Source organism: Pseudomonas iranensis, from assembly GCF_014268585.2.
Classification (GTDB): domain Bacteria; phylum Pseudomonadota; class Gammaproteobacteria; order Pseudomonadales; family Pseudomonadaceae; genus Aquipseudomonas; species Aquipseudomonas iranensis.
Map to the genome: position 1 here is coordinate 4,777,665 of NZ_CP077092.1, position 55,069 is coordinate 4,832,733.

General features: G+C 58.7%; 59 protein-coding genes and 1 pseudogene (1 of these 60 running past the window's edge). 28 read left to right on the forward strand and 32 right to left on the reverse strand.

The features are described 5' to 3' along the window. Positions 1–367, forward strand: the 3' portion of a protein-coding gene (locus HU724_RS21445; RefSeq protein ID WP_186567703.1) for a dermonecrotic toxin domain-containing protein. The gene continues 7,421 nt to the left of window position 1, outside the view; 367 of the gene's 7,788 nt are visible here — the last part of the coding sequence; the start codon falls outside the window, past its left edge; it ends in the stop codon at positions 365–367. A gap of 7 nt (positions 368–374) precedes the next feature. On the opposite strand, the gene argR is transcribed toward HU724_RS21445, so the two are convergent. From argR to acs, 7 genes are all read right to left on the reverse strand, one after another. Continuing rightward, complete coding sequence (argR, locus tag HU724_RS21450) at positions 375–1,355, reverse strand: transcriptional regulator ArgR (protein ID WP_024014018.1); 981 nt, start codon at positions 1,353–1,355, stop codon at positions 375–377. A 250-nt stretch (positions 1,356–1,605) separates the two neighbouring features. Beyond that, positions 1,606–2,370, reverse strand: a complete 765-nt coding sequence (locus HU724_RS21455) for an ABC transporter ATP-binding protein (RefSeq protein WP_007912705.1) — start codon at positions 2,368–2,370, stop codon at positions 1,606–1,608. A gap of 27 nt (positions 2,371–2,397) precedes the next feature. After that, positions 2,398–3,510 carry a succinylglutamate desuccinylase/aspartoacylase family protein gene (locus tag HU724_RS21460; protein ID WP_186567702.1) on the reverse strand — a complete coding sequence of 371 codons (1,113 nt, stop codon included), beginning with the start codon at positions 3,508–3,510 and terminating at the stop codon, positions 2,398–2,400. 1 nt (position 3,511) lies between these two features. Next, the gene (locus HU724_RS21465) at positions 3,512–4,210 is read right to left on the reverse strand and encodes an ABC transporter permease (protein WP_122507650.1); all 699 of its coding nucleotides are present in this window, start codon (positions 4,208–4,210) and stop codon (positions 3,512–3,514) included. Beyond that, positions 4,207–4,896 (reverse strand): ABC transporter permease, encoded by a 690-nt coding sequence (locus HU724_RS21470; protein ID WP_016773583.1) that lies wholly within the window; start codon positions 4,894–4,896, stop codon positions 4,207–4,209. Before HU724_RS21470 ends, HU724_RS21465 begins: the two co-directional genes overlap by 4 nt. A gap of 91 nt (positions 4,897–4,987) precedes the next feature. Continuing rightward, positions 4,988–5,761, reverse strand: a complete 774-nt coding sequence (locus tag HU724_RS21475; protein ID WP_024014020.1) for an ABC transporter substrate-binding protein — start codon at positions 5,759–5,761, stop codon at positions 4,988–4,990. A gap of 739 nt (positions 5,762–6,500) precedes the next feature. Then, on the reverse strand, positions 6,501–8,456 hold the full coding sequence (acs, locus tag HU724_RS21480) for an acetate--CoA ligase (RefSeq protein ID WP_016773581.1): 1,956 nt from the start codon (positions 8,454–8,456) through the stop codon (positions 6,501–6,503). Positions 8,457–8,879: 423 nt separating this feature from the next. Between acs and HU724_RS21485 the strand changes: the two genes are divergently transcribed. From HU724_RS21485 to HU724_RS21505, 5 genes are all read left to right on the forward strand, one after another. Continuing rightward, positions 8,880–9,140 (forward strand): DUF2790 domain-containing protein, encoded by a 261-nt coding sequence (locus HU724_RS21485; RefSeq protein WP_016773580.1) that lies wholly within the window; start codon positions 8,880–8,882, stop codon positions 9,138–9,140. Positions 9,141–9,690: 550 nt separating this feature from the next. Continuing rightward, complete coding sequence (locus HU724_RS21490) at positions 9,691–10,941, forward strand: ribonucleotide-diphosphate reductase subunit beta (protein WP_016773579.1); 1,251 nt, start codon at positions 9,691–9,693, stop codon at positions 10,939–10,941. 350 nt (positions 10,942–11,291) lie between these two features. Next, entirely contained in the window at positions 11,292–11,825 is a 534-nt protein-coding gene (locus tag HU724_RS21495; RefSeq protein WP_186567701.1) for a BRO-N domain-containing protein, read from the forward strand. Between the two features lie 113 nt (positions 11,826–11,938). After that, on the forward strand, positions 11,939–12,655 hold the full coding sequence (locus HU724_RS21500; protein ID WP_186567700.1) for an HNH endonuclease: 717 nt from the start codon (positions 11,939–11,941) through the stop codon (positions 12,653–12,655). Between the two features lie 184 nt (positions 12,656–12,839). Next, a complete protein-coding gene (locus HU724_RS21505; RefSeq protein ID WP_186567699.1) occupies positions 12,840–13,826 on the forward strand; it encodes a hypothetical protein in 987 nt (328 codons plus the stop codon). Between the two features lie 47 nt (positions 13,827–13,873). Here HU724_RS21505 and HU724_RS21510 read toward each other — a convergent pair whose 3' ends face one another. The 3 genes from HU724_RS21510 to HU724_RS21520 are packed head-to-tail and all read right to left on the reverse strand — an operon-like array spanning position 13,874 to position 15,864. Beyond that, complete coding sequence (locus HU724_RS21510) at positions 13,874–14,593, reverse strand: DUF6933 domain-containing protein (protein ID WP_186567698.1); 720 nt, start codon at positions 14,591–14,593, stop codon at positions 13,874–13,876. A gap of 33 nt (positions 14,594–14,626) precedes the next feature. After that, complete coding sequence (locus tag HU724_RS21515; RefSeq protein WP_186567697.1) at positions 14,627–14,989, reverse strand: hypothetical protein; 363 nt, start codon at positions 14,987–14,989, stop codon at positions 14,627–14,629. Positions 14,990–15,048: 59 nt separating this feature from the next. Then, the gene (locus HU724_RS21520) at positions 15,049–15,864 is read right to left on the reverse strand and encodes a sulfite exporter TauE/SafE family protein (protein WP_186567696.1); all 816 of its coding nucleotides are present in this window, start codon (positions 15,862–15,864) and stop codon (positions 15,049–15,051) included. 112 nt (positions 15,865–15,976) lie between these two features. Here HU724_RS21520 and HU724_RS21525 point away from each other — a divergent pair, with 112 nt between their 5' ends. From HU724_RS21525 to HU724_RS21540, 4 genes are all read left to right on the forward strand, one after another. Then, a complete protein-coding gene (locus tag HU724_RS21525; protein ID WP_186567695.1) occupies positions 15,977–16,744 on the forward strand; it encodes an AraC family transcriptional regulator in 768 nt (255 codons plus the stop codon). A gap of 93 nt (positions 16,745–16,837) precedes the next feature. Continuing rightward, positions 16,838–17,155, forward strand: a complete 318-nt coding sequence (locus tag HU724_RS21530) for a helix-turn-helix domain-containing protein (RefSeq protein WP_056788034.1) — start codon at positions 16,838–16,840, stop codon at positions 17,153–17,155. Between the two features lie 62 nt (positions 17,156–17,217). Further along, complete coding sequence (locus HU724_RS21535; protein ID WP_262136717.1) at positions 17,218–17,565, forward strand: type II toxin-antitoxin system RelE/ParE family toxin; 348 nt, start codon at positions 17,218–17,220, stop codon at positions 17,563–17,565. Beyond that, on the forward strand, positions 17,555–17,872 hold the full coding sequence (locus tag HU724_RS21540) for a helix-turn-helix domain-containing protein (protein ID WP_186567694.1): 318 nt from the start codon (positions 17,555–17,557) through the stop codon (positions 17,870–17,872). The genes HU724_RS21535 and HU724_RS21540 overlap by 11 nt, the downstream gene beginning before the upstream one ends. Positions 17,873–17,882: 10 nt before the next feature. Here the strand turns inward: HU724_RS21540 and HU724_RS21545 are convergent, their stop codons facing one another. Further along, complete coding sequence (locus tag HU724_RS21545) at positions 17,883–18,938, reverse strand: MBL fold metallo-hydrolase (RefSeq protein ID WP_130887349.1); 1,056 nt, start codon at positions 18,936–18,938, stop codon at positions 17,883–17,885. A gap of 211 nt (positions 18,939–19,149) precedes the next feature. Here HU724_RS21545 and HU724_RS21550 point away from each other — a divergent pair, with 211 nt between their 5' ends. The 3 genes from HU724_RS21550 (at position 19,150) to HU724_RS21560 (ending at position 22,114) form a co-directional block, all read left to right on the forward strand. Then, a complete protein-coding gene (locus HU724_RS21550; RefSeq protein WP_016773570.1) occupies positions 19,150–19,758 on the forward strand; it encodes a TetR/AcrR family transcriptional regulator in 609 nt (202 codons plus the stop codon). Positions 19,759–19,990: 232 nt separating this feature from the next. Further along, positions 19,991–21,310, forward strand: a complete 1,320-nt coding sequence (locus HU724_RS21555) for a methyl-accepting chemotaxis protein (RefSeq protein WP_186567693.1) — start codon at positions 19,991–19,993, stop codon at positions 21,308–21,310. A 99-nt stretch (positions 21,311–21,409) separates the two neighbouring features. After that, the gene (locus HU724_RS21560) at positions 21,410–22,114 is read left to right on the forward strand and encodes a CTP synthase C-terminal region-related (seleno)protein (RefSeq protein ID WP_186567692.1); all 705 of its coding nucleotides are present in this window, start codon (positions 21,410–21,412) and stop codon (positions 22,112–22,114) included. Positions 22,115–22,261: 147 nt separating this feature from the next. Here the strand turns inward: HU724_RS21560 and HU724_RS21565 are convergent, their stop codons facing one another. After that, positions 22,262–22,588, reverse strand: coding sequence for a DUF2025 family protein (locus HU724_RS21565; protein WP_133339664.1), 327 nt, complete (start codon positions 22,586–22,588; stop codon positions 22,262–22,264). Positions 22,589–22,808: 220 nt separating this feature from the next. Here HU724_RS21565 and HU724_RS21570 point away from each other — a divergent pair, with 220 nt between their 5' ends. Both HU724_RS21570 and HU724_RS21575 read left to right on the forward strand, forming a co-directional pair. Beyond that, positions 22,809–23,936, forward strand: coding sequence for a glycerophosphodiester phosphodiesterase (locus HU724_RS21570; protein WP_076563895.1), 1,128 nt, complete (start codon positions 22,809–22,811; stop codon positions 23,934–23,936). Positions 23,937–24,092: 156 nt separating this feature from the next. Then, the gene (locus tag HU724_RS21575) at positions 24,093–24,398 is read left to right on the forward strand and encodes a PepSY domain-containing protein (protein ID WP_016773566.1); all 306 of its coding nucleotides are present in this window, start codon (positions 24,093–24,095) and stop codon (positions 24,396–24,398) included. 301 nt (positions 24,399–24,699) lie between these two features. Here the strand turns inward: HU724_RS21575 and HU724_RS21580 are convergent, their stop codons facing one another. Further along, positions 24,700–26,322 carry a methyl-accepting chemotaxis protein gene (locus tag HU724_RS21580; RefSeq protein ID WP_186567691.1) on the reverse strand — a complete coding sequence of 541 codons (1,623 nt, stop codon included), beginning with the start codon at positions 26,320–26,322 and terminating at the stop codon, positions 24,700–24,702. Between the two features lie 276 nt (positions 26,323–26,598). Here HU724_RS21580 and HU724_RS21585 point away from each other — a divergent pair, with 276 nt between their 5' ends. Further along, on the forward strand, positions 26,599–27,621 hold the full coding sequence (locus HU724_RS21585) for a transporter (protein ID WP_016773564.1): 1,023 nt from the start codon (positions 26,599–26,601) through the stop codon (positions 27,619–27,621). 52 nt (positions 27,622–27,673) lie between these two features. On the opposite strand, the gene HU724_RS21590 is transcribed toward HU724_RS21585, so the two are convergent. Beyond that, positions 27,674–28,570: a LysR family transcriptional regulator gene (locus HU724_RS21590; protein WP_186567690.1), complete on the reverse strand. Its 897-nt coding sequence runs from the start codon at positions 28,568–28,570 to the stop codon at positions 27,674–27,676. 121 nt (positions 28,571–28,691) lie between these two features. Here HU724_RS21590 and HU724_RS21595 point away from each other — a divergent pair, with 121 nt between their 5' ends. Continuing rightward, entirely contained in the window at positions 28,692–29,450 is a 759-nt protein-coding gene (locus HU724_RS21595) for an SDR family NAD(P)-dependent oxidoreductase (protein WP_186567689.1), read from the forward strand. A gap of 119 nt (positions 29,451–29,569) precedes the next feature. Here HU724_RS21595 and HU724_RS21600 read toward each other — a convergent pair whose 3' ends face one another. Next, positions 29,570–30,007, reverse strand: coding sequence for a multidrug/biocide efflux PACE transporter (locus HU724_RS21600; protein ID WP_186567688.1), 438 nt, complete (start codon positions 30,005–30,007; stop codon positions 29,570–29,572). Positions 30,008–30,096: 89 nt separating this feature from the next. On the opposite strand from HU724_RS21600, the gene HU724_RS21605 reads away from it, so the two are divergent. After that, positions 30,097–30,951 carry a LysR family transcriptional regulator gene (locus tag HU724_RS21605; protein WP_016773560.1) on the forward strand — a complete coding sequence of 285 codons (855 nt, stop codon included), beginning with the start codon at positions 30,097–30,099 and terminating at the stop codon, positions 30,949–30,951. Positions 30,952–31,314: 363 nt separating this feature from the next. Here HU724_RS21605 and HU724_RS21610 read toward each other — a convergent pair whose 3' ends face one another. From HU724_RS21610 to HU724_RS21620, 3 genes are read right to left on the reverse strand one after another with little or no spacing between them, the layout of a single operon-like run. Beyond that, on the reverse strand, positions 31,315–32,550 hold the full coding sequence (locus HU724_RS21610; protein ID WP_186567687.1) for an RNA polymerase sigma factor: 1,236 nt from the start codon (positions 32,548–32,550) through the stop codon (positions 31,315–31,317). After that, a complete protein-coding gene (locus HU724_RS21615; RefSeq protein WP_039758054.1) occupies positions 32,543–32,887 on the reverse strand; it encodes a YciI family protein in 345 nt (114 codons plus the stop codon). Before HU724_RS21615 ends, HU724_RS21610 begins: the two co-directional genes overlap by 8 nt. 40 nt (positions 32,888–32,927) lie before the next feature. Next, positions 32,928–33,353, reverse strand: coding sequence for a YybH family protein (locus tag HU724_RS21620; protein WP_186567686.1), 426 nt, complete (start codon positions 33,351–33,353; stop codon positions 32,928–32,930). A gap of 142 nt (positions 33,354–33,495) precedes the next feature. Between HU724_RS21620 and HU724_RS21625 the strand changes: the two genes are divergently transcribed. Then, on the forward strand, positions 33,496–33,981 hold the full coding sequence (locus tag HU724_RS21625) for a GNAT family N-acetyltransferase (protein WP_186567685.1): 486 nt from the start codon (positions 33,496–33,498) through the stop codon (positions 33,979–33,981). Positions 33,982–33,998: 17 nt separating this feature from the next. Beyond that, complete coding sequence (locus tag HU724_RS21630; protein ID WP_186567684.1) at positions 33,999–34,604, forward strand: pyridoxamine 5'-phosphate oxidase family protein; 606 nt, start codon at positions 33,999–34,001, stop codon at positions 34,602–34,604. Positions 34,605–34,735: 131 nt separating this feature from the next. Here HU724_RS21630 and HU724_RS21635 read toward each other — a convergent pair whose 3' ends face one another. The 3 genes from HU724_RS21635 to HU724_RS21645 all read right to left on the reverse strand — a co-directional run bounded on the left by HU724_RS21635 (position 34,736) and on the right by HU724_RS21645 (position 36,530). Then, positions 34,736–35,224, reverse strand: coding sequence for a GNAT family N-acetyltransferase (locus HU724_RS21635; protein WP_024014042.1), 489 nt, complete (start codon positions 35,222–35,224; stop codon positions 34,736–34,738). 88 nt (positions 35,225–35,312) lie between these two features. Next, positions 35,313–35,798, reverse strand: coding sequence for a GyrI-like domain-containing protein (locus HU724_RS21640; RefSeq protein WP_186567683.1), 486 nt, complete (start codon positions 35,796–35,798; stop codon positions 35,313–35,315). Positions 35,799–35,867: 69 nt separating this feature from the next. Next, positions 35,868–36,530, reverse strand: a complete 663-nt coding sequence (locus HU724_RS21645) for a LysE family translocator (RefSeq protein WP_016773553.1) — start codon at positions 36,528–36,530, stop codon at positions 35,868–35,870. Positions 36,531–36,668: 138 nt separating this feature from the next. On the opposite strand from HU724_RS21645, the gene alaC reads away from it, so the two are divergent. Further along, positions 36,669–37,877, forward strand: a complete 1,209-nt coding sequence (gene alaC, locus HU724_RS21650; RefSeq protein ID WP_016773552.1) for an alanine transaminase — start codon at positions 36,669–36,671, stop codon at positions 37,875–37,877. Positions 37,878–38,063: 186 nt separating this feature from the next. On the opposite strand, the gene HU724_RS21655 is transcribed toward alaC, so the two are convergent. Then, positions 38,064–39,416 (reverse strand): GntP family permease, encoded by a 1,353-nt coding sequence (locus HU724_RS21655; RefSeq protein WP_016773551.1) that lies wholly within the window; start codon positions 39,414–39,416, stop codon positions 38,064–38,066. Between the two features lie 82 nt (positions 39,417–39,498). Beyond that, positions 39,499–40,032 (reverse strand): gluconokinase, encoded by a 534-nt coding sequence (locus HU724_RS21660; RefSeq protein ID WP_016773550.1) that lies wholly within the window; start codon positions 40,030–40,032, stop codon positions 39,499–39,501. 216 nt (positions 40,033–40,248) lie between these two features. On the opposite strand from HU724_RS21660, the gene gntR reads away from it, so the two are divergent. Further along, the gene (gene gntR / locus HU724_RS21665) at positions 40,249–41,280 is read left to right on the forward strand and encodes an HTH-type transcriptional regulator GntR (protein WP_186567682.1); all 1,032 of its coding nucleotides are present in this window, start codon (positions 40,249–40,251) and stop codon (positions 41,278–41,280) included. A 139-nt stretch (positions 41,281–41,419) separates the two neighbouring features. Here gntR and HU724_RS21670 read toward each other — a convergent pair whose 3' ends face one another. Next, the gene (locus HU724_RS21670; RefSeq protein WP_186567681.1) at positions 41,420–42,292 is read right to left on the reverse strand and encodes a LysR family transcriptional regulator; all 873 of its coding nucleotides are present in this window, start codon (positions 42,290–42,292) and stop codon (positions 41,420–41,422) included. A 122-nt stretch (positions 42,293–42,414) separates the two neighbouring features. On the opposite strand from HU724_RS21670, the gene HU724_RS21675 reads away from it, so the two are divergent. Together HU724_RS21675 and HU724_RS21680 are read left to right on the forward strand one after the other, a co-directional pair. Beyond that, complete coding sequence (locus HU724_RS21675) at positions 42,415–42,852, forward strand: PACE efflux transporter (protein WP_186567680.1); 438 nt, start codon at positions 42,415–42,417, stop codon at positions 42,850–42,852. 299 nt (positions 42,853–43,151) lie between these two features. Further along, positions 43,152–43,580, forward strand: a complete 429-nt coding sequence (locus HU724_RS21680) for a hypothetical protein (RefSeq protein ID WP_186567679.1) — start codon at positions 43,152–43,154, stop codon at positions 43,578–43,580. 65 nt (positions 43,581–43,645) lie between these two features. Here HU724_RS21680 and HU724_RS28040 read toward each other — a convergent pair whose 3' ends face one another. Continuing rightward, positions 43,646–44,185 carry a methyl-accepting chemotaxis protein gene (locus HU724_RS28040; RefSeq protein ID WP_223259141.1) on the reverse strand — a complete coding sequence of 180 codons (540 nt, stop codon included), beginning with the start codon at positions 44,183–44,185 and terminating at the stop codon, positions 43,646–43,648. 6 nt (positions 44,186–44,191) lie between these two features. Beyond that, positions 44,192–44,965, reverse strand: a pseudogene (locus HU724_RS28045) (PAS domain-containing protein); the annotation flags it as partial. A 721-nt stretch (positions 44,966–45,686) separates the two neighbouring features. Between HU724_RS28045 and HU724_RS21690 the strand changes: the two are divergent. Continuing rightward, positions 45,687–46,109 carry a GNAT family N-acetyltransferase gene (locus HU724_RS21690; protein WP_186567678.1) on the forward strand — a complete coding sequence of 141 codons (423 nt, stop codon included), beginning with the start codon at positions 45,687–45,689 and terminating at the stop codon, positions 46,107–46,109. 115 nt (positions 46,110–46,224) lie between these two features. Here the strand turns inward: HU724_RS21690 and def are convergent, their stop codons facing one another. The 3 genes from def to HU724_RS21705 form a co-directional block, all read right to left on the reverse strand. Then, positions 46,225–46,764 (reverse strand): peptide deformylase, encoded by a 540-nt coding sequence (def, locus tag HU724_RS21695; protein ID WP_041479189.1) that lies wholly within the window; start codon positions 46,762–46,764, stop codon positions 46,225–46,227. Further along, positions 46,761–47,717 carry a YihY/virulence factor BrkB family protein gene (locus HU724_RS21700; RefSeq protein ID WP_186567677.1) on the reverse strand — a complete coding sequence of 319 codons (957 nt, stop codon included), beginning with the start codon at positions 47,715–47,717 and terminating at the stop codon, positions 46,761–46,763. Before HU724_RS21700 ends, def begins: the two co-directional genes overlap by 4 nt. Before the next feature lie 163 nt (positions 47,718–47,880). Then, complete coding sequence (locus HU724_RS21705) at positions 47,881–48,072, reverse strand: CsbD family protein (protein WP_042607250.1); 192 nt, start codon at positions 48,070–48,072, stop codon at positions 47,881–47,883. Between the two features lie 194 nt (positions 48,073–48,266). Between HU724_RS21705 and HU724_RS21710 the strand changes: the two genes are divergently transcribed. Then, positions 48,267–48,644, forward strand: a complete 378-nt coding sequence (locus tag HU724_RS21710; RefSeq protein WP_016775519.1) for a hypothetical protein — start codon at positions 48,267–48,269, stop codon at positions 48,642–48,644. 83 nt (positions 48,645–48,727) lie between these two features. Here the strand turns inward: HU724_RS21710 and fadD1 are convergent, their stop codons facing one another. Further along, positions 48,728–50,425 (reverse strand): long-chain-fatty-acid--CoA ligase FadD1, encoded by a 1,698-nt coding sequence (gene fadD1, locus HU724_RS21715; protein ID WP_024014053.1) that lies wholly within the window; start codon positions 50,423–50,425, stop codon positions 48,728–48,730. 347 nt (positions 50,426–50,772) lie between these two features. Further along, complete coding sequence (gene fadD2, locus HU724_RS21720) at positions 50,773–52,461, reverse strand: long-chain-fatty-acid--CoA ligase FadD2 (protein WP_186567676.1); 1,689 nt, start codon at positions 52,459–52,461, stop codon at positions 50,773–50,775. A gap of 225 nt (positions 52,462–52,686) precedes the next feature. On the opposite strand from fadD2, the gene HU724_RS21725 reads away from it, so the two are divergent. Continuing rightward, positions 52,687–53,631: an alpha/beta hydrolase gene (locus HU724_RS21725; protein ID WP_186567675.1), complete on the forward strand. Its 945-nt coding sequence runs from the start codon at positions 52,687–52,689 to the stop codon at positions 53,629–53,631. A gap of 43 nt (positions 53,632–53,674) precedes the next feature. After that, the gene (locus HU724_RS21730; RefSeq protein ID WP_003227420.1) at positions 53,675–54,145 is read left to right on the forward strand and encodes a MaoC family dehydratase; all 471 of its coding nucleotides are present in this window, start codon (positions 53,675–53,677) and stop codon (positions 54,143–54,145) included. Between the two features lie 293 nt (positions 54,146–54,438). On the opposite strand, the gene HU724_RS21735 is transcribed toward HU724_RS21730, so the two are convergent. After that, positions 54,439–54,906, reverse strand: a complete 468-nt coding sequence (locus HU724_RS21735) for a ferritin-like domain-containing protein (RefSeq protein ID WP_016773542.1) — start codon at positions 54,904–54,906, stop codon at positions 54,439–54,441. Between the last annotated feature and the right edge of the window lie 163 nt (positions 54,907–55,069).

Here is a 55,069-nt window from a genome sequence, read left to right on the forward strand (position 1 = left end):
GGATATGGTCCACTTTCCCGACCTGCAGATGCTGAACCTGCGCAACACCGGCCTCACCAAGGCACCCGCTGGCTTGTTCAGGCTCACCCGGTTGCGCAAGGCCGACTTGTCCAATAACAGAATCAAGGGTTTGCCTTCGGGATTTCCGTCCCGTCCCGACATCATGATGACCGAGTACGATTTCAGTGGAAATCCGTTGAGAGCGGAAAGCCAGCGACTTCTGGACGCGTACAACACGGCGCGTCGAGAGCACAGAATCGAGACACGGGTACCATCGACCAGCGTCTGGCACGAACTTGACGACTTTGTCGATTCGGACTTTTCCGATGGCGAAGAGCGACCGTTACCACCGGCCGACAATAGCTGACCTGCCGTCAGCCACGCTCCGGCGGCACTGATGACAATTCGAACGGGCTGCTGCTGCGTCGCTGGTTGCGATCTTCCCGCGGCGTGGCACCGAAGAAATTGCGATAGGCGCTGGAGAAGTGCGGCCCCGAGGAGAAGCCACACGACAGGCCGATCTGGATGATCGACTTGCTGGTCTGCATCAACATCTGCCGGGCCTTGTTCAGGCGCAATTCCAGGTAGTACTGGCTCGGCACGCGGTTGAGGTATTGCTTGAAGATCCGCTCCAACTGCCGACGGGATACGCACACGTGCTGGGCGATTTCGTCGGTAGTCAGCGGCTCTTCGATGTTGGCTTCCATCAGCAACACCGCCTGGGTGAGCTTCGGATGGCTGGAGCCGAGGCGATTCTGCAACGGAATGCGCTGACGCTCACCGCCCTCGCGGATGCGCTCAACGACCAGTTCTTCCGACACCGCACCGGCCAGCTCCGCACCGTGATCGCGGGCCAGCACCGCCAGCAACAGGTCGAGCACCGACATGCCACCGCAAGCGGTCAGGCGATCGCGGTCCCAGTCGAACAAATGACTGGTGGCGATGACTTTCGGGAAGCGCTCAGCGAAATCGTCCTGCCAGCGCCAGTGCACGGCGGCGCGATAACCGTCGAGCAAACCGAGCTGGGCCAACGGATAGACACCGGCCGACAGACCACCGATCACGCAACCGGCACGCACCAGTTGTTTGAGCGCACTGCTCAGCGCCGGCGCCAGGGTGGTCGGCGGCTCGTCGGCGAGCAGGAACAGTTTCTGGAAGTTCTCGAGCTTGCCGGCCCAGGGTTCGCCTGGCAATTGCCAGGCCCCTTCGCTCTGCGGCTCCGCCTGCAAGAACGACAGTTCGTAAACCACGTCCGGGTGCACCCGCTGCGCAACACGCAAGGCCTCCTCCGCCAGCGCCAGCGTCAACGCTTTAGTGCTGGGCCAAATCAGGAAACCAATTCGATGGGCAGTCATGGGCGGGCAATCCGAAACGAACAACGGTGATGAAGGCATGGGCCAATGCTAGCCCGGAAATGAACACAAATCCTGAAACCGGTGAAGATCAGAATGTGGGAGCGAGCCTGCTCGCGAAGGCGGTGTACCAGTCAACATAATTGCTGGCTGTTCTACCGCTTTCGCGAGCAGGCTCGCTCCCACAGGGGATCTGAGCCAGCCAGAAGATCGCGAAGCATGACCTAATCTGGTGCACAACGGCAGCCCTGATTTATTTCAGGCTACCCGACAGGAATTGCTGCAAGCGCTCAGACTGCGGGTTGACCAGCACTTCGCGCGGGTTGCCGCTTTCTTCGACGACGCCTTTGTGCAGGAACACCAACTGGTTCGACACTTCACGGGCGAAGCCCATTTCGTGGGTCACCACGACCATGGTGCGGCCTTCCTGCGCCAGCGCCTGCATGACTTTCAACACGTCGCCGACCAGTTCCGGGTCGAGGGCCGAGGTCGGTTCGTCGAACAGCATCACTTCCGGTTCCATCGCCAGCGCACGAGCGATCGCCACGCGCTGCTGCTCGCCACCGGACATGTGCCCCGGGAACGCGTCTTTGCGATGGGCCACGCCAACCTTGTTCAGGTAGTACTCGGCTTTCTCCCGGGCTTCGTACTTGGGTACGCCAAGCACGTGCACCGGCGCTTCCATGATGTTTTCAATCGCGGTCATGTGCGACCACAGATTGAAATGCTGGAACACCATCGACAGGCGCGAACGCATGCGTTGCAGCTGCTTCGGATCAGCGGCTTTCAGCGCGCCGTCCTTGTTCGCCACCAGTTTCAGCTCTTCGTTGTTGAGCAGGATCTTGCCGGCGTGCGGCTGCTCGAGCAGGTTGATGCAGCGCAGGAAAGTACTTTTGCCGGAGCCACTGGAGCCGATGATGCTGATCACATCGCCGGCGGCGGCTTTCAGGGACACGCCCTTGAGCACTTCGTGACTGCCATAGCGTTTATGCAGGTCTTGGACTTCAAGTTTGTACATGCGGTCGGTTCTCACAAAAACAGTCAGTCAGTCGTTGAGCAAGCGCCCGTGACGCAGCGCTTCGCGCCCCGCCACCTTGGCCAGCCAGAAACCGGGTTGGGCATAGCGCAGCCGTTCAATGGCAAACAGCACCCCGGACGTACCAGCACATACCGTGCTGACCCGATCGGACACAGGGTCGATCACTTGAAAAATCTCATCGCCCGCCTCGACCCATTCGCCGGGCTTGCGGGAAAAACTCACCACACCGGGGTGTGGCGCAAACAGCAATTCGGTGCCTTCGAACGGCATGCCTTCGCACGGTTCGAAGGCCGGGTCCGGCCACTCGCCGGTGATCAGGCCTTGCTCGGCAAGGAACGCCAGAATGCCTTCAGCATAAGCCTCGGCTTCGACACGGCCAGTGTCGGCCTGCCCGCCCAGCTCGATGGTCGTCGCCAGACACGCCAGCGGAATCTGCGCATCGGGAAACTGCCGCGACAGGCGCAGCCACGGCAACGAGCAGGCTTCATCGAACGAGCTGCCGCCGGAATCTTCTGCGAGCAAAGCAACCTTGACGTTCAGGTGCGCCGACAGCGAACGCCACTGCGGCCAGTGCTGCGGCAGCGCGTACATGTGCAGCGCGGCTTCGGCATCGCAGTGCAGATCCAGCACCACATCGGCGCTGCAGGCGTGGCTGAGCAGCACACGCTGCATGCCCTGCAACTGGCTGCTCGCTTCAGGCAAGCCGGCCAGGTGGTCGGCCATCGCCTGGCGGATCAGGCGCACGTTGGCATGGGGATCATCACCGAGCTTGTCGCCCAGTGCCGCCGCGACCGGCGCGCTGAGCTCGACGAAATCACGGTTGAAATTCTTGCCGCTGCCCGCCTCGAAACGGCCCTGGAAATTGCCTTGCAGCAATTGCCCGAGACCGATCGGATTGGCCACCGGCACCAGCTCGATCACGCCGTTGAGCAAGCCTTGCGCTTCGAGTTCGCCGAGGCGCTTTTTCAGCTCCCAGGCGGTGCGCATACCCGGCAGTTCATCGGCGTGCAGGCTGGCCTGGATGTAGGCCTTGCGCTCGCCGCTGCCGAAACGGAAAACCGAAACCTTGCGCTCGCTGCCCAAGTGGCTCCACGGCAATACGTGGTCGATGCGTTGCATATCAGTGCTTCCGTGGCGCGAGGTAGCTCAACCAGCGACGCTCGGCCAGTTTGAACAGCTTGACCAGAATGAAGGTCAGGCACAGGTAGAACACGCCAGCGGTGATGTACGCCTCGAACGGCAGGTAGAACTGCGCATTGACGGTACGTGCCGCGCCAGTGATGTCGATCAGGGTCACGATCGACGCCAGACTGGTGGTCTGCAGCATCATGATCACTTCGTTGCTGTACTGCGGCAGCGCGCGGCGCAGGGCCGACGGCAGCAGGATGCGCTTGTACAGTTTGAAGCGCGACATGCCCATGGCCTTGGCCGCTTCGATCTCACCGTTCGGCGTGGCCTTCAGGCTGCCGGCGATGATTTCTGCGGTGTAGGCGCTGGTGTTCACGGCAAATGCCAGGCAGGCACAGAACGTTGCGCTGGACAGCCACGGCCACAGGAAGCTTTCGCGCACCGCCTCGAACTGGGCCAGACCGTAGTAGATCAGGAACAGCTGCACCAGCATCGGCGTGCCGCGAATCACGTAGGTGTACAGCCATGCGGCGCCGTTGACGAACGGGTTTTTCGAGACGCGCATCAGCCCCAGCGGCAACGCCGCGAGCAAACCGAAGAACAGCGACAGCGCGAGCAGTTTGAGGGTGGTCAGCAGGCCGCCGAAGTACAGCGGCAGTGCCTCCCAGATGACGTTGTAGTCGAAGATCATAGATCAGCCGCCCTTACGCCTACCGAGTAGCGCTTCTCAAGGTGACGCAATGCCAGCAATGAAACACTGGTGATCACCAGGTACATCGCCGCCACTGCGAGGAAGAAGGTGAAAGGCTCACGCGTGGCATCCGCCGCCTGCTTGGCCTTGAACATCATGTCTTGCAGACCGACCACGGAAATCAGCGCGGTGGCCTTGGTCAGTACCAGCCAGTTGTTGGTGAAGCCGGGAATCGCCAAGCGAATCATCTGCGGCACCATCACCCGGAAGAACACCTGAAAACTGCTCATGCCGTACGCCATGCCCGCTTCGGCCTGGCCCTTGGGGATCGCCATGAACGCGCCACGGAAGGTTTCCGAGAGGTACGCACCGAAGATGAAACCGAGGGTGCCGATACCGGCGGCCAGCGGGTTCAGGTCGATGTAGTCGTCATAGCCGAGCATCGGCGCGACGCGGTTGAGCAAGTCCTGGCCGCCGTAGAAGATCAGCAGGATCAGCACCAGATCGGGAATGCCGCGGATCACCGTCGAATACAGGTCGCCCAGCCACGCCAGCCAGCGCACCGGCGACAGGCGCAACGCGACACCGATCAGCCCGAGAACGATGGCCAGAGCCATGGACGACAAGGCGAGCTGAAGCGTCAGCCATGCGCCATCGAGGATGACAGCCCCGTAGCCTTTCAACATGATTCAGGTCCTCGAAAGTTGGGATGAAAAAATGGCGCAAACCGCAGAGATTCTGTTGCTTGCGCCATTTCGGACTTGTCGCAGAGACGTCTTACTTGCCGTAGATGTCGAAGGCGAAGTACTTGTCCTGGATTGCTTTGTATTTGCCGTTTTCGCGGATGGCCGCGATGGCAGTGTTGATCTTGTCTTTCAGGGCGTCGCCCTTGCGCACTGCGATACCTACGCCGTCGCCGAAGTATTTGACGTCGGTGAAGGCCGGGCCAACGAACGCGAAGCCTTTGCCGGCGTCGGTTTTCAGGAAACCATCGTCCAGCAGGGTGGCGTCAGCCACGGTACCGTCGAGGCGACCGGCAGCCACGTCGAGGTAGATTTCGTTCTGCGAGCCGTACGGCTTGATCTCGGCGCCCAATGGAGCCAGAACTTCGCGGGCGAAACGCTCGTGGATCGAACCACGCTGTACGCCGATGTTCTTGCCTTTCAGCTCAGCCAGACCTTCGCTGACCTGAGTGCCGGCCTTCATGACCAGACGCGCCGGAGTGTTGTAGTACTTGTTGGTGAAGTCGACCGACTTCTTGCGATCTTCGGTGATCGACATCGACGACAGGATGGCGTCGATCTTGCGCACTTTCAGAGCCGGGATCAGGCCGTCGAACTCTTGCTCGACCCACACGCACTTGACCTTCATCTCTTCGCACAGCGCGTTGCCGATGTCGTAGTCGAAACCGACGATGCTGCCGTCCGGTGCTTTCGAAGCGAATGGAGGGTAAGCCGCTTCGATGCCGATCTTCACAGGTTTTTCGTCAGCGACGGCATTCAGCGACAGCACGGACAGTGCCAGGGCGCCAAGCAGCACAAGTTTCTTCATCTTGGGACTCCATCGGTAAAGGGCAAAAACGGCAGAGTGAGCGACAGCCCAATATGCGAATGGGTGAATCGGAAATCGGTTGCGCATCGGCGGAAATTTCCCGTTGAAACCGCAGGCGATTTCAACGTCAGCCACGATGAGCGAGTGATCGGCATTCTAACGACAGGCCCGAAGCCGATATTTCTTCAATGCGACAACTAATTACAGATGCACCGAGAAAGCGGTTTGAGCTCATTGACAGCCCTGCAAATTCATGCAAGAGCGAAAGACAGTGAACCGATACATATTGCAAGTTGCGGGCCCATTATTCGCAAACCCTTCTAATCCGGCAAGCGCAGCGTTGTGTCTTATTTTTCAGCGGATCTTTGGAGGCTCTAAAACGGCGCACCGCGTTTCCCTTCGCCCCGGTTTGGCGCGGGCGGTTACACATTGGGTTGTGGCGGGTAACAGCGGGAAAGGTCTGACGGTGCAGATCGATAATTATTGGTTGGGGTGTTGCGGGTTTCGCTGATCGTTCCCACGCTCCGCGTGGGAACGCCTCCCTCGACGCTCTGCGTCGGCTTCTGGGACGCAGAGCGTCCCTTGCTGCATTCCCACGCAGAGCGTGGGAACGATCAAAAACCTGTGGGAGCTGGCTTGCCAGCGATAAGGCCAGCCCTACCAGCACAAAATCTGCAGACACAAAAAAGCCCTGTCCGGCGAAAACCGAACAGGGCTTTTCAGCACATCAAACCGCTACTTAAGCAACATTCATGGTCTTGTGCGTATCAATCAAATGCTGCACCACACCCGGATCCGCCAGGGTCGAGATATCGCCCAAGCCGTCATATTCCGCCGTGGCAATCTTGCGCAGGATGCGGCGCATGATCTTGCCCGAACGGGTCTTCGGCAGCCCCGGCGCCCACTGGATCACGTCCGGCGAAGCAATCGGGCCAATCTCCTTGCGCACCCAGTTCTTCAGCTCCAGGCGCAACTGCTCGGTCGGCTCCTCGCCGTTCTTCAAGGTCACATAGACATAGATGCCCTGCCCCTTGATGTCATGCGGCACACCCACCACCGCAGCTTCGGCCACCTTCGGATGCGCGACCATCGCGCTCTCGATCTCGGCGGTGCCCATGCGGTGGCCGGAGACGTTGAGCACATCGTCCACGCGCCCGGTGATCCAGTAGTAACCGTCGGCATCGCGACGCGCGCCGTCACCGGTGAAGTACATGCCACGGAAGGTCTTGAAGTAGGTATCGACGAAACGATCGTGATCGCCGTACAGCGTACGCGCCTGGCCTGGCCACGAATCGAGAATCACCAGATTGCCCTCGGCCTCGCCCTCGATGATGTTGCCGAGGTTGTCGACCAGCGCCGGCACCACACCGAAGAACGGACGCGCCGCCGAACCCGGCTTCAGCGCGTGAGCACCCGGCAGCGGGCTCATCATGTTGCCGCCAGTCTCGGTCTGCCACCAGGTATCGACGATCGGGCAACGCGACTTGCCGACATTCTTGTAGTACCAGTCCCAGGCTTCCGGGTTGATCGGCTCACCGACCGAACCGAGCAGACGCAGGCTGCTGCCATCGGCGCCTTCCACGGCGGCCTGACCCGAGGCCATCATGGCGCGGATCGCGGTCGGCGCGGTGTAGAGGATGTTGACCTTGTGCTTGTCGATGATCTTCGCCACCCGGGTGATGTCCGGGTAGTTCGGCACACCTTCGAACAGCACGGTGGTCGCGCCGTTGGCCAGCGGGCCGTAGACGATGTAACTGTGGCCGGTGACCCAGCCGACGTCGGCGGTGCACCAGTAGATTTCGCCCGGACGGTAGTCGAACACGCGTTCGTGGGTCATCGCCGCATACAGCAGATAACCGCCGGTGGTGTGCTGCACGCCCTTCGGCTTGCCGGTCGAGCCGGAGGTATAAAGGATGAACAACGCTTCTTCGGCGCCCATCTCTTTCGGCGCGCAAACAGTGCCTGCGACCTTCATCAGGTCTTCGTACCAGATGTCGCGATGCTGGTTCCACTTGATGTCGCCACCGGTGCGCTTGCAGACGATGACTTTCTGGATGCTGCTGGTTTCCGGGTTGGTCAGCGCGTCGTCGACGTTGGCCTTGAGGGAAATCTTCTTGCCGGCACGGATGCCTTCGTCAGCGGTGATCACCACTTTCGAGCGGCAGTCGATGATGCGACCGGCCAAGGCTTCCGGCGAGAAACCGCCGAACACCACCGAGTGAATCGCGCCGATCCGGGTGCAGGCCAGCATGGCGACCACGGCTTCGGGAATCATCGGCATGTAAATGGTCACCACATCGCCACGGTGCACGTCCTGACCACGCAGGGCGTTGGCCAGTTTGCACACTTGCTCGTGCAGTTCGCGGTAGGTGATGTTGCGGCTTTCGGAAGGATCGTCGCCTTCCCAGATGATCGCGACTTGATCGCCGCGCTCGGCCAGATGACGGTCGAGGCAGTTATAGGAAACGTTCAAGGTGCCGTCGGCAAACCACTTGATGTCGACATGGTGATCGTCGAACGACGTCTGCTTCACCGTGGTGAAAGGCTTGATCCAGTCCAGACGCTTGGCTTGCTCGCGCCAGAAGCCGTCAGGGTTGACGACCGACTGCTGGTACATGGCTTTGTAGGTCGCCTCGTCAGTCAGCGTGTTTGCCAGAACCTCGGGACGAACGGGATACAGAGAAGCCGCACTCATCTTTCCTACCTCGGTGTAATAGTTGTTTTTGTATGACCCCGTTGTAGCCGGGTGGGGCCCATAGAACCATTCGACGATGGTAGTAACAAGCCCCTACAAAATGTCCGCATTCCATGTGGGAGCTGGCTTGCCAGCGATGCAGTCAACGCGGTCCGTCAGGCAAACCCCATCCGGCCGGACACCAAGACCTCAATCGATTGTTACCAAATCTATCAAAAGTGTTTATCAAAACCGCCCCTGTTTACCTGCATCCCACCGCCCTAAAATTCACCTCGCCAACAAGGCAACCGCGATTAACAACGTTACAGCCCCCACGAAGGCCGTTAATCCAGCTCTCCAAGTAACGCATCAAATACTCAAGCTCCACACGCAACCCTAAAAAGGTTGCGTGACCCCACTCGACCTCAAAAAGGTGAATTAGAAATGAAAGCTTTATTGGTTCTGGCCCTCAGCAGTCTGTGCGCAACCGCCATGGCAGACGAGGTCCCGACTGATGTCGCACAGCAACAACCGGTCATCGAGGAATACACTTACTCCACACATCTGGACATCGCCAAAGTTGTATCGATGAGCGAAATTCCAAATGTCTGCGAAGTAGTACCGGCGAAAATGGAATACGACGACTCCAAAGGCCAACGCCACATCCTGCGCTACAGCATCATGGGCAACGGCTGCACGAACTGAATCAGACTGCACCGAATCGGATCGCTCAGCGCTACATTGAGGGTCGATTCCAGCCCGGCTTCGGTCGGGCTCAGTTGTGTCTGGAGCCGGGAAAAACGCTTGCAAAACACTAGATATAGTGAAAAACCCGCTTTTCTGGCTATTTTTTAAACAAAAAAACACCTGCCAAAAAATTAACGAAAAAAAATCTGCTCGGGCCGATTCCGCGCAAAGCCCTGTAATCCCTCGGTCGGACCGAAATCCACCCCCTCCTCGGCCTCGCCATGAGCCGATTCGCCGCACCACGCCGGTAAAAATTTCCCTATAATGCCGCCCTATACGGGTCAGCAATATTCCCTTACAGGGAGCAAAAGCCATTCTGAAGCCCCGCAACAGTGCCAGACGCTGATTGCGCCCATCAGAGGCTCTCGGGACCCGTCAAAATTTCTGTTTATTTGCCTGCGTGCAGCGCTGCAAAAAACGACATCCAACGCGGCTTGTTTGGCCGTGTGAAAAACCAACCCTTCAGGTTTCACACGGGCACAAGCCCTCACGCAGGAGACGACACGTCATGCTGAGCTGGGACGAATTCGATAAAGAAGACAGTGAAGTCGCAACCGTGAAAGGCGCCAACGCCGGCCACGCAAGCGAAGCCAACATGGACCGCCTCGACAACGCCGGCGGCGCCGCAGCGCTGGAAGCCCGCGCCGTCACCGCCGACGACTCGGCCGCCGTGGCCCGCGCCAAGGCTGCACTGAACTCCCTCGACGTCGCCGAAGGCCTCGCCGAACTCGAAGGCGCCTCCGCCCGTGTCGCCGTTGACGAAAAGCGCATGATCAACTGCCGCGCCGACCTCAACCAACTCGTGCCATTCAAGTACGACTGGGCCTGGCAGAAGTATCTGGACGGTTGCGCAAACCACTGGATGCCGCAAGAAGTCAACATGACCGCCGACATCGCCCTCTGGAAAAACCCGGAAGGCCTGACCGACGACGAGCGCCGCATCGTCATGCGCAACCTCGGCTTCTTCTCCACCGCCGACTCCCTGGTTGCCAACAACCTGGTCCTGGCCGTGTACCGCCTGATCACCAACCCGGAATGCCGCCAGTACATCCTGCGCCAGGCTTTCGAAGAAGCGATCCACACCCACGCCTACCAGTACTGCATCGAATCGCTGGCCATGGATGAAGGCGAAATCTTCAACATGTACCACGAGATCCCATCGGTCGCGAAGAAAGCAGCCTGGGGCCTGAAGTACACCCGTTCGATCTCCGATCCAAAGTTCGAAACCGGCACCCCGGAAACCGACAAAGAGTTGCTGCGCAACCTGATCGCCTACTACTGCGTTCTGGAAGGCATCTTCTTCTACTGCGGCTTCACCCAGATCCTCTCCATGGGCCGCCGCAACAAAATGACCGGCGTCGCCGAGCAGTTCCAATACATCCTGCGCGACGAATCCATGCACCTGAACTTCGGCATCGACGTGATCAACCAGATCAAAATCGAAAACCCACACCTGTGGGATGCCGAAATGAAGGAAGAAGCAACCCAGATGATCCTGCAGGGCACGCAGCTGGAGATCGAATACGCGCGTGACACCATGCCTCGCGGAGTACTGGGCATGAACGCGGCGATGATGGAGGACTACCTGAAGTTCATCGCTAACCGTCGTTTGAGCCAGATTGGTTTGAAGGAAGAGTACCCAGGGACGACTAACCCGTTCCCTTGGATGAGCGAGATTATGGACTTGAAGAAAGAGAAGAATTTCTTTGAGACGCGGGTTATTGAGTATCAGACTGGTGGTGCTCTGAGCTGGGACTAATAGTCTCGCTTGGCATGATTTGACGATTGCGGTTTGAGTCGGCGAATCGAGAAAGCAAAAAAGCCCCGATCTGATCGGGGCTTTTTTATGGGCGATCGGTGAGCCTTTTTACGCCTACGTCACAGCGCTCAATCTCCTACAGCACTTACAGTCGCTTCCCATTGAAGCCTGCTGCGAGCACTACTAAGCTCTGTGGCAGGTGCCTAAGAAACGCCCAACGTAGAAAGCTTGGTCAGTGACACAGACGTGGAATTCGTCGGTGGTAACTGCTCTGCTCGTTGGGATTTCTTATGTCCGCTCTACGTTGGGGGTCAGGTCCTCCCAAAATCCATAACGTAGAGGTCATAGATATGTCTGATCCATGCTCGGTAACTGTTTTCTCTCGCCATAACCTTTCTCTACATGCCCTTCTACTCGAAAACCAGCCATGGTTCTCCGCCCGGGATGTTGGCCGTTTGATGGGCTTTCACCTGAATGATCGGGTGGTCCACAAGCTAGATAGCGATCAACGCCGCGTCATGCGGATCGAGTACTTTCGAGAACCAGAACAGCATCTGATGCTCAGTGAATCGGGGGTGTATGCGCTATTGATCTATCACTACGTACCGGGAAATCGGTTGCTGCGTGAGTGGTTGACCAATGAGGTAGTGCCGACATTGCGCGATGCGCAGGATTCGGGGGATTCACATCGGCCAATGTTGAGTTTGTTGGATTGGCCGGAAATGTCTTTGAGTTTGCTGCATTGGCAGGATGAGGGCTGGATTCGGCTTCGGGATATGCCTTATCTGTTAAATGATCAAAATCCACGTCGAGCTTCGGTAGAGAACTCCTGGTGGCGAAGGGTCACGCAGGTGTTTCAGTCTTCGAAGCATTCGATGGGTTAGCGATGTGGTTGTCGGATCTCGAGAGATCCGTCGCTATTTTCTGTAGGAATTTTCCTAGACAGCCGTGATGGCCACTCAGTATCGTCCGAGGGTTTTCAACCCTCGGCGATTTTATGAGCGACAAGAAAAAAGACACTGACTGGACTGTTGCTGAGATTGAGGCAGCGGTTGACACCTATCTCAGAATGCTTGATTTAGAGCTCGCGGGTCACAAATTCAACAAGGCACATGAGAATCGCGAACTACGCGCATCAGCCTTGTCGACTCGTACAAAAGGTTCTGTCGAATTCCGAATGCAGAACATTTCCAAAGTCCTGGTGACGATGGATCGGAAACCCATTAAGGGTTACAAACCGGCGGAAAACGTTGGTTCGAACGTTGAGCAGTTAATTCGAATAGCTCTCACAAATCGCGGCTTCCAGCCGGGCGACCCTGCTATTCCGACAGCCGACGAAGAAACACTAGAGCGTCGCGCTGCTGCAATTCAGAAGAAACATATAAAGGAGCCACCGAAAGGCATAAAGAAACCAAAGAAAGCGTCAAGTACTCGCACGGTTTACGTTCGCGATCCCGAGGTTAGAGCTTGGGTTCGAAATGAAGCCGAGGGGCATTGCGAAGGCTGTGGCGACCCGGCTCCGTTTCAGATGCATGATCTGCCGTTTCTTGAAGTCCACCATGTCAAACCACTTGCAGATAAGGGTTCGGATCAAGTTTCGAACGCTGTAGCACTTTGTCCGAATTGCCATCGTCGTTGTCACCATTCAAATGATCGCGTGGCGTTTACAGCTTCGCTTTATACAAGGGTGAAAAGGCTGATTCCAGAGGGATAAAGCTCTGTCACTAGGGAGAGTTTTTGCTACTGACTGGGTGTCTGGATTCGGTGATGAGTCGATGCCGAGAGTCGCCAGCAGGCTGTCTCCCATAGATTCCGCCTCACCCCGAAAACAATCAGTGCAACCCGCGCCGCCTCCCGCTATTAATACCCCTCCCCCACTCAAGGATCCGAGCCCCACCATGAAATTCGATCTCGCCTACTGCCTCAGCCTCGACGACAAGTTGTCGATCTATGACGTTCGCGATCTCAATTTCGATGAGACGGTGGCGTTTGACTCGGCGAAGGAACACTTCCAGTGCCCCAACGATGCCTGTCGTTCGGCGTTCGAGGCTTCCAATGAGTTGGGTACGTTCAACGCCAAGAACGTGAACTACGTGCGCACGCCGCACTTCAAGAATCTGCCGACCACGCAGCATGTGGCGGGTTGTCCGTATGTGAGTTTGAAGGCTTCAGCGTCTGGCGTTGAAACGGCGGATGGCGAGGTGGATGACGGGCGTGAGGAACACTTCCCATCAGAGTTGTTGCTGACCCGGCGTGAGTATGTGCGCAAGCCTGTCACGCCAGCGGGGGCGGAGGATGTGTTGCGCGATGACTCGGTGCGGGTGGCGGCGGACGCTGGTAAAGAGTCGGCGAGTCGTGAGTCGGCGCCGGACAAGACCAGTGTGTTTGCGCATCCGGTGGAGTGTTTTGTTTCCAACTTCGCCGACAAGGATTTGCTCAAGCGCATGCCGTTGAAGGTCGGCGAGCATACGGCGCCGTACAGTTCGTTCTTCAAGAAGATTGAATATCTGACGGACAACAAGGGGCTGATCTACTGGGGGCGGATCAAGAAGATCGAGGACTTCCACAGTGCCAGTTTTCGGATCGATTTCGAGGACAAGGTCTGGTTCAAGAAGCCCGAAGACAGCAAGAAGAAGCCATATCCGGTCAGCGTTTATCTGAACAAAAAGCTGATCGACAACTACCGCAAGCGCAGGGCGTTTCTGGAAGAGATCAAGCATGCGGTGGATAGCGACAAGGCGTTGTTCTGTTTCTTCTATGGAGTGACGCCGGAGTTGAAGCAGGTGCCCGGCAAGAAGAACCCCGATAAGCCTTTCGAGGTCTTCAATGCCAATATCGAGAACCTGGATCACTTCATTATTCGCGAAGCGCCGGGGTTGGAGTGAGGGAGCATGGGGTTGTTACTCAACCTGTGAGTGCATCATGCCCCGGCTTAATCATTCGAGTTCTGCCTCTCATACTCTTGCATAAAAGCCTTGCGCTCCATCTCCGCTATCTCCCGCGCGACTTGATGCCGGCGCTCTTTCGCAGCATGCAGCTGGACATCATCGAGGAAGCAATAATGGCTCAGCCAGTGAAGCGTCATTTCCTCGTCCGGGAAGTAGTAGGACTTGGCTCCCTTGCTGTTCCTTGGGGTGTCGTTCATTTGTTCGTCGAAAACCATCGCCGTGACTTCATTGGGTGGCAAGCACCCTGTTCCAGCGACCTTGTTGCGGAAACACCAGGCAATTTCATCAATGTGTTTTTGCGCGCTGCGATGGCCGCGCCGATAGAATCGCTGGTGCTCACAAGTCTGTTGCATCCGCGCCAACATCACCTCGGGGTCTAGCCATTGTCCGAGGCCATGGTTTTGGGCATTGATCATCAGGCCATTCACCCAACGCTCGGTGAAGCGCAGAACGAACTCGTGATCGTCGGCTTTTTTCGCGTCAGCCAGGATCACGCAATAGCGGGTTTTGATGTGCAGGACCAACAACACATGTTTGCGCTGCACAGTGATCGCATGAACCAGCCACTGTTCGTCCGCACCATTCATCTCATCAGCTTCTATAACCGGTGACGGCGGTTTGGTGTCCACCGGCGTGATCGTTTTGCCTTTATGGACACGGCTGAAGAACTTGCTGGCGGCTTCGGTGCAATTAAAGATCAACATTCAGGTTCTCTTGGAAGCGCGGGTGACATTGGGTCAGTCATCTCGAACGATCTCTTCGACCCACTCAATTTCGTAAGCCCGACGTTCAATATCAGAAGTCAGCTTCTGCACTTCCTCGCTCAGAATCGACAACTCCGCATGGGTCAATAAATCATGCGAGACCATGAGCGTCAGTTTCCAAAGCGCGGAGGAACGAGCCAGTCCATCGAACATGCGAGCCATGTCGCGGTTTCGATCATTGATCAAGCCGTAGATCATGCCGTAGCGGGCATGGGCCGACAGCGCACCGTGCTGTGTGATTGTCTTGGTATCGGCGAGCACACCTTGGCAAAAACGGTCGAGCGCGACTTTGCGCAGTTGCTTGAATTTCTTCCAGTCACTTTCACTGATCGACATGACGTTTCCCGTGTGTTCTGTTTGACCTCAGCAAGATTAACCCGGTTAACCGCATTAGCTCATCTCGTCCACATACCCAGCATCACTAGCATAAGTAAGCCAACATAGATTTGGGCATGCATTCTATCCGGTATCCGCCCAATCCACCGCGCTGCCAATCTGATCCCCAGCAACGAACCAACCGTCAGCAGCGCAAACGCCAGCACATCGACATACCCGATATACCAAACGCCCAAATCACCCCCGGTGAAACCGGCCAGCGCCATGTACGTCAGCGTCCCGGCCAACGCTACCGGTACGCTGAGCGGATTGGCCATGGACGTCGCTTGCGACATGCTCAGCCCGCAACGGCGCAGCAGCGGCACGGTCATGACGCTTCCTCCTACACCTAGGAAGGTCGCGATGGCGCCGATGCCTACACCGCCGGCGGATGTTTCCGTGGTGGTCAGTCGCCGTGGGAATGTGGTTTGGGACTGTGTGAGAAATCCTCGGCGCAGCAGGCAATCGACGATGGTCACGCCCAGGTAGGCAATGAAGGCGTAGCGGATCACTTCGCCGCTGACCCACATCGTAGCGATGGCGCCGACGACCGCACCCACGCCGATAAACCCGCCCAATGGCCAGAGGTATTCCCGGAGCAGATTGCCCGCGCGCTGGTGTTTGCGTGTGGCGATCAGGGCGTTGACGATCATCACGCAGGTCGAGGTGGCCACGGCGATGTGCATGGCCGACTGGGCGATGGGGTCGTCGGCTGCGTGGCTGGCGGTGAGCATGCGATAGAGCAGCGGCACGATGACGAAGCCGCCGCCGAAACCGAAGAGCACGGCGCTGATGCCGGTGAGGCAACCGAACAGTGTAAGCAGGAGGTAGAACATGGTGGGCGTCCAGGATCGGGGGAGCCCAGGACATTAGAGCGTGATGCACTGGCCGGCTTCAGTAGTTGGGCCAATAATGTTCGCGTTTACGCCAATCGCTGGAACACGCCTGATGCGCAATATTTCGATCAATCAGCTCGATGACACGCCTCGCCCGGTCGTGGCCATCGGTACCGATTATTCCCACGGCCACCTACGCCCGTTTCATACGCATCGCCGTGGCCAATTGCTCTACGGCGCCACCGGCGTGATGCAGGTCAGCACTCGGAACGGTAATTGGGTGGTGCCGCCGCAGCGCGCGGTGTGGATTCCGCCGGGCGTGGCCCACGAGGTGTTGATGCTCGGGGTGAGCACCCGCAGCCTTTACATCGAACCGAGCAACGTGGAATTGGGGCCGGACTGCCAAGTGCTCAATGTGTCGCCGCTGCTGCGGCATTTGCTGATGGAAGCGGTGGACGTGCCACTGATGTACGACCAGGCCGGACGCGACGGTGTGCTGATCAACTTGCTGTTGCATGAACTGGCACGCAGCGCGCCCCTTGCCCTACACATTCCCATGCCCGCCGAAGGAAAGCTCCTCAGTCTGTGTCAGACCTTTCTGAACATGCCCAACACCCATCAATCCCCGCAGGATTGGGCCGACCAGTTACACATAAGCTTGCGTACCTTTAACAGATTGTTTCGGCAGCAGACCGGGCTCAGCTTTCGTCAGTGGCGCCAGCAGGCGTGCGTAGTGCAGGCGTTGGCACGGTTGGCGGCGGGGGAAGCGGTGACGCGGATTGCCCTGGACTTCGGGTACGAGAGCCCGGCGGCGTTTTCGACGATGTTTCGGCGTGTGCTGGGACAGGCACCGTCCGTCTGGTTGGAGCCGACGAACTAGGCAAATTCGAAAAATGCGTTTGATCCCGGCCGAAAACAACTGTACAAAAACACAGTACATTTTCAATCAGCACTTTTGAGCCCGGAGCACACCATGGCCTCTCTTGCGATGAACCACGTCCTCGAACGCATTGCCCTTTTCCAGTTCACCCCGACCCACTGCGTCCAGGCCCGCGCCATGCTGGGCTGGAGCGTTGAACAACTATCGCGCGAGGCAGAGGTGGCGGTGGCAGATATCCAGCGGTTCGAAGCGCAGCAGGACGTGGCAGACGCCGCAAGACTGGCACTGGCTTATCGGTTTGAAGCGCAGGGGTTGGTGTTCTTCCCGGGGTTTGCACCGGGGCGCAGTGTCAGGGCGCAGGGTATGGCGGGGGAATCGGTGGGGCGTGGGGATTTTGCGATGGCTGACTGAAATGGCAATTTGATAATTATTCCAAAATAGGTATATTTCGCATGAGTGCAAGGAAGCCGCTTATGTGGGTCTGCAGTAGTAAAAAAGATCTCAAGCAGATGCCCACAGAGGTCCAAGACGTTTTTGGTCACGCACTGGATCTGGCTCAATGTGGCCTGAAGTATTCAGATGCAAAGCCATTGAAAGGGTTCGGAGGCGCAGGTGTCCTGGAGTTGATAGAAGACTTCGACACCGACACCTACCGCGCCATTTATACGGTTCGTTTTGGCAGTGCAATTTACGTTTTGCACTGCTTTCAGAAAAAGTCGAAAAGCGGGATTAAAACCGCCCAGTCGGACATTGATCTGATCAGAAACAGACTTCGAGCCGCCCAGGAACATGCGAAAGGATCAGAAAACCATGGAGATTGAAGTAGGTAGCGGAAACGTCTATCACGATCTGGACTTACCCAATGCAAGTGAAATGCAGGTGAAGTCGCAGCTCGCAGCGAAAATTGGCGCAATCATTAAGGCGCGTCATCTCACTCAGGTTCAGGCGTCAGAAATCTTGGGACTCTCACAACCCAAGCTTTCCGAAATGTTGCGTGGCAAATTTCGCGGAATCAGTGAGGCCAAAATGATGGAATGCCTTTCACGTCTCGGACGAGATGTGCAAATTGTAGTCAAATCGGCCCCCCGATCACGGAAAGAGGGCCGTATTGAGGTGGTATTCGCTTGAGGCGAACGCGTCAGGCATTCTGAGCAAGCGCCTCCCCTTCCTCTTCAACCGCCATCCACCACGCACTCCCCCGTTGTGGATGCGCAAGGTTGAACGCCTCCCCCATTCGCGGTGTGGTAATCGCAATACTGCGTTCCCACGCGAGGGCAAGGATGCGGTCGAACGGTTCATGCCAGGCGTGCATGGCCAGGTCGAAGGTGCCGTTGTGGATCGGGAAGAGCCAGCGGCCCTTGAGGTCGATGTGGGCTTGCAGGGTTTCTTCCGGTTGCATGTGCACGTGGGGCCATTCGACGTTGTAGGCGCCGGTTTCCATCAGGGTCAGGTCGAACGGGCCGTATTGTTCGCCGATGCGTTTGAAGCCGTCGAAGTAACCGCTGTCGCCGCTGAAGAAGATTCGTGTGTCGGCATCGATCATCACCCATGACGCCCACAGCGTGCTGTTGCCGTCGAACAGGCCACGGCCGGAGAAGTGCTGCGAAGGGGTGGCGACGAAGCGGATACCGGCGATTTCGGTGCCCTGCCACCAGTCGTACTGGCGCACCTTGCTGGCGTCGATGCCCCACTTGATCAGGGTGTCGCCCACGCCCAGCGGAGTCAGGAAGTAAGTGGTTTTGGCGGCGAGTTTGAGCACCGCTTCGTAGTCGAGATGGTCGTAATGATTGTGGGAGAGGATCACCGCTTCGATCGGTGGCAGCTCGTCAATGCTGATCGGTGGTTGGTGGAAGCGTTTCGGGCCAGCCCATTGCACCGGCGAGGCGCGCTCGGCGAAGACCGGGTCGGTGATCCAGAATTTGTCGCGCATCTTCAGCAACAGCGTCGAGTGTCCCAAGCGGTAAACGCTGTGATTGGGCGCTGCGAGCAGATCTTCGCGAGTAAGCGGCTGCACAGGAATGGCGGCGCTCGGACGGGTGTCGCGCGGTTTGTGGAAAATCATGTTCCACATGATCCGCAGCATTTTGCGCAGGCCTTCGCGCTGAACCGGCGCATGATTGCGAAACAGCCCTTGATCCTGGCGCGAGGCTTCAGGCGTGGGTGTGTTGTCCGGGAGAGAGACTGGATTGGCCATGACTGAACGACTCCGAAAAACCGTGTGCTGCACGGTATTCCACGGGAAATGAAAATGGCCAAGCTGCACGCAAAGGCCAAACGCTCTGGTTTGTAAGGTGCGAGGATTAACGCAACATTACACTGAGCGGTGTAGTTTCTAGGTTGCATCAAAGCCGGCGCCAAGTAAACTGCCGAGTGTAATTTCATCCCTTCTCTACTGAAGTCCGCTCATGACCGCTCCACAACGCCTCACCGATCGCAAACGCGAAGCCATCATCCAGGCGGCGATCGCCGAATTCCGTGCCCACGGGTTCGAAATCACCAGCATGGACAAGATCGCCGCCACGGCCGGCGTGTCGAAGCGGACGGTGTACAACCACTTCCCGAGCAAGGAAGAACTGTTCGCCGAGATCCTTAATCAGTTGTGGGCGCGGATCATTGCCGAGCCATCGGTGAGCTACGACCGCGAGCAACCGCTGCATGAGCAGTTGCGCCTGATGCTGCGAGAAAAAGTGCAGATGATGGCTGACGAGAATTTTCTCACCCTCGCCCGGGTGGCGATTGCCGCAACCATTCATTCTCCCGAACGTGCGCAGAACATGATCGAGCGCATGGGCGAGCGCGAGGAAGGACTGACTGTCTGGATACGCGCAGCACAAGCCGACGGACGGCTCAAGCCGGTGGATCCAGAATTTGCCGCGCATCAAGTACAAGGTTTGCTCAAGGCATTCGCGTTCTGGCCGCAGATCTCGCTGGGTCGCGCGGCCCTTGATCCAGACGCGCAGAATGCAGTTGCCGAGTCGGCGCTGGAGATGTTCCTGGCACTGTATCAGCGGTGAATCACTGGCGCGGCGAGCCGCGTACAACTAATTTCGTAAAAAGTTATACAAACTCGTGAAAAATTCCTTTCTTGTACAACTTTATTAAGTTTTGTATAAGTAGCCATCTGCCAGTAACGGAACGCTGGCATTGAGCAGTCACCACCGAATGCCGTCTGTGCATTTCGGTCTGCCGGCGCAGGAATAGGGACTGAATCCTTTTGATTTTCCCCACTTCCCGAGTACCGCAAGCATGTTCTTCAATCGCCAGAAAGCCGCCCTCGCTGAATTGCAACACACCGTTTTTGACCAAGCTGCGATGCTCGAAGCGATCAACCGTTCGATGGCGGTGATCGAGTTCGATCTTGATGGCGTGGTGTTGCGTGCCAATGACAATTTCCTCAAGACCATGGGTTACACGGCTGCCCAGGCGATCGGCCAGCCGCACCGGCATTTCTGCACACCAGAGTTCGGTCGCAGTGCCCAGTACACTGAGCTGTGGTCGCGCCTGAAAAACGGTCAGTTCCAGTCCGGCACTTTTGAACGGGTCAACAGCAAAGGCCAGCCGATCTGGCTGGAGGCCAGTTACAACCCGATCAAGGATGCGTCGGGACGGGTGATCAAAGTGGTCAAGTACGCGATGGATGTCACCGCCAAGGTGCAGCAGGAGAACGAGGCCAACGCCAAGCTGCAGGCGATCGATCGCGCGATGGCGGTGATCGAGTTCGATCTCGACGGCAACATTCTTACCGCCAACCAGAATTTTCTCACGCGCATGGGTTACAGCCTCGCAGAGCTCAAGGGCCAGCATCACCGCCTGTTCTGCACCCCGGCGCTGGTCAACAGCAGCGCCTATCAGGATTTCTGGCGGCGCCTGAATCAGGGCGAGTTCTTCCACGGGCAGTTCGAGCGCGTGGATAAACGCGGTCAGATCGTGTGGCTGGAGGCCAACTACAACCCGGTCTACGACGCTTCGGGGCGTTTGTACAAAGTCGTGAAGTTCGCGTCTGACGTTACCGCCCGTGTCGAGCAACACGAGCAGGACGCACGCAGTGCCAGCACCGCTTATCACATCTCGGTAGCGACACGAAAAGTCGCCGAGCAAGGTACGCAAGTGATTCAACAGGCTGCCAGCGAAATGCGCGAAATCGCCGAGGACATCAGCCAGTCCTCAACGCTGATCGCGCAACTGGGCGACCGCTCCGAGCAAATCACCGCCATCGTCAACACCATCCGCGCGATCGCCGATCAGACCAACCTGCTTGCCCTCAACGCCGCCATCGAAGCCGCGCGCGCCGGTGAACAGGGCCGCGGCTTTGCCGTGGTGGCCGATGAAGTACGGCAACTGGCGGCGCGCACCAGCGGCTCCACCGCCGAGATCTCCACCATGATCAGTCTGATCCAGAGCGAAACACGGCAGGCGATCAAGAGCATGCAAGGCACCCGCGACCGCGCCGCAGAAGGCGTGGAACTGGCCAATCAGGCCGGCACGGTGATTCTGCAGATTCGCGATGGCGCCAGTGAGGCGGTGGATGCGGTGAGCATGTTTGCCAATGAGCGGGTGTCGGGGTAATGGCGGTAGTCTCAGGCACCAGGTAAAACTCGGGATAGTGGGATGGCAATCACGCGATCTATAGTGACTGCCATCCTTCAGCAAGCGCAGGGAAATCCCATGGAAAATCGCGCCGTCCGCATCGCCCTGGTTGGCGATTACGACCCCCAAGTCACCGCCCACCAAGCGATTCCGGTTGCACTCGGCCTGGTCGCCGAACACCTGCAACGCACCGTGCAGTTCGAGTGGCTGGCCACTGAAGAGATCGGCACCGACACTGCGCTGACTCAATTCGATGGGTTCTGGTGTGTACCCGCCAGCCCCTATAAAAGTGAAGACGGTGCGCTACGCGCCATCCGCTTTGCCCGCGAGCAAGGGCGACCTTTCCTCGGCACCTGTGGCGGTTTTCAGCACGCGGTTCTGGAATATTCGCGCAATGTGCTGGGCTGGGCCGACGCCGAGCATGGGGAAACCTCGCCAGAATCCGAACGCGCTGTGCTCACGCCGCTGAGCTGCTCGCTGGTTGAAGCCATCGACGTCATTCACCTCCAGCCCGGCTCGTTGATCGCCAAGGCGTACGAAAAGTCTGAAATTGAAGAAGGCTACCGCTGCCGCTACGGCGTGAATCCGCAGTTCGAACAGCATTTGATGAGCGATCAGCTACAAGCGGTAGGCCGTGATTCGGAGGGGGATCTGCGCGCTATCGAATTGAAAAAACATCCGTTTTTCGTCGCCACGCTGTTCCAGCCGGAACGCGCCGCCCTAAAAGGAAAAATGCCACCGCTGGTTCGCGCACTTATCGAAGCCTGCGGATTGCGGGATTGAGCGTTATGCATTCGGCCATTGAGGTTGGCGGCGCCCCAACGCCGCCTTCGCGAGCAGGCTCGCTCCCACATTGGATCTGTGGCGTTCACGAAATCCCTGTGGGAGCGAGCCTGCTCGCGAAGAGGCCCGCAACCACACTGCAAAACCTCAACCGCGCACCAGACTCCGCACCGCCACAATCTCCGGCACTTCAACCTTGCTCATGTAAACCCGTAACGGTTCGGTGATGTTGATCCGGTCGTCAATGTGTTGATCGAGCAGCAGCTGAATCAAGTCGCGCTTGAGGGTCATGGTGGTTTCCGACGCCTTCGCCCAGACGAATTCACTGGCCGGGATGATGCCGTCGTCGGCCACGTCCATGCCGAATGAATCTTCGCTGAAGCGCACGATGTACTGGCCGGTCTTGCGGTTGAGGCCGACGAAGCCTTTGAGATCGTCGGCGGCATGGCAGATGAGTTGGGAGGTGATGCGCATGGTAAACCTCACGAAAGATGATCGATGGTTTACACGCAGGGCATCGCAGCGGCGCGCCCTCTGCCGGGGCGTCTGCCGAGGGCAAGCGTACTGCAAACAGCGCCACAAAAGTGCAGGAAATTTCCGTTTTGCTCGGTTTATGTCGGTCTGGCGATAGCCCTGCGGCGCTTCAATTGTTAAAAGGTACGTCTCGAAAAAAACCTGCGAAAGGAACTCGACCATGCCTGCCACTTTTACCCGAAGCGCTCTGGTGCTGAGTCTGTTGTTCGGCCTCGGTCAGGCGCATGCCGCCAGCCACCCCGAGCCCAAGGCAATCGCTGCCGCCCATGGCATTCCGCATCCGGCGGTCATCGCCCACCGTGGCGCGTCGTTCGATGCCCCGGAGTCCACCGCTGCGGCCTACAAACTGGCCCGTGACCTCGGCGCCGATTACCTGGAAATGGATTTGCAGCGCAGCAAGGACGGCGTGCTCTTCGCCCTGCACGACGACAACCTGCAACGCACCACCGACGTTGCCAGCAAATTCCCCGAGCGCAAGGACAGCCCGGCCACCGCGTTCACCATGGCCGAGCTGAAAACCCTCGATGCCGGCAGCTGGTTCAACAGCAAATATCCTGACCGCGCACGCCCGTCCTACGCCGGGCTGAAAATTCTCACCCTCGATGAAATCATCGACATTGCCCGCGCCAACCCGCAGCACAAGCCGGGCCTGTACATCGAAACCAAAGAGCCGCAGCTGTTTCCCGGCATCGAACATGACCTCAAGGAAAAACTGCAGGATCGCGGCTGGCTGAGCCCGGCCGGTTCGAAACTGGCGAAAAGTGCGCTCGGCGTCGGTCAGGGCAAAGGCAAGGTGATCCTGCAGACCTTCGATAAGAACAGCCTGCAATTGCTGGAAAAGGAAATGCCGCAAGTGCCGAAGATCCTGCTGTTGTGGGTCGGCGAAGGCAGCATCGAGCCGAAATCCGCCGTGACGTTTGCCGCGTCCGGCGAGAAAGACAAAAACGTGTTCTACGGCAAGCAGGAACCCAAGTCAGAAGCGGAATTCAAGCAATGGGTCGACTACGCCAAGGCCCAGGGCGCGATCGGCACCGGCCCTTCGGCGAAGCTGACTCAGGGTGGAGATCAGAGCTACTCCGACCTGGTGCAACCGTGGATGAATCAGTACACCCACGATCAGGGCATGCTGGTGCATGTTTATACGGTCGACGAGGCGGTGGACTACGAGAAAGTCATGGCGGCGGGTGTCGACGGTATCTTTACCAACCGCGCCAGTGAACTGTTGAAGTTTTATAAGCGTCCTGCTGTTGGCAGTGTTGATGAGGTTCTGAAGAAGAACGGTTTCTAAGTTGTTATCGAGTCGCCTGCTTCGCGAGCAGGCTCGCTCCCGCAAAGAGCAGTTTTATCGCGGAGCAGAGATTTAAGGGTGAATTAAGTTGCGCTGGTTAATCTGAACCCACTTACACAGATCAACCACTTCAACGCACTGCCAAGGAATGAACCGATGAAAACTTTGACTGCCCTGTTTACCGCCGCTGCCCTGACCCTCACCGCTGGCCTGGCTCAGGCTGATGTTCGCATCGACCAGATCCCGCAACTGGTCAAGGACGGCAAGATCAAGTCGCTGGAATCGATGAACGCCGAAGCACTGAAACTGCACCCGGGCGCAACGATTACCGACACCGATCTGGATAACCACTTCAATGGTTACGAGTATGAAGTTGAACTTAAAACTGCTGACGGCAAAGAGTTCGACGTGGACTTTGATGCCACCACCGGTAAAGTGCTGAGCGACAAGCAAGACACTTGATAGACCGCTGTTAAAGAGCCGCACGATTTAACGATCGTGCGGCTTTTTTGTGGCTGCCGTTTGGCGTGAGGTTTGGGGTGACTGGGAAATCGATTCCCCCTCACCCCAGCCCTCTCCCCCAAGGGGGGCGAGGGGGAAAGGGAGCAGATCGGGGGCTTTTCAAGACCAGAGTTCACCTCGACATTTCCGGTCGACGTATCTCTAACAATCAACACGGTCAGTCCCCTCTCCCGTGGGAGAGGGCTAGGGTGAGGGCCAAGCCATCACACCGAAAACACTGACATACCACGACCCAAACCAATCAAGCACTCAACCGCGCCGTCACCTCATTCAACTGTCCCGACAATCCATGCAGGTTCTGACTGGCACTCTCGGTGCGCTGCACGTTGTCCAGGTTGGTGCTGGCAATCGCGGTGATTTCAGTCAGGTTGCGCGAGATATCCTCGGCCACTGAAGTCTGCTCCTCAGCGGCCGTGGCGATCTGCCGGTTCATGTCGCGAATCGCTTCCACCGCCAACGTGATGCGCTCCAGCATCGCGCCGGCCTGGGTCACCTGTTCGACGCTTTCATCACTGCGTGCCTGGCCGCTCTCGATAGCCTGCGCGGCATCGACAGCGCCGGTCTGCACGTTCTGAATGATCTGGTTGATCTCGATGATCGACTCCGCCGTGCGCTGGGCGAGGTTGCGCACTTCATCGGCGACGACGGCAAAACCACGCCCGGCCTCGCCCGCCCGCGCCGCTTCGATGGCTGCATTGAGCGCCAGCAGGTTGGTCTGTTCGGCGATGCCACGAATCACTTCCAGCACCTTGCCGATACGACCGCTGTCGGTTTCCAGGCGACGAATCACCGTGGCGGTGTTGGCGATTTCGCCGCGCATCTGCGTGATCGAGTGAATGGTGGTTTGCATGACCTTTTCACCCTGCTGCGCCGACTGATCGGCATCGTCGGCAGCACGCGCGGCATCGGCGGCGTGACGGGCGACTTCCTGGGCCGTGGCGGACATTTCATTCATCGCCGTGGCCACTTGATCAGTGCGGTTGAATTGCTCGCTGGTGCCGCCGGCCATGGTCGTGGCAATGGCGTTCAACTCGCCGCTGGCGCTGTCCAGATCACCGGCGCTGCGTTGCAAGCGAGTGAAGGTGTCCGCCAGAAAATCGCGCAGAGTGTTCGCTGCGGCGGCGAGGTTGCCCAGTTCATCGCGACGCTCGCTGACTACGCGTTCGGCCAACTGGCCACGGCTCAAGCGGGTGACGTAATCGATGAGGTTGCGGATCGGCTCGATCAGGTTGCGGCTGACCAGCCACAGGCTCAGCAGACCGATCAACAAGCCTGACGCGAGCATCACCAACAGCCCCAGCCACACGGTGCGCTCAGCGCTGGCGCTGATCAACGCCGATTGCGCGGTGCCCTGCTCGCGCAGCTCGGCGACCAGTGCGCTCATCTGCTCGCTGGTAGCGCGATCGACGCCTTTGACCGCCGCGTCGCCGGCACTCGGATCACCACCGGCAGCGACGTAGGCATCGCGGCCTTTCTGGTAGGCCACGCCCAACTGGCGATGCTCTTCGCGCAAGCGTTCGATGCGGGATTTGAGATTGGCCTCGATGCCTTTCTGGCCGGCCAGTTCACCGAGAATGTTCTGCACGTCGCGCTGGCGCTCTTCGAACTGGCTCCAGTATTTCGCCAGATCCGCCGGTTGCTTGCCGCGCAGCAGAACGTTTTTCCATTCCTGCACCTGCACTTTGAATTGCAGGTTGGCTTCATCGATCAGTTGCGAAGTGTGCAACGGGCCGGCGATCAACTGGCTATAGCTTTGCACGCCGTTGGAGAGGAAATGAAAGCAGGCCAGCGCGATCAACAATATCGCCAGCAGACTGCCGCTCAGCAGGGCGAGAATTTGCGTTCTCAGGGATTTTTGCAGCATTGCAAGGTACTCGAAGCAGGGATGAGGCACGCCCGAGCGGACGTGAAAAATGGCCGGACTTCCCTGTCGACACACCATGACCGAAAGCCAATGGCGCGCAACCTAACTCACCTGAGATCGGCGCGCCAGAGGGCTTCTTGAGAATCTTCCGACAGTCGGTAACGCGTTGATTTGCAGTCACTTTACTGTCACAAAACGGTCATGTTGGCTTGCGATGATGCCGCTCAGGTGAACCTGAAAATCCCCCACCAGACACCCTCCTCGCAGTGAGCCGCCATGAACCACAGCCTCGATATCAGCCATCGTGCCCCGGACCTGTTTGGCTTGCTCTACGGCTTTCGCTTTCTACCCGGTGAGCGCGGGCGCGAGATCGATTCGGCGACGGCTTTGCGCTGCTTGCAGGACGACGGCGACAGCGAAGAATTTCTCTGGCTGCACCTGAACCTGGCCCACGCCGCGTGCGAGCGCTGGATGAAAAGTCATCTGCAATTACCCGAGGAGTTTTTCGAAGCGCTGCACGAAGGTTCGCGATCGACGCGCATCGAGCATGTCGATTCGGCGCTGCTGGCGGTGGTCAACGATGTGGTGTTCAACCTCAGCAGCATGGTCTCCTCCGACGTGTCGACGCTGTGGGTCTGCGTGCGCAGCAAACTGATCGTCAGCGCGCGCCTGCAACCGCTGCATTCGGTAGATAAATTGCGTTCGTCTGTGAAGGCCGGCGAGTGCTTTCGCTCGCCCTCGGAACTGCTCGTGCATTTGCTGCGCGATCAGGGCGAAGTGCTGACGCAGATCGTGCGCAAGACAAGCTTGAGTGTCGATCAGGTCGAAGACGAACTGCTCTCCTCGCGCCTGTCGACCAACCGCGCCGAACTTGGTGCCAACCGTCGCGTGCTGGTGCGTCTGCAACGGCTGTTGGCGCTGGAGCCGGGTTCGTTGCTGCGCCTGCTCAATCGTCCGCCGCCGTGGTTGCAGAAGGAGGACGTCAAGGAGTTGCGCAAATCCACCGAGGAGTTTGCGCTGATCATCAACGACCTCACCGCCCTCGGCGAACGGATCAAACTGTTGCAGGAAGAAATCGCCGCCAACCTCAACGAACAGAGCAACCGCACGCTGTTCACCCTGACGGTGGTGACGGTCCTGGCCTTGCCGATCAACATCATTGCCGGTTTTTTTGGGATGAATGTCGGCGGTGTGCCGCTGTCCCAGGACCCGCACGGGTTTTGGGTGCTGGTCGCGTTGGTGGCCACGTTCACCGTGATTGCCGGGCGCTGGGCGTTTCGCAAGCGTGGGGATTACTGAGCGCAAATCCCACACACAACACAGTCCTCCCACAGGGGCAATGTGCTCAATGTCAGAGCGTTGAACGTACGACCTCGCCGAGCCAATCCATAAACACCCGCACCCGCAGCGGCAAATGCCGTTGCCGCGCATACAACAGCGAAATCGCCATCGGCGGTGCGGTGTGTTGCGGCAGTACGGTCACCAGTTCGCCATTTTCCAGATGCGGTTGCATGCCGGTGCGCGGTACCTGCGTCAGGCCGAAGCCGCCCAGGCACGCCGCTTCATAGGCGTCGGTGCTGTTGACCGTGACACTGCCGGCCATCGCCACCCGTCGCACTTCGCCACCCTCCTCATACACAAACCCTTCCGAACGCGAGCCCAGTACGCCGACGTAATGCACCAGCCGATGCTGCGCCAGATCCTCGATGGTCTGCGGCACGCCGTAACGTTGCAGGTAAGCCGGACTGGCGCAATTGACCATCGGGAAGTCGCCAAGATGCCGGGCGACCACCGACTGATCCGGCTGCGCGCCGATGCGCAATACGCAGTCGAAACCTTCGCCGAGCAGATCGACCCGGCGATCAGTGCTGCTGATTTCCATCTGCAGATTCGGGTGGCGATCCATGAATTCCGGCAGGCGCGGCATGATCAAGCGCCGCGCGAGGATGTTCGGCATGTCGACGCGGATGCGCCCGGTCAGCGAAGCCTCGTCCTGACGGAACAGCCCTTCGATCTCGTCCATGTGCGAGAGCAGATCTTTGCTGCGCTCGTACAGCACCAGTCCATCCTGAGTGGCCTGCACCTTGCGCGTGGTGCGCTGCAACAGCCGCGTGCCGAGCAAGGCTTCGAGTGCCTGCACCTGTTCGGACACTGTGGAGCGCGGCAGGCCGAGGCTTTCCCCGGCGAGAGTGAAACTCGACAGTTCGCTGACCCGGACGAAGGTGCGCAGCAGTTCCAGTTTGTTCATGACAAGCCCCGGTGATTGTTCGGCTGAGCCGATCAGTGATTCCGCTTTTGCCGTGTTTATCACCTCAGGGCGGATAAATAAACTTCTTCCATCCCCACTCAACGCAATCGAGGAAGTCAGCATGAATCGCAAAATCGCCCTGATCACTGGCGCCAGTCGTGGCCTCGGCCGCAGCGCCGCCCTGCACCTCGCCGCGCAAGGCATCGACATCATCGGCACCTACAACAGCCGCGCCGACGAGGCCCAGGCGCTGGTCACTGAATTGCAGGCACTCGGCGCAAACGCGGCGATGCTGCAACTGGACGTCGGCCGCAGCGAAAACTTCGCCGCGTTTGCCGCGCAGGTTGAACAGGTATTGGGGCAAACCTTTGAGCGTCAGCGCTTTGATTTCCTGATCAACAACGCCGGGGTCGGCGTGCATGCGCTGTTCAGCGAAACCACCCCCGAGCAATTCGATCTGCTGATGAACGTGCAGTTGAAAGGGCCGTTCTTCCTGACTCAGCAACTGCTGCCGCTGATCAATGACGGTGGGCGCATCGTCAATATCTCCAGCGGCCTGACCCGCTTCAGCCTGCCCGGTTATGGCGCTTATGCGGCAATGAAAGGTGCGATGGAAGTGCTGACGCGTTATCAGGCGAAAGAGCTTGGCGCGCGGCAGATTGGCGTGAACGTTCTGGCGCCCGGTGCGATTGAAACCGATTTTGGCGGTGGCACGGTGCGCGACAACAGCGCGGTCAACGCGATGGTTGCCAGCAACACCGCGCTGGGTCGGGTCGGGCTTCCGGACGATATTGGCGGTGCACTGGCGCTGCTGCTGTCGGAGGGTGGACAGTGGATCAATGGTCAGCGGGTCGAGGCGTCCGGCGGCATGTTTCTCTGAACTCAACCAACAGACTGTTTGTGGCGAGGGGATTTATCCCCGCTGGGCTGCGGAGCGGCCCCAAAATCGGGTCTGCTACGCAGCCCAACGGGGATAAATCCCCTCGCCACAGGGCTACCTCAGCTTTCACATGGGCGGCGGGCCATGAAGCGCTCGCGCAGGACGTCATAACCCCAGTGGTAGACGTAGGTGTACGGCAGGAAAAACAGCAACACGCCAATGTCGAGCAACAACGCCTGCCACAGGCTGACCGACAGCCACCAGGCAATCAGCGGCACGCCCATCACGATCAGTCCACCTTCGAACAGTAACGCATGCACCACCCGCACCCAGGCGTTGTGCGGCAGATTCATCCGCGCCAGAGCACGGTCGAAAAATCGGTTGAACACCACATTCCACGCCAGCGCCAACAGCGCGATCAACACGGTCACCGCACCCATGTCGAGCAGCGGCTTTTGCATGATCCAGGCGAGCAGCGGCGTGCAGATCAGGATCGCGAGAAACTCGAAACCAACCGCCTGGAAAACACGTTCGGTAATGGACTTGTGGGCAGTCATGGCCTGACTCCTTGTTTGACGATGGTTGCCATGATCCAACTGAATACCGATACTTCATAACCAATAACCATCGATCAAGGCGATAGTTCATGGCTTCGCAGGAAGTGCTGTTGGCGTTTGTGCAGGCAGCGACGCAAGGCTCATTTTCCGCAGCGGCGCGCAAATTGGGGCGCAGTCAGTCGACCATTAGCGCGGCAGTGGCAAGCCTGGAGATCGATCTGGATCTGCAGCTGTTCGACCGCAGCAGCCGCAAACCGACACTCACTCCCGCCGGCCACGTCATGCTGCAGAAAGCCGAGGCGATTCTGGCCGCCACCAGTCGCTTGGAGATGAGCGCGCGGCAATTGGCCCAAGGTGTGGAACCGAAACTGACCGTGGCGATTTCCGACACTTATCAGTCCTATCGTTTCGAGGCGGCGCTGGTGGATTTCGAGCAGCGTTATCCGGAGCTTGAGCTGGAATGCCTGATTGCCGAATGCGAAGACCTGATCGAACTGGTCCAGCGCGGCCGAGCGCATCTGGCCTTCGCGGAAATGCAGGACAACTACCCGCCGGATCTGGTGACCTCCACTGTGGCCGAGCGCACGGAGATTGCCTTGTTCGTCAGCCGCGAGCATGCGTTGGCGAAGCTTGAGCATGTCGATCAGCAGATTCTCGAGCAACATCGCGAATTGCGGCTGGCGACCATCGTCAATCCGTATGACAGCCGTGGCAAAGGCCGGGTGTGGTCGGCGCCGAGTTATCTGATGCTGCTGGAAATGGCGGAAAAAGGCTTTGGCTGGGCACCGTTGCCGAGGTGGCTGGTGCAGCGTTATGCCAATGATTTGCTGATAGAGCTGAATGTGCGCGGCTGGCCGAAACCGGTGTTTGTCGACGCCTTGTGGTCGCGCTTGTATCCGCCGGGGCCGGCAGGGAGCTGGTTGCTCAGCAAGATGCTTGAATAAGCGCTTGAGATCAAAAGCCCCTCACCCCAGCCCTCTCCCGGAGGGAGAGGGGGCCGACCGAAGTGTCTGGCGTTATGCATCGACCTGAAAAACCTTATCGATTATGGATTCAAGACAATTCGTTCAAGTCGGTGAATCCCTCCAATATCCCCAAATCAGTCCCCTCTCCCTTTGGGAGAGGGGGCCGACCGAAGTGTCTGGCGTTATGCATCGACCTGAAAAACCTTATCGATTATGGATTCAAGACAATTCGTTCAAGTCGGTGAATCCCTCCAATATCCCCCAATCAGTCCCCTCTCCCTTTGGGAGAGGGTTAGGGTGAGGGCAATCCACAGGCTGCCCACACTAGCCAGAGCGCCAAGGTCAGAGCATTTCGAGCGCCATGATACGTGCTCGAATAAACCGCCGCTCCGGCTCCTGCCGCGTCAGCTCCAGCGCCCGCTGATACGCTGCCCGCGCCTGCTCCACCCGGCCCAACTGCCGGCAAAACTCCGCCCGCGCCGAATGCGCCAAGTGGTAATCCTGCAACTCCCCACGCGCCAAAATCCCTTCTACCAACAACAACCCGGCCAACGCTCCATCCCGTTTGGCCACCGCCACCGCCCGATTCAGCTCGACCACCGGCGACGGCACCGCGCGCAGCAGCACGTCATACAGACCGACAATCTGCTGCCAGTCGGTTTCTGCCGCCGACGGCGCTTCCGCATGCACCGCTGCAATCGCCGCTTGCAGGCAATATGGCCCGAAGCGTCGTGTACTCAGGGCGCGCTCGACCAGCGCGCAGCCTTCGGCCATCAACCCGGCGTCCCACAACGAGCGATCCTGATCGTCGAGCAACACCAGTTCACCACTCGGCGAGGTACGTGCCGGCCGACGTGATTCATGCAGCAGCATCAGCGCCAGCAGGCCCATGACTTCCGGCTCCGGCAGCAACTCCATCAACAAGCGCCCGAGGCGAATCGCTTCGCGCGTCAGATCCTCGCGGGTCAGCTCAGCGCCGACCGAGGCCGAATAGCCTTCGTTGAACACCAGATAAATCACCCGCAACACGCTGTCCAGTCGCTCGGGCAATTCGTTCAGCGTGGGTACTTGATAGGGGATTTTCGCGTCGCGGATCTTGGCCTTGGCGCGGACGATGCGCTGGGCAATCGCCGCCGGCGCCGAGAGAAAAGCGCGGGCGATTTCCTCGGTGGTGAGGTCGCAGACTTCGCGCAAGGTCAGCGGCACTTGCGCATCTGCCGCCAGCGCCGGGTGGCAGCAGGTGAAGATCAGCCGCAAGCGATCGTCTTCCACGTCTTCGCCACTCCAGTCAGCCTGTTCCAGCTCATCGAGTTGTGCCAGCAGCAACGGTTGCGACGCCTTGAACCGCGCGCGCCGGCGCAGCACATCGATGGCTTTGAAACGCCCGGTGGAGACCAGCCAGGTCCGCGGGTTGTCCGGCACGCCGTCGCGTTGCCAGCGCTCGACCGCGACGAAGAACGCCTCGTGCAAGGCTTCTTCGGCGAGGTCGAAATCACCGAGCAGGCGGATCAGCGTCGCCAGAATCCGCCGCGAATCCTCGCGGTAGACCTGCTCGACCCGCGCCCGGACGTCAGACATTCAACTGCCGCACCGGACGTACCTCAACGCTGCCAACCCGCGCTGCCGGAATGTTGCCGGCCACCTGAATCGCTTCGTTGAGATCCTTGGCATCGATCAGGTAAAAACCGGCCAGTTGCTCCTTGGTTTCAGCGAAAGGCCCGTCGGTGATCGACACCTTGCCGTTGCGCATGCGTACCGTGGTGGCGGTTTCTACCGATTCCAGCGCTTCGGCGGCGATCATCCGCCCGCTGCCCTGAATCGACTCGGCGTAGGCCCAGCATTCGGCGTCTTCCGGGCTGTCCGGCGAGGTGTGCAGCAGGCGTTCATCGCTGTAGACCAAGCATAGGTATTTCATGGCGATCTCCTGATTCGAACGGATCAACTATGGCTGAAGATCAGGGGGTTACATCGAACAGCGTCGCGCCGCTCATCGGATCGAACGGTGCCGACCAGTGCTCGTGGGCAATCTTCCAAGCCCCGCCGACCTGCCGATAACAGGCGGTCACACGCATCCAGCAACTCTGGGTTTCGCCCTTGTCGTTGGTGCCGCCGCAATTGGCCACCCAGTGGGCGAAAGCGATGTTGTCGGCGCGTTCGATGGCGATTTCGTGGAACTCGAAGATGTGCGGGCCGGGGCACATTTCCATGCACTCGACCCAGTGCGCGCGGTACGCCGCTTTGCCTTTGAATTGCAGGGCCTTGATCGCATCGAACGAGACGATGTCGTCGGCGTACAGGGCCATGACTTTTTCGACGTCCTTGGCCATTACTGCTTCGCGATAGGTGTTGATCAGGCTCTGGATTTCGCTTTGTGCGCTCATGGTGTTCTCCGTGGTTTTTGTTGTGAAGACACCCTTAGTCGTTTGCCCTTTGTGCAGATCGACAGGGCAAACAAAAAAATTTCGCCGACAACAATGTCGCTAGAATCCGAGCTTCAATCCTTGTAGGAAAAAGGAAATTCCCGTGTCAGCCCAACTCGTGCCTTACGACAGCCTCAGCCCTTTGCAGCGTGAGCAAGTCGAGTCGATTGAAATTCACCCCGAGCAGATCAAATTCTCCGGCGACATCCACGGTGCCTTGCACACCCTGCTGTCGAAACCCGGCCCCGGCGTGAAAGGTTTTGCCCTGCTGGCGGACGACGTACCGGTGGCGTTTCTGCTGCTCAAGCGCCCGCCGGTATTGCCCGACTGGGCCGACGAACACAGCGCCACGTTGCATGCGCTGCAGGTCGATCGGCGCGCGCAAGGCAAGGGCTACGGCAAGGCTTGCCTGCAAGCGCTGCCCGTCGTCGCCCGCCAGGCCTGGCCGGAGATCAAGGGGCTGGAATTGTCGGTGGACGCTGATAACGAGGCGGCGATCGCGCTGTACGCCAGGCATGGCTACGTCGACAGCGGTGAAGCGTACAAGGGCCGGATTGGGTACGAGCGGCGGATGGGGCTGTTTTTTTAAATCGTAGAGGGATAACGATGATTGACTCAATCGAAGCACTGGAAGCTATTTACGGATTGCCCCACGAACGTGCGGTGCGCAAGCAGATCGGCTTTCTCAACGAGGATTATCAGGCGATGGTGCGCCTGTCGCCGCTAGTGATCGTCAGCTCGTTGGGGACCGATGGCCTCGATAACTCGCCGCGCGGTGATGCGCCGGGGTTTGTTCGGATCATTGATCAAAACACGTTGGCCCTGCCGGATCGCCCGGGCAACAACCGCATCGATACCTTGCGCAATGTGCTGCACGATCCGCGGGTGTCGCTGCTGTTCATCATTCCCGGGATCGGCGAAACATTGCGGGTCAATGGCACGGCCCTGATCAGCGATGAACCGGCGTTGCTGGAGAGTTTCGCGGTGAATGGCAAACCGGCGAAAACTGTGTTGCTGGTGACGGTGGACGCGGCGTTTTTTCACTGCTCGAAAGCCTTTGTCCGCTCGGATGCGTGGAATCCCGAAACGCACCTGCCGCGCTCGGCCTTGCCATCTGCCGGCGCATTTCACAAGCGCCTGAATGACGGCCAGTTCGACGCCGACACCTACGATCGGGAAGCGCCGAAACGGGTGCGCGAAAGCCTTTACTAACCGCGCTACTACAGACACCTCAAAACCCTGTGGGAGCGAGCCTGCTCGCGAAGGCGTCGTGTCAGTCGACACTTGCTTGGCTGAAATACCGCTTTCGCGAGCAGGCTCGCTCCCACAATTTTGATTGAGGCTTAGAGAGTAAGGATCATCTCGTGCCACGCCATGCCGCCGTGGTCGGACTCGGACGGTTTGATGTAGGCAAAGCCGAAGCCGGCATACAGCGCAATGTGCTGCTCTTTGCACATCAGGTGAATCGTCGCTTTGTCCATGGCGCGCATGCGCTCGATGAATTCGGCGAGCAGGCGCTTGGCCAGGCCCTGCCCTTGGTAATCCGGGTGCACGACCACCGACATGATCACCACATTCGGCCCTTTCGGGTCGTGGCCGATCAGTTCCTTGAACGCTTCGTCGGACATTTGCACATCGAACGCCGCGCCGGAATTGATGAAACCGGCGACCACGCCGTCCACCTCGGCGACGATGAAGCCGTCCGGCCAGGTGGCGATGCGCGTGGCGATCTTTTCACGGGTGGCGGCTTCGTCGCCTTCGTAGGCGACGGTTTCGATGGCGTAGCAGCGGTCGAGGTCGGCGGCGCTGACGTTGCGGATCACGGTGTTCATGGCAGCTCAAAAATCTGTGGAAACAAGGCCCGCCAGCATAAAGCACAACCACCGAGGCGGACATGCTCCGCCTCGATTAGTACGCCGCTCAGGCCCTGATCGGCAGCCAGATTTCCAGGGTGCCGGTATTGAGTTTCGGGTTGTAATCCTCGCTGTAGCGCTCGAATTCCGGGGCGTCCGCCGCTTCGTGGCCGGACTGCGGCAGCCAAGTGTTCCAGATGTACTGGAAGGTGTCAGGGAGTTGCGCCAGTGACCCCTTGTGCTCGAACACGGCATATTTCTGCGGCTGGATTTCAACCCAGCGGTACTTTTCCGGCAGGTCGTCGAGCTTGTCGATCTGCACCCCGGCGATGTATTCGAAACCGCCCTCGCCATCCGCATTGCAGCAAACGCCGTAGGTTATTTCGTTGACTTGCGCGGGGATTTTTCCCAAGTGCGGGATCAGTTTTTCCCACAACGCGGGAATGTCTTCGGTGGTTTGCTGAGTGAATCGCCCACCGAAACCTGCAATCAGCAAGAACTGCCCGTGTTCGAAGCGAGGCTCGGTTATCTCGACGCGTTGTTGTTCATCCATGACGCGACTCCTCAGAACGGAAAAGTGGATTCGGCTGGGAGTATAGAAAGCCCGACCCGTTTCGCACGTTTACAGCGAATGCAACTGCTCGACGGCGCCCGAGCCGACAAACTCGTTGTAGCCGGAAACGATCACGTACACCGCGAAATAGCAGAAGATCGCCGCCGATGCCAGATAGGAGTAGCGCAGTAGCTTGTCGCCCAGCAGCTTGCCGCCGTGGCTCGCAGCGAAGCACAGACCGGCCGACCACAGCAGCCCGGCGCAGAGAAAACCACCGAGAAACAGCGCCGAACTCAACGGACCACCGCCACCGGACCGGGCGATCAACGTGCCGCCGACCGCAGCAAACCAGAGAATCGCACTCGGCGACGACATCGCGAGAAAGATACCGCGAAAGAATTCCTTGCGATGGGAGTTCTGCCCCACTTCCGCCGTTTCCGCCAACAGCGCTTCGTGGTGAATTGCCGAATAAATCATCTTCGCCGCGAAGTAGATCAGCAGCGCCGAACCGCCAATCCACAGGACCCAGCGCACGGTTTCGTATTGCAGCAGGACGGTCATGCCGGCCAGTGCCAGCACCGCGTAGATCAGGTCGCCGACACAGGTGCCCAGGCCCAGGGCGAAGCCTTGAAAGTAGCCGCGCTGCATGGCCAGGGTGATCATCGCGATGTTGGCTACGCCGATATCCAGGCACAGCGAAAGGCTCAGCAAGAAGCCGCTGGTGAATTCCATTGACCGATTTTCCTTGAAAAAAATGTTTACAACCGCGCTGGACAGTATGCCATCACTGCCCTTATCTTCCGCCACAGGTCACCGCAGTGACCAGCGTCGCTCGGACGGTTCCGGGCGCTTACGTTATCCGAGGCAACAATGGCCGAACAAGGTTCGCCGCGCCGCTTTGCGCGCATAGATCGACTCCCCCCTTACGTGTTCAACATCACCGCCGAGCTGAAAATGGCCGCTCGCCGCCGTGGTGAAGACATCATCGACCTGAGCATGGGCAATCCCGACGGCGCCACGCCGCCGCACATTGTCGAAAAACTGGTGCAGGTCGCCCAACGTGAGGACACCCACGGTTACTCGACGTCCAAAGGCATTCCGCGCCTGCGCCGGGCAATTTCCAACTGGTACAAGCAGCGCTACGAAGTCGATATCGACCCGGAAAGCGAAGCCATTGTCACCATCGGTTCCAAGGAAGGCCTGGCGCATTTGATGCTGGCGACCCTTGACCAGGGCGACACCGTACTGGTGCCGAACCCGAGCTATCCGATTCACATCTACGGCGCAGTGATTGCCGGCGCTCAGGTGCGTTCGGTGCCGCTGGTGCCGGGGGTGGATTTCTTCGATGAGCTGGAGCGCGCCATTCGCGGCTCGATCCCCAAGCCGAAAATGATGATCCTCGGCTTCCCGTCGAACCCGACCGCGCAGTGCGTGGAGCTGGATTTCTTCGAGCGGGTGATCGCCTTGGCCAAGCAATACGACGTGTTGGTCATCCACGACCTGGCTTACGCCGACATCGTCTACGACGGCTGGAAAGCCCCGTCGATCATGCAAGTGCCGGGGGCCAAGGACATTGCGGTGGAGTTTTTCACCCTGTCCAAGAGCTACAACATGGCCGGCTGGCGCATCGGTTTCATGGTCGGCAACCCGGAATTGGTCAGCGCCCTGGCGCGGATCAAGAGCTACCACGACTACGGCACTTTCACCCCGCTGCAAGTGGCGGCGATTGCCGCGCTGGAAGGCGATCAGCAATGCGTGCGCGACATCGCCGAGCAGTATCGTCAGCGTCGCAACGTGCTGGTCAAGGGCCTGCATGAGCTGGGCTGGATGGTCGAGAATCCGAAAGCGTCGATGTACGTCTGGGCGAAGATTCCCCAGGCGTATGCGCATCTGGGTTCGCTGGAGTTCGCCAAGAAATTGCTGGCCGAGGCCAAGGTTTGCGTCTCGCCCGGGGTTGGCTTTGGTGAGTACGGTGATGACCACGTGCGCTTCGCGCTGATCGAAAACCAGGACCGTATTCGTCAGGCTGTACGCGGCATTCGCGGGATGTTCCGCGCGGATGGCTTGGTTACCAAATAACTGACACGCCTCTGATCGTTCCCACGCTCTGCGTGGGAATGCAGCCAGAGACGCTCTGCGTCTCAAAGCGGACGCAGAGCGTCCATTGAGGCATTCCCACGCGGAGCGTGGGAACGATCAAGCAGGAAGTCCACGCCCACAAAAAAACCGCATCACTGCGGTTTTTTTGTGCCTGCAAACTGCCGCTTATACGAACAGCGACAGCAGCAGGATAAAGCCCAGGCCGACCACCGAGAGGATGGTTTCCATCGCGGTCCAGGTCTTGAAGGTTTCGGCCACGGTCATGTTGAAGTACTGCTTGACCAGCCAGAAACCGGCGTCGTTGACGTGGGACAGGATTAGCGAACCGGCGCCGGTGGCCAGCACCAGCAGCTCACGGTTGACGCCCGGAATCATGCCGACAACCGGCACCACAATGCCCGCGCCAGTGATGGTCGCCACAGTGGCCGAACCGGTCGCGATACGGATTACCGCCGCCACCAGCCAGGCCAGCAGGATCGGCGAGATCTGCGCGCTGACCGCCATGTGGCCGATCACGTCACCCACGCCGCTGGTCACCAGCATCTGCTTGAAGCCACCGCCGGCACCGATGATCAGAATGATCGCAGCGGTAGGCGCCAGACTCGCGTCGAGCCACTTGAGCATCTGGTTGGAACCGATGCCCTGCTTGTAGCCGAAGGTGTACAGCGACAACAGCAACGCCAGCAGCAGTGCGGAGATCGGGTGGCCGATCATGTCCATCCAGATGCGGAAGAAGTTGCCGTCCGGCAGTGCCACGTCAGCGAAGGTTTTCAGCAGCATCAGGAACACCGGCAGCAGCACGGTGACCAGAGTAATGCTGAAGCTTGGCAGGTTGGCCGAATCGTTTTCACGGGCCAGTTGATCGACCAGTTCCTGATTCGGGTGACCCGGGATGTGCTTGGCGATGAAGGTACCAAAGATCGGACCGGCAATGATTGCCGTCGGCAGTGCGACGATCAGACCGTAGAGAATGGTCTTGCCGATGTCAGCGCCGAACACGCCGATGGCCAGCAGCGGGCCCGGGTGCGGCGGTACCAGACCGTGCACGGCAGAGAGGCCGGCGAGCAGCGGGATACCGATTTTGATGATCGATACGCCAGTGCGACGGGCAACGATGAACACCAGCGGAATCAGCAGCACGAAGCCGATTTCGAAGAACAGCGGAATGCCCACCAGGAACGCGGCGAACATCATCGCCCACTGGACTTTGTCCTTGCCGAAGGCGCGGATCAGGGTCTGGGCGATCTGATCGGCGCCGCCGGATTCGGCCATCATTTTGCCGAGCATGGTGCCCAGGGCAAGGATGATGCCGACAAAACCGAGCACGCCACCGAAGCCGTCCTGGAACGCCTTGATGATGGTGTTGATCGGCATGCCCGAGGTCAGGCCAAGGAAGGCGGCGGCGATGGTCAGGGCAATGAACGGGTGAATCTTGAATTTGGTGATCAGGATAATCAGGCCGATTACCGTGACCACCGCATCGAGCAGCAGGAACGTCTCGTGGGACATGCCAAACATGGGGGGTGTCTCCTGGATTGTTGTTGTTATTAAAGCTGGTTGAACAGAAGTCGGGAGGACAGCGCTGTCTTTTTCAACATACTCATACCGCCTGTTTCAGACCGTTGGCCTGCCACCAGACGTGAGCCTGCAGGGCCAGCTCTTCGACGCTGTGAATCGAGGCATTGAGCGGCAGAGTCAGCGGCTCGCCCTTTGGCGATTCGAGGGTGGCGAACTGGCTTTCGATCAACGTCGCCGGCATGAAGTGGCCCGGGCGGTGCGATACACGCTCGGCGGCGACTTCCGGGGTCAATTCAAGAAACACGAAACCCAGGCCCGGCAAGGCACTGCGCAGACGTTCGCGGTAACTGTGTTTAAGGGCGGAGCAGGTCAATACCGGGCGCTGGCCTTGGGCATCGACGCGACGCAGTTCATCGCACAGGCTGTCGAGCCAGCCGGCGCGGTCTTCGTCGTTCAGGGGGATCCCCGCGCTCATCTTTTCGATGTTCGCGGCCGGATGAAAAGTATCGCCTTCAATGGCAGTGGCGCCGCTCAATTGGCACAGGGCCTGGCTGACGCACGTCTTGCCGCAACCGGCAACGCCCATGATGACCAGGGCGGTGATGGGATGACTCATATAACACCTCAGCGCGCAGACAGCGCTACCTTTGCTAGCTATGACTCTAGTGCACAGGCAGAAGTTGCCGACGCCTTCTTGTCGTTTTTTTGGGTTGCAGCAGGTTTGTTCCCGACGCCAAAAAGCACAGATCAGGCAGGACCGCGCTCACGCATTTGCAGCTGCATCAGGACAGCGCTACCTTAGTGCCTTGATTTTTGTTTGGCAAGCCGCCCGATGACCTCCCCCAAGAACGATAAAAATACCCGCACCACCGGCCGTCCGACCCTCAACGAAGTAGCCCGCCTGGCCGGCGTCAGCCCGATCACTGCCTCGCGCGCCTTGCGCGGGGTGAGCACGGTGGCCACCGAACTGGTGGAAAAAGTGCAGAAAGCCGCGCTCGAACTCAACTATGTGGTCAACCCTGCCGCCCGCGCTTTGGCCTCGGCGCAGAGCCATTCAGTGGTGGTGCTGGTGCCGTCGCTGTCCAACCTGCTGTTCATCGACACGCTGGAAGCCATTCATCGGGTGCTGACGCCCAAGGGCTTCGAAGTGCTGATCGGCAACTTCCACTATTCGCGCGATGAAGAAGAAAACCTGCTGCGCAACTACATGGCTTATCAGCCGCGCGGCTTTCTGTTGACCGGTTTTGATCGCACGGAAAGTTCGCGGCGGATGATCGAGGCCAGCAACATTCCCTGCGTGTACATGATGGAGCTGGACAGTGCTGCAGGAGTCAATTGCGTGGGTTTCTCGCAGTTGAGCGCGGGGGAAACTGCCGCCGAACACCTTCTGTCTCGCGGGCGTAAACGTCTGGCTTACATTGGTGCGCAGCTGGACCAGCGCACGTTGTTGCGCGGTGAGGGCTTCCGCAAGGCGTTGCATAAGGCGGGCCGCTACGACCCGGATCTGGAAGTGCTGACACCGCGTGCTTCGTCTGTGGGCTTGGGTGGCGAGTTGTTTTTGCAGTTGCTGGCGACGCATCCGGATGTCGATGCGATCTTCTTTGGCAACGATGACCTGGCCCAGGGTGCGCTGCTTGAAGCCTTGCGTAACGGCATCAAGATTCCCGAGCAGGTGGCGATCCTCGGTTTCAACGATTTGCCGATGTCCGAACACATGGTGCCGCGCCTGAGCAGCATCAATACCCCGCGCGAGGCGATCGGCCGGCGCGCGGCGGAGCAGATGCTGACGTTGATGGCGGGCAACAAAGTGGCGCGGCCGGTGGAGGATATGGGGTTTGAGCTGAAGGTGCGCGAGAGTACCTGATCCCTCACAAATGCTGAGTTGAAACACAACCCTTGTGGGAGCGAGCCTGCTCGCGAAAGCGGTCGGTCAGTCAGCATTGATGCAGCCGACACAATGCCTTCGCGAGCAGGCTCGCTCCCACAGGGGATCTCTACCAAATTCAATGGCTGAGCAGGTCAACCAACGCCTGCGCACCCTTCTGCAATGGCTGGCTCTTGAGCCACACCGCGTGCACAGGCAGCACCAGGCCATTTTCGATGTTGCGAAAATTCAGCCGCTTCAAGCGTCCCGCCTCCAGCCACGGCTGCACCACCGACAGCGGAAAATTCCCCCAACCCAATCCCGCTTCGACCATCTCCATAGCCGTCTCAAGATTGTCCGTACGCCAGTAGGATTCAGCCACCAATGGCCGCGTCTCGCTGATCGGCAAGTCGCGGCTGGCGACGATGATCTGCCGCACTTGCACCAGATCTTCGAGAAACACATCCCGCCCCTGCAACAACGGGCTGTCCGCCGCCAGCGTGGCGATCATGCGTTCGCTGCCGACGAACTGAAACCGCTCCAGCGCATTCACGCTCAAACCGGCGAACGCCAGGCACAGGCTGACCCGGCCACGGTGCAACATCGCCAGCACATCATCCTGCGGCGCAGTCAGCACTTCGATGTCGAGCAACGGATGCCGCTCGGCAATCACCTTGATCGCTGCCAGCAAGCGCCGCCTATCAACGTCCGCAACCATGCCGACCGACAATCTGCTTTCCAGTCCCGACGACAGCTCCACCGCGTGCACTTGCAGCTGCTTGAGCTGCTCGGCGATCAGCCGCGCGTGCGGCACCAACGACTGCGCCATCGCCGTGGGTTGCGGCTCGCGGTGGCTGCGGTCGAACAACGGGTAACCGAGCTCAGCCTCAAGATTGGCAATACTCATGCTTACCGCCGACGGCACCTTGCCCAACTGCCGCGCGGCGGCGGAAAACGAGCCGCGCTCGATCACCGCGAGAAACAATTCGATGCTGTCGCTGCTGAAATTCAAATGCCTCACCTATCAATAAAACTGAAAGCTACCGACTTTTTCTGTCAGGTCTATTGAAGCTATCTTTCGCCGCCTTCGCCAGCCCTGCTGGCCAACATTCGGCAAGAAAGAGGCAAATCTGCATGCAAGGCGTGAAACGCAAACTGGTCTACGTGTCGCTCTACGAAGTGATTGGGATGACCTTCTCGGCCCTCGGTCTGGCGTTGTTGTCGGGTACATCGCCGGGTAGCACCGGGCCGCTGGCGGTGATCATCACCAGCATCGCCGTGACATGGAATTTCATTTACACCTCTCTGTTCGAGCGCTGGGAGAGCCGCCAGCTCTCGCGCACCCGCACAGTCAAACGACGTATCGTCCACGCCGTCGGCTTTCAACTGACGCTGATCGTGTTTCTGATTCCGCTGATTGCGTGGTGGATGAATATCAGCCTGATGCAGGCGTTCCTGCTGGATCTGGCACTGATCATTTTCATCCCGTGCTACACCTTCGTATTCAACTGGCTGTTCGACCGGATCTTCGGTTTGCCGAACTCGGCGCTGCCGGACTCGGCAACAGCATAACGGTACGTCGCGCTACTAGCGTGACGTGCCAGCAACCTGTTGATCGTGATGTTGACCATTGCTGATTCGGCCTGCTCATGCGGAACTGGCGTGGGCGAATATGGCGCATCGCTAATGCAGTTCGCGATAAACACCTGCTGAACGGCATTTGAGGGCAAACGTCCTTAGACCGTTTGTCGGAAACGATACCGAACCTGTAATTTCTGACAGTAGACGCTGAGCTTTGCTTGAAGAACCATGGAACGGGTCATGCGACAGCATGGCTGGCTCTTTGTCACTCACCAGCAAGGAAGGAAATCATGTCTAAAGATCTGCAAAACAAAGCCACGACGGCCATAGGGCACATCGCTATATTTGCCAATGAGGAAGCTCAAGGAGAGGAAAGCCTGTCCATCACACGACGCGTGTTGTCGTTGGACTCCGATAGCCTGTATATCGCTGGAAATGTACGCAACGACGTGACCTCCCACGGAGCGGATATCTATATCAATGCCGCAATTGAGGCCGGTACTACTTATATTTTCGAATCACGGCCAAATGGTGGCAACTACATTCCCAAGGTATGGGAGAAAAGTTCCTGGACTGCACTGTCGCCTGGCGGAAAGATCACCATCGATGAAGTCGACGTCGCTAACCAAACTGTAAAAGGCAGTTTCGAGTACACCGCGGCATCACCAGATGGGACAAAAACTGCTCAGGTACGCGGCAACTTTAATTTAAGAAAATAAACGAAAGCCTCGAGCAAGCCGCGTGAAACTGCCCCACCCTGCAGTCGGGGCAGTTGTAGGGTTCGTCAGTTCAATTGCAGGGTTTCATTGAACTGACTGATCGCATCCACCACATGCCGCGAGCCCTGCTGAATCTCGAGGATCACCTCGCCCGCCTCGTTCGCCAGTTCCACGCCCAGCCCTGTCCGGCTCAGGCTTGACTGCATGCTCGATACCGCGCTCAGCGACAGGTCATGGTTCTTGCGCACCACATCGACGATTTCCAGAGTGGCCTGACTGGTCCGCGCGGCGAGGCTGCGCACTTCATCGGCGACCACGGCAAAACCTCGCCCATGCTCACCGGCGCGCGCCGCTTCGATCGCTGCGTTGAGCGCCAGCAGGTTGGTCTGGTCGGCAATGCCGCGAATGGTCTGGACGATGGTGCCGATGATGTCCGACTGTTTGCTTACCGCATCGATGCTCACCGCCGCTTCGTTCAGATCGCGGGAAATGTCCTGAATGATCTGCACGGTCTGCTGCACGACTTGTGAGCCTTTTTGCGCGCAGGCGTCGTTTTGTACCGAGGTGCTGTGGGCGGATTCCGCAGCGTTTTGCAGGGTGGTCATCTGCCGGGTGATGTCGCTGGCGAACTTGACCACTTTGTACAAGCGGCCCTTGGCGTCGAACAGCGGGTTGTACGAGGCTTCCAGGTAAACCATCTGCCCAGACTTGTTCTTGCGCTCGAAACGGTGCGAGTGATATTCGCCGCGATTGAGCGAAGCCCAGAACGCTTTGTATTGGGCGGACTCCGCTTCGGCGCGGTGACAGAACAGGCTGTGGTGCTGGCCGACAATTTCAGGATGCGCGTACTGCATGGTTTGCAGGAAGTTGTCGTTGGCGCGGATGACATTGCCTTCGGGGGTGAACTCGATCACCGCCATGGAACGGCCGATCGCCGCCAGCATGGCTTCTTCTTCATGTTCTTTGTTGATGCGCGCGGTGATGTCCGCCGCGACCTTGATCACACTTCTGACCTGTTTGTCGGGCCCGAACACCGGCATGTAACTGGCTTCAAGCCAGATCTCCCGGCCGCTCTTGTTCAGGCGAAGAAAAGTGCCACTGAGCGGTTCACCACGAGCCAGGTCGCGCCACAACTTCGCGTAGTCCTCGCTGCGGTAGAAGCTTTCTTCACAAAAGATCCGATGGTGTTTGCCGCGCACTTCTTCGGCGCTGTAGCCCATGGTCTTGCAGAAGTTCTCGTTGGCGTCGAGAACGATGCCGTCCGGGGTAAACTCGATCATCGCCATCGAGCGGCTGATGGCCTCTATTTTCGCGTTGGCCTCGGTCAGCGCACAGCTGAAACGCTCGATTTCCCGCAGGTCAGCCTTGTGATGTAGGTTGAACATGGTTGTATCACCTTCCGCGCGTTCTTTTGATTTGATGAAAGTTCAGGTCTTGCAAGATCCATCACTACGTTCCACAGAACAGGCACACGCCTTCCTCCACGGGAGGAAGTTGTCAGGTGATAAATGATGATCAATCGGAGGGTCCCTGCAGCGACGCTCTGATCAAGACATCCTTTTCTTGATAGCCCGCAAGCGGGCCAGCCCTAACGCGTAGAAGAACTTCCATTTAGATGACGCTCCTTGTTGGTTCAGTGTCGGTGCCTTGGATTGCGCACTCTGGCAGCATGAATCACGGTCCAACCTGGCACCGCCGCCCTGTTGGGATGACGGTCGACATGGTTAGTTACCTGCAAAGCATAGCCATCCCGACGCCGGGCGCAAGGCCACTAGTCGGCCAGTATCTGGCATTTTTTGCACAAGAAACGGTTCAGCGCGGGAAACAGTGTGGTGAAAACGGGCGTTTTCGCCAGCGCAGCGGAAGCCCGCGAAACGGGCTCCCGTAGAGATTGCTTAATGGCCGAAGATGTCGACCTTCTTGGCTTTCTTCTCGGCACGTTTTTCAATCGCGGTCTTGGCCGGTTTCTTCTTCGCGGCTTTCTTTGAATCCATACCTTTGGACATGATCGGTACTCCACTCACAGGGGTGTGAGTTCAGGTATACACCTATCCCGTGGCGCGCGTTCTTTTATAATCGGCGCTTTTCGCAGCGACAGCCCGAACCATGTCCGATATCCACTACAGCCAGCTCGACGAATCGTTGTGGCCGTTGATGAACAAGTTCTACCGCAGCCACCAGTCGTCGATGAAAGCCGTGCGCGAGGCGCAGCTGTGGGTCGCAAAGCGCGGCGAGATTGTAGCGGCGCTGTGCCTGCGTCCGGTAGCGGGCGGGCATTGGCTGACGGGGTTGTTTGTTGATCCGCAGTGTCGTGAGCAGGGCGTCGCTGCGCAGTTGATCGCGGCGGCGGTAGCCCAAGTGGACGAGCCGGTGTGGCTGTTCTGCCATCCGGACCTGCGCGTGTTTTATGAGCGACGCGGATTCAGCTTCGATCCGCCGCTGCCGCAGGCGATGGCCGAGCGGTTGAGCCGGTATGCGCGGAGCAAGCCGATGATTGCGATGGAACTTAATCCCGCAGATATACGCTGAATCCGTGTGGGAGCGAGCCTGCTCGCGAATGCGGTGTGTCAGCGCCGAAGTTGGTTCTGATACTCCGCGTTCGCGAGCAGGCTCGCTCCCACAGGGATTGATGGTGTTCTGACAATCAGTCGTCAGCGTTGGGATCAAGGTCCGGGAACAGCACTTCGGTAAAGCCGAACTTGCTGAAATCGGTGATCCGCGACGGATACAGCCGGCCGATCAGGTGATCGCATTCATGCTGCACCACTCGCGCATGAAACCCCGAGGCCACGCGCACGATTGGCTCGCCCTTGGGATCAAAGCCTTCGTAGCGGATCTGCTGATAGCGATCCACCGCACCGCGCAGGCCCGGCACCGACAGACAACCTTCAAAGCCCTCTTCCATCAGCGGATTCAACGGCGTGATCAGCGGATTGATCAGGATCGTCTGCGGCACTGCTTCAGCGTCCGGGTAACGCTCGCTGTGTTCGAAGCCGAAGATCACCAGTTGCAGGTCGACGCCGATCTGCGGCGCCGCCAAGCCAACGCCGCCGACGCTTTCCATGGTCTGGAACATGTCATCGATCAATTGCCAGAGCTCGGCGCTGTTGAACATTTCCGGTGGTACCGGCGCGGCGATGCGCAGCAGGCGCTCATCACCCATTTTCAGAATTTCACGAATCATGGTCGCGCTTCGTCAGTGTCCGGCTTGAGCGAATGATCGCGGCCCAAGCCCGAGACGTGTTGTTTGGGGGATTCGTCGGGCTCGCCAGGGGCCTTTTCGCCCTTGTCCTTGCCTTCGGCGGACATGTGCTCGATCACTGCATTCATTTCTGCGCCGAGCAACAGCACCGCCGCGGAAATATAGAAATACAGCAAGAGCACGATGATCGCCCCGATGCTCCCATACATCGCGTTGTAGTTGGCGAAGGTTTTCACGTAGAAGGCAAACCCCAACGAGGCTAGGATCCACACCACTACAGCCAGCACCGAACCTGGGGTGATGAAGCGGAAGTCCTGTTTGACGTCGGGCATTACGTAATAGATCAGCGCCACCGCGACCATCATCAGAATCACGATCACCGGCCAGCGCGCAATCGTCCACACCGTGACGATGAAGTCTTCCAGCCCCACCTGTGCGGCAATCCAGCCCATCACCTGTGGCCCGAGCACCATCAGCGCAGCGGCGATCAGCAGCATCCCGGCGATGCCAACGGTGTAGACGATCGACAAAGGGAAACGCTTCCAGATCGGCCGGCCTTCGACCACGTCGTAAGCGGCGTTCATCGCGCTCATCATCAGGCGTACGCCGGCCGATGCGGTGTACAGCGCGATAACGATACCGATGGACAGCAGGCCACCCTTGGATTGCTGCAACTGATCGATCACCGGATTGACCTGCTCCAGCGCCTGCGGCGGCAGCACCAGTTCGGATTGCAGACGCAGCCAGGAGAAGAAATCCGGCAGGTGCAGAAAACCGATCAGGGCGATCAGGAAAAGAATGAACGGGAAGAGCGAGAACAGCATCTGGTAGGCCAGTGCCGAGGCGTAGGTCGACATTTCGTCATCGACGAACTCAGTGACCGTGCGCACCATCACTCGGTGCAGGGGCAGACCTTTCATGTCCGGGAATATCATTCGCGTCTCCTTGCGCCGCAAAAGGTTGAAGTCGTGGCGACTCAGGGGCCGTTTTTTACCTCAAGGTAGCCTAGTTGACGAGCCTTTGGCGGATGACCGCAGGGTTCTGATACAAAAACGGCCATCCTTGGATGGCCGCTCGTGTGATTCGTTCAAGGCTCGCTTACGCCTTGTCGACGCCCTTTTTCACAGCGTCCTTGGCGTTGCCGACCGCTTGCTGGGCTTCGCCTTTTTTCTCTTGGACTTTGCCTTCAGCCCGCAGCTTGTCGTTGTCAGTAGCTTTGCCGACGCCTTGTTTGACGTTGCCGACGGCTTCGTTGGCCATGCCTTTTACTTTATCGCCTGTGCTACTCATGGTGTTTCTCCGTGAAGCATAAAGGGAAGAAAAGTCATTACGTAACGATTGACCGGTGCGCTTTGCGCCGAGTTTCATTTATTTTGCCGGCATTTCGTCGTGGCATGCAGGTTGCGCTTTATGTTTGCCGGCGTTGCCCCGAGAATGCTCAGCCTACGGGCGCTGCGCCCGGCACACCGATTCGCAGGAATGTCATGAAGCTCAATAAAACCCAGGCCATCGCCCGTCGCAACCAGGAACTGGGCGGCGCCGTGCTCGGCACCAACAACTGCCACTTCGCCGAACTGAACCGTAACCGCAATATCTGGTGGTTCGACCTGCCGGTGTCGCGTCTGGCCATCGGTCAGTACGAGTGGATTCACTTGCTGCTGCACACCCCGGCCACCGATGAGTTGCTGCACCTGAAAGTGCCGACGGTGTTCCTGCGCGAAAAGCTCGAAGGCCTGGTGATTCGCAACGAAGGCAAGCGCAAGGCAGCGCTGAGCCTGGAATTGAGTGCGGACAAGGATTCGTATCTGCAGGACATGCGACCGGCGGGGACCAATGTGAATTTTGCGCCGTTTCGTCAGTAGGATTAGCACTTGATCGTTCCCACGCGGAGCGTGGGAACGATCAGTTCACCAACAAAAAGCCCCGCATCTGCGGGGCTTTTTATTTACGCGGCAGACTTGGCCTTGATCTTCTTCAGTTCTTCATCCCGCAATTCGCGGCGGAGGATCTTGCCGACGTTGGTGGTCGGCAGCGCATCGCGGAACTCCACCGAACGCGGCACTTTGTAGCCGGTAACGTTGGCGCGCATGTGGTCCATGACCTGCTCTTTGGTCAGGGTCACGCCCGGTTTGGCGACGATGAAAATCTTGATCGCCTCACCCGATTTCTCGTCCGGCACACCGATCGCCGCGCACTGCAACACGCCCGGCAAAGTCGCCAGCACATCTTCCAGTTCGTTCGGATAGACGTTGAAGCCAGACACCAGAATCATGTCCTTCTTGCGATCAACGATGCGCATGTAGCCGTCCGGCTGAATCAGCGCGATGTCACCGGTTTTCAGCCAGCCGTCGCTGTCGAGCATTTCATCGGTGGCTTCCTGACGCTGCCAGTAACCCTTCATCACTTGCGGGCCCTTGACGCACAGCTCGCCGATTTCGCCTAGCGGCTGCTCGACACCGGCATCGTCGATGACTTTGCACAGGGTCGAGGGTACCGGAATGCCGATGGTGCCGATCTGGATGTGCTGGATCGGGTTGACCGTGGCCACCGGGCTGGTTTCGGTCATGCCGTAGCCTTCGCAGATGGCGCAACCGGTCACGGCTTTCCAGCGCTCGGCCGCAGCCAGTTGCAGGGCCATGCCGCCGGACAGGGTGACTTTCAGCGCGGAGAAATCCAGCTTGCGGAAACCTTCGTTGTTGCACAGCGCCACGAACAGCGTGTTCAGACCGACAAAACCGCTGAACTTCCACTTCGACAGCTCCTTGACCATCGCCGGCAGGTCGCGCGGGTTGCTGATCAGGATGTTGTGGTTGCCGATCAGCATCATCGCCATGCAATGAAAGGTGAACGCATAGATGTGATACAGCGGCAGCGGCGTGATCAGGATCTCGCAGCCTTCGTTGAGGTTGGAGCCCATCAGCGCCTTGCATTGCAGCATGTTGGCGACCAGGTTGCGGTGCGTCAGCATCGCGCCCTTGGCCACGCCGGTGGTGCCGCCGGTGTATTGCAGCACCGCGACATCGCCGCTGTCCGGGTTGGCTTCGGCCACTGGCTGGCCGTGGCCCTTGCTCAGGACGTCGTTGAATTTGATGGCTTTGGGCAAGTGATAGGCCGGGACCATTTTCTTCACGTACTTGATGACGCTGTTGATCAGCAGGCGCTTGATCGGCGGCAGCAGGTCGGCGACTTCGGTGACGATGACGTGCTTGACGCCGGTCTTCGGCACCACGGCTTCGGCCAGGTGCGCCATGTTCGCCAGGCACACCAGGGCTTTGGCGCCGGAGTCGTTGAATTGGTGTTCCATTTCCCGCGCGGTGTACAGCGGGTTGGTGTTGACCACGATCAACCCGGCGCGAATGGCACCGAAGACCGCGACCGGATACTGCAGGACGTTGGGCAGTTGCACGGCGATTCGATCACCGGGCTGCAAGTCGGTATGCTGTTGCAGATACGCGGCAAAGGCACCGGACAGCTCGTACAGCTCACCGTAGGTGATTGTCTTGCCGAGGTTGCTGAAAGCCGGTTTGTTGGCGAAGCGTTGGCAGGATTGCTTCAACACTGCCTGAATGTTCGGATACTCGTCTGGATTGATCTCGGCTGCGATTCCAGCCGGGTACTTATCCTTCCAAAAGTCTTCGATCATGGAAGCCCACTCCTCAGCAACGCGAATTCTTCACCGCATTTGATGCGATTATTATTGGTGTGTGTTTTGTATTGGTGAATCCGGCGTTTTACAGGCCGAGAAGTCACAAAGCGCGCCGAGAGTAGCAGCTTTGCCAAGGGTCGACCAGAGCCAAAAGAGGCCCCTACAGTCATATTGATGACTCAAGACTTGCCAGCGGTCATTTTAGAGCAAAAATCCTATAACCCCCTAAAACCCCCGAATTCAGCGGGCACAAAAGATTCGCGAGCAGGCTCGCTCCCACAGAAAGCATCGATACCTGTGGGAGCGAGCCTGCTCGCGAATGTCACGCGCGCTGCGGTTCAGGCCTAGGCGATATCCCGCAACTCGCGCCGCAGAATTTTGCCTACAGGCGTCATCGGCAACGACTCACGCAGCACGATGTGTTTCGGCACCTTGTAGGCCGTGAAATTCTCTTTGCAGTACGCCTTCAGCTCTTCCAGGCTGACCCCGCTCTCCCGCGCCACGACAAACAGCTTCACCGCCTCTCCCGAACGTTCGTCCGGCACGCCGATAACCGCGCAGTTGGCGACTTTCGGGTGGGCCATGACCACGTCTTCGATTTCGTTGGGGTACACGTTGAAGCCGGAGACGATGATCATGTCCTTCTTGCGATCGACGATGCGCACGAAACCGTCCGGGTCGATCACGGCGATATCACCGGACTTGAACCAGCCCTCGGCATCCAGCACTTCGGCGGTGGCTTCGGGCTTGTTCCAGTAGCCCTTCATGATCTGCGGGCCTTTGATGCATAGCTCGCCGCGCTCGCCCAGCGGCTGTTCGACGCCGTCATCGTTGATGATTTTCACCAGCGTGCCCGGCACCGGCAGGCCGACAGTGCCCAGCCGCGACTGATCGCCGTAAGGGTTGGTGCAGGCCACTGGCGAGGTTTCGGTCAGGCCGTAGCCTTCGGTGATACGGCAACCGGTCATCTGCTCCCAGCGCTCGGCGGTGGCCTTGACCAGCGCGGTGCCGCCGGAGTTGGTGAGCTTGAGGCTGGAGAAATCCAGGGTCTTGAAGTCAGGGTGATCCATCAGCGCGACGAACAAGGTGTTCAAACCCAGCAGCGCCGAGAAGCGCCAGTTCTTCAGTTCCTTGATGAAGCCGGCGATGTCGCGCGGATTGGAGATCAACACGTTGTGGTTGCCCGACACCATCATGCACATGCAATTCGCAGTGAAGGCATAGATGTGGTACAGCGGCAGCGGCGCGATCATCACCTCCTGGCCTTCGCGCAACAGCGGCTGACCGTCCGGGCCGAGCTGAGCCAGACAGGCGCGCACCTGCTGCATGTTCGCCACCAGATTGCCGTGGGTGAGCATCGCGCCCTTGGCCAGGCCGGTGGTGCCGCCGGTGTATTGCAGCACGGCGATGTCATCGAGGCCGACGTTCAGCGGTTTGATGCCCAGACCACGCCCCATGCGCAGCGCGCTTTTGAACGAAGTGGCTTGCGGCAGCGAATACTCGGGAACCAGTTTCTTCACTTTGCTGACCACGGTGTTGACCAGCCAGCCTTTGGCGGTGGGCATCAGGTCGCCCATCTTCGCTTCGATCAAGTATTCGATGTCGGTGTCGGGCAGCACTTCCTGGACTTTCTGCCCGAACAGATTCAGGTAGACCAACGCGCGTGCACCGGAATCCTTGAACTGGTGGCGCATTTCCCGTGGCGTGTACAGCGGGTTGGTGTTGACCACGATCAGCCCGGCGCGCAGGGCGCCGAACACGGCAATCGGATAATGCAGAACGTTGGGCATCTGCACCGCAATGCGATCCCCCGGCACCAGATCGGTATGGGCCTGCAGGTAACCGGCGAACGCCGCGCTCTGGCGCTCCAGTTCGGCGTAGGTCAGGGTGATGCCCATGCTGCTGAACGCCGGGCGGTCAGCGAACTTCTTGCAGGAACGCTCAAACACTTCGATGACCGACTTGAACTCGCCCATGTCGATGTCCAGCGGTACGCCGGCCGGGCGTTTGTCATTCCAGAAATCAGGTTGCATTGTTCTTGTCCTCGTTACCTGAGCCGATCCGGGAGCCGCTTTCTGTCGTTTCTGCTTCGTCAATGGAAGGCGAAAAGCACAAAGCGGAGCTTCACGGACACTAGCAGCTATGGCCATTGAGGCAAATATGACCCAAGCCCTCATTGATCCCGTGAATCTTCCTGCCGTGGCGTGAGCTGATCAGACGCGCTATACACTGTGGCGATGCTGAGCAAAGGAATCGCCATGACCCACGACACCTTCTGGCTGGACGCGAGTGACCGCAGCCGCCTGTACGTCAACCGCTGGCTGCCGGCCACGCCATTGAAAGCGGTGATTCTGCTGGCCCATGGCATGGCCGAACACAGCGCTCGCTACGCGCGGCTCGCCGACACGTTTTGCGACAAAGACTATGGCGTGTATGCCCCGGATCTCCGCGGCCATGGTCGCACCGCCGACAACGGCACTCTCGGCCATTTCGCCGATGACGACGGCTGGTGCAAGGTCGTCGGCGATCTGGCCAGCCTCAATCAGCACATCGGCCAGCAACATCCCGGCGTGCCGATCATCCTCCTCGGCCACAGCATGGGCAGCTACATCGCCCAAGGCTATTTGTTGCACCACAGCGCCAGTCTGCACGGGGCGATTCTCAGCGGCTCGAATTTCCAGCCGGTGGCCCTCTATCGCGTCGCGCGGCAGATCGCCCGGCTGGAAAAACTGCGCCAGGGCGGCAAGGGCCGCAGTGCATTGATCGAGTGGCTGTCGTTCGGCTCGTTCAACAATAAATTCAAACCGGTGCGCACCCGTTTCGACTGGCTGAGCCGCGACCCGGCCGAGGTCGACAAGTACGCCGCCGACCCGTTGTGCGGCTTTCGCTGCACCAATCAGCTGTGGATCGACCTGTTCGGCGGCTTGCAGCAAATCAGCAAAGCGTCCAATCTCGCGCAGATCGATCCGGGCCTGCCGCTGCTGGTAATTGGCGGCGAATGTGATCCGGTGAGCGAGGGCAAGCGTCTGACAGATCTGGCCAATGCCTTGCGCAGGGCCGGCGGCCAGCACCTGCAACTGAAGATCTACCCGCAGGCCCGGCACGAATTGTTCAATGAAAGCAATCGCGACGAAGTGAGCGCCGATGTGCTCGCCTGGATCGACCAGGCCCTGAGCCACCGGCGCCCGCAGCGCAGCGAATAATTTTTTGTGGATTGACTGAAATCCGTCACAGGAATCGAAATCGATGACCCAGGTTACCAACATCCCTTACGAAGCCCTTGAAGTCGGCCAGACCGCCAGCTACAGCAAGACTGTCGAAGAGCGCGACATTCAGCTGTTCGCCGCGATGTCGGGCGACCACAACCCGGTGCACCTGGACGCCGAATTCGCCGCCGCCAGCATGTTCAAGGAGCGCATCGCCCACGGCATGTTCAGCGGTGCGCTGATCAGCGCAGCGGTGGCCTGTGAATTGCCTGGGCCGGGCACTATCTATATCGGTCAGCAGATGAGCTTTCAGAAGCCGGTGAAGATCGGCGACACGCTGACGGTGCGCCTGGAGATTCTGGAGAAACTGCCGAAATTCCGCGTGCGCATTGCTACTCGCGTATTCAATCAGCGTGATGAGTTGGTAGTGGATGGCGAGGCCGAAATTCTCGCACCGCGCAAACAGCAGACGGTGACGTTGCCGACATTGCCGGCGATCAGTATTGGCTGATGATTGGGAAGTGTCAGGTAGATTGCTACCCCCCTCACCCCAGCCCTCTCCCCCAAGGGGGCGAGGGGGAAAGGGAGCTGATCTGCATCGGATTCAAATCCTGCGCTCGGCGCGGGCGATCTTCAAGACCTTCCAGAACCAGAGTTCAACTCAGATCGCTCAAGTCGGCGTAACTCCGGCATTCACCTCGGTCAGTCCCCTCTCCCTCCGGGAGAGGGCTAGGGTGAGGGGCTTTTCCTGCGGGCACAAAAAAACGCCAGACAAGCTGGCGTTTTTTATCAGCCGACTAACTCTTACGAGTTGGCACGAGCCTGGTTACGCAGGGCTTTCACCTGGTCGTGGTTGCGTTGTACGCCGTGGTACTGACGCTCAACCAGATCCTTGATGCCAACCAGATTGTGCTTGTTGATCTTCTCGATCGCTTCACGATAAGCCTTCAGCGCATGGTCTTCACCGCGCTCGGCTTCGTTCAGGACAGCCTCTTCGTCTTTACCGGTGAACATGGATTTGACGTCGACCCAGCGCCGGTGCAGATCACCGGCCACGCTGGTCGAAGTTTCCGGATCACCGCCCAGCGAACGTACCTGAGCCTGCAGCTCGGCTGCTGCGGTGGCGCAATCGGCGGAGCGCTGCACGAACAGGGTTTTCAGTTCTGGGTGCTTGATGTCTTCGGCGCAAGTCTTGAACCCTTCCTGACCGTCCTTGCAGGTTTCAATCAGGTCGTTGAGTACAGAAATGGCTTCTTTATTCATGTCGGTCATTTTTCAATTCCTTGCGATGGGTTGAAGATGCAAGGGATATTGCAGTGTGCGTGCCAGCTTCGCTTTACGAAAAAATATCTTTATTTTCAATGAGTTAAGAAAGATTGAACCATCTGTATGCTGGTTTTTTGCATGATCTGTCATTTGGCCTGCATGCAGAATG

Coding starts and splice junctions, on each gene's coding strand:
- HU724_RS21470 (WP_016773583.1), bottom strand. CDS start 4,896: ATGTTGAAAGGCTACGGGGCTGTCATCCTCGATGGCGCATGGCTGACG.
- argR (WP_024014018.1), bottom strand. CDS start 1,355: ATGACTGCCCATCGAATTGGTTTCCTGATTTGGCCCAGCACTAAAGCG.
- HU724_RS21465 (WP_122507650.1), bottom strand. CDS start 4,210: ATGATCTTCGACTACAACGTCATCTGGGAGGCACTGCCGCTGTACTTC.
- alaC (WP_016773552.1), top strand. CDS start 36,669: ATGGCCGAACAAGGTTCGCCGCGCCGCTTTGCGCGCATAGATCGACTC.
- HU724_RS21575 (WP_016773566.1), top strand. CDS start 24,093: ATGAAAACTTTGACTGCCCTGTTTACCGCCGCTGCCCTGACCCTCACC.
- HU724_RS21645 (WP_016773553.1), bottom strand. CDS start 36,530: ATGGAATTCACCAGCGGCTTCTTGCTGAGCCTTTCGCTGTGCCTGGAT.
- HU724_RS21630 (WP_186567684.1), top strand. CDS start 33,999: ATGATTGACTCAATCGAAGCACTGGAAGCTATTTACGGATTGCCCCAC.
- HU724_RS21545 (WP_130887349.1), bottom strand. CDS start 18,938: ATGGCCAATCCAGTCTCTCTCCCGGACAACACACCCACGCCTGAAGCC.
- HU724_RS21700 (WP_186567677.1), bottom strand. CDS start 47,717: ATGATATTCCCGGACATGAAAGGTCTGCCCCTGCACCGAGTGATGGTG.
- HU724_RS21735 (WP_016773542.1), bottom strand. CDS start 54,906: ATGACCGACATGAATAAAGAAGCCATTTCTGTACTCAACGACCTGATT.
- HU724_RS21490 (WP_016773579.1), top strand. CDS start 9,691: ATGCTGAGCTGGGACGAATTCGATAAAGAAGACAGTGAAGTCGCAACC.
- HU724_RS21605 (WP_016773560.1), top strand. CDS start 30,097: ATGGCTTCGCAGGAAGTGCTGTTGGCGTTTGTGCAGGCAGCGACGCAA.
- HU724_RS21600 (WP_186567688.1), bottom strand. CDS start 30,007: ATGACTGCCCACAAGTCCATTACCGAACGTGTTTTCCAGGCGGTTGGT.
- HU724_RS21460 (WP_186567702.1), bottom strand. CDS start 3,510: ATGCAACGCATCGACCACGTATTGCCGTGGAGCCACTTGGGCAGCGAG.
- HU724_RS21515 (WP_186567697.1), bottom strand. CDS start 14,989: ATGTCGATCAGTGAAAGTGACTGGAAGAAATTCAAGCAACTGCGCAAA.
- HU724_RS21530 (WP_056788034.1), top strand. CDS start 16,838: ATGGCCTCTCTTGCGATGAACCACGTCCTCGAACGCATTGCCCTTTTC.
- HU724_RS21590 (WP_186567690.1), bottom strand. CDS start 28,570: ATGAACAAACTGGAACTGCTGCGCACCTTCGTCCGGGTCAGCGAACTG.
- fadD1 (WP_024014053.1), bottom strand. CDS start 50,425: ATGATCGAAGACTTTTGGAAGGATAAGTACCCGGCTGGAATCGCAGCC.
- HU724_RS21475 (WP_024014020.1), bottom strand. CDS start 5,761: ATGAAGAAACTTGTGCTGCTTGGCGCCCTGGCACTGTCCGTGCTGTCG.
- HU724_RS21585 (WP_016773564.1), top strand. CDS start 26,599: ATGAACCACAGCCTCGATATCAGCCATCGTGCCCCGGACCTGTTTGGC.
- HU724_RS21615 (WP_039758054.1), bottom strand. CDS start 32,887: ATGAAATACCTATGCTTGGTCTACAGCGATGAACGCCTGCTGCACACC.
- HU724_RS21660 (WP_016773550.1), bottom strand. CDS start 40,032: ATGAGTCATCCCATCACCGCCCTGGTCATCATGGGCGTTGCCGGTTGC.
- HU724_RS21540 (WP_186567694.1), top strand. CDS start 17,555: ATGGAGATTGAAGTAGGTAGCGGAAACGTCTATCACGATCTGGACTTA.
- HU724_RS21520 (WP_186567696.1), bottom strand. CDS start 15,864: ATGTTCTACCTCCTGCTTACACTGTTCGGTTGCCTCACCGGCATCAGC.
- HU724_RS21595 (WP_186567689.1), top strand. CDS start 28,692: ATGAATCGCAAAATCGCCCTGATCACTGGCGCCAGTCGTGGCCTCGGC.
- HU724_RS21535 (WP_262136717.1), top strand. CDS start 17,218: ATGTGGGTCTGCAGTAGTAAAAAAGATCTCAAGCAGATGCCCACAGAG.
- acs (WP_016773581.1), bottom strand. CDS start 8,456: ATGAGTGCGGCTTCTCTGTATCCCGTTCGTCCCGAGGTTCTGGCAAAC.
- HU724_RS21555 (WP_186567693.1), top strand. CDS start 19,991: ATGTTCTTCAATCGCCAGAAAGCCGCCCTCGCTGAATTGCAACACACC.
- HU724_RS21725 (WP_186567675.1), top strand. CDS start 52,687: ATGACCCACGACACCTTCTGGCTGGACGCGAGTGACCGCAGCCGCCTG.
- HU724_RS21565 (WP_133339664.1), bottom strand. CDS start 22,588: ATGCGCATCACCTCCCAACTCATCTGCCATGCCGCCGACGATCTCAAA.
- HU724_RS21560 (WP_186567692.1), top strand. CDS start 21,410: ATGGAAAATCGCGCCGTCCGCATCGCCCTGGTTGGCGATTACGACCCC.
- HU724_RS21675 (WP_186567680.1), top strand. CDS start 42,415: ATGCAAGGCGTGAAACGCAAACTGGTCTACGTGTCGCTCTACGAAGTG.
- HU724_RS21500 (WP_186567700.1), top strand. CDS start 11,939: ATGAGCGACAAGAAAAAAGACACTGACTGGACTGTTGCTGAGATTGAG.
- HU724_RS21610 (WP_186567687.1), bottom strand. CDS start 32,550: ATGTCTGACGTCCGGGCGCGGGTCGAGCAGGTCTACCGCGAGGATTCG.
- HU724_RS21730 (WP_003227420.1), top strand. CDS start 53,675: ATGACCCAGGTTACCAACATCCCTTACGAAGCCCTTGAAGTCGGCCAG.
- HU724_RS21495 (WP_186567701.1), top strand. CDS start 11,292: ATGTCTGATCCATGCTCGGTAACTGTTTTCTCTCGCCATAACCTTTCT.
- def (WP_041479189.1), bottom strand. CDS start 46,764: ATGATTCGTGAAATTCTGAAAATGGGTGATGAGCGCCTGCTGCGCATC.
- HU724_RS21655 (WP_016773551.1), bottom strand. CDS start 39,416: ATGTTTGGCATGTCCCACGAGACGTTCCTGCTGCTCGATGCGGTGGTC.
- HU724_RS21510 (WP_186567698.1), bottom strand. CDS start 14,593: ATGTTGATCTTTAATTGCACCGAAGCCGCCAGCAAGTTCTTCAGCCGT.
- HU724_RS21640 (WP_186567683.1), bottom strand. CDS start 35,798: ATGGATGAACAACAACGCGTCGAGATAACCGAGCCTCGCTTCGAACAC.
- HU724_RS21580 (WP_186567691.1), bottom strand. CDS start 26,322: ATGCTGCAAAAATCCCTGAGAACGCAAATTCTCGCCCTGCTGAGCGGC.
- HU724_RS21690 (WP_186567678.1), top strand. CDS start 45,687: ATGTCCGATATCCACTACAGCCAGCTCGACGAATCGTTGTGGCCGTTG.
- HU724_RS21455 (WP_007912705.1), bottom strand. CDS start 2,370: ATGTACAAACTTGAAGTCCAAGACCTGCATAAACGCTATGGCAGTCAC.
- HU724_RS21525 (WP_186567695.1), top strand. CDS start 15,977: ATGCGCAATATTTCGATCAATCAGCTCGATGACACGCCTCGCCCGGTC.
- HU724_RS21550 (WP_016773570.1), top strand. CDS start 19,150: ATGACCGCTCCACAACGCCTCACCGATCGCAAACGCGAAGCCATCATC.
- fadD2 (WP_186567676.1), bottom strand. CDS start 52,461: ATGCAACCTGATTTCTGGAATGACAAACGCCCGGCCGGCGTACCGCTG.
- HU724_RS21505 (WP_186567699.1), top strand. CDS start 12,840: ATGAAATTCGATCTCGCCTACTGCCTCAGCCTCGACGACAAGTTGTCG.
- HU724_RS21710 (WP_016775519.1), top strand. CDS start 48,267: ATGAAGCTCAATAAAACCCAGGCCATCGCCCGTCGCAACCAGGAACTG.
- gntR (WP_186567682.1), top strand. CDS start 40,249: ATGACCTCCCCCAAGAACGATAAAAATACCCGCACCACCGGCCGTCCG.
- HU724_RS21705 (WP_042607250.1), bottom strand. CDS start 48,072: ATGAGTAGCACAGGCGATAAAGTAAAAGGCATGGCCAACGAAGCCGTC.
- HU724_RS21485 (WP_016773580.1), top strand. CDS start 8,880: ATGAAAGCTTTATTGGTTCTGGCCCTCAGCAGTCTGTGCGCAACCGCC.
- HU724_RS21635 (WP_024014042.1), bottom strand. CDS start 35,224: ATGAACACCGTGATCCGCAACGTCAGCGCCGCCGACCTCGACCGCTGC.
- HU724_RS21680 (WP_186567679.1), top strand. CDS start 43,152: ATGTCTAAAGATCTGCAAAACAAAGCCACGACGGCCATAGGGCACATC.
- HU724_RS28040 (WP_223259141.1), bottom strand. CDS start 44,185: ATGACCACCCTGCAAAACGCTGCGGAATCCGCCCACAGCACCTCGGTA.
- HU724_RS21620 (WP_186567686.1), bottom strand. CDS start 33,353: ATGAGCGCACAAAGCGAAATCCAGAGCCTGATCAACACCTATCGCGAA.
- HU724_RS21570 (WP_076563895.1), top strand. CDS start 22,809: ATGCCTGCCACTTTTACCCGAAGCGCTCTGGTGCTGAGTCTGTTGTTC.